The sequence below is a fragment of the uncultured Shewanella sp. genome, assembly GCF_947501665.1.
Taxonomy (GTDB): domain Bacteria; phylum Pseudomonadota; class Gammaproteobacteria; order Enterobacterales; family Shewanellaceae; genus Shewanella.
The window spans coordinates 57,672-102,063 of record NZ_CANMWS010000023.1 but is presented as its reverse complement, the minus strand read 5'-3'; the positions used below and the strand labels follow the sequence as shown (position 1 = coordinate 102,063).

General features: G+C 40.5%; 37 protein-coding genes (1 of these 37 running past the window's edge). 20 read left to right on the top strand and 17 right to left on the bottom strand.

Annotation, left to right across the window (positions count from 1 at the left end):
- Nucleotides 1-364: 364 nt before the first annotated feature.
- Complete coding sequence (locus Q0976_RS17640) at nt 365-2,557, bottom strand: hypothetical protein (RefSeq protein WP_299495188.1); 2,193 nt, start codon at nt 2,555-2,557, stop codon at nt 365-367.
- 443 nt (nt 2,558-3,000) lie between these two features.
- Here Q0976_RS17640 and Q0976_RS17635 point away from each other — a divergent pair, with 443 nt between their 5' ends.
- The 4 genes from Q0976_RS17635 (at nt 3,001) to Q0976_RS17620 (ending at nt 5,076) form a co-directional block, all read left to right on the top strand.
- Nucleotides 3,001-3,204 carry a hypothetical protein gene (locus tag Q0976_RS17635; protein ID WP_299495187.1) on the top strand — a complete coding sequence of 68 codons (204 nt, stop codon included), beginning with the start codon at nt 3,001-3,003 and terminating at the stop codon, nt 3,202-3,204.
- A gap of 401 nt (nt 3,205-3,605) precedes the next feature.
- Nucleotides 3,606-4,040, top strand: coding sequence for a DUF1842 domain-containing protein (locus tag Q0976_RS17630; protein ID WP_299495186.1), 435 nt, complete (start codon nt 3,606-3,608; stop codon nt 4,038-4,040).
- Nucleotides 4,041-4,649: 609 nt separating this feature from the next.
- Nucleotides 4,650-4,847: a hypothetical protein gene (locus Q0976_RS17625; RefSeq protein WP_366525082.1), complete on the top strand. Its 198-nt coding sequence runs from the start codon at nt 4,650-4,652 to the stop codon at nt 4,845-4,847.
- Nucleotides 4,848-4,875: 28 nt separating this feature from the next.
- On the top strand, nt 4,876-5,076 hold the full coding sequence (locus Q0976_RS17620; protein WP_299495185.1) for a hypothetical protein: 201 nt from the start codon (nt 4,876-4,878) through the stop codon (nt 5,074-5,076).
- A 297-nt stretch (nt 5,077-5,373) separates the two neighbouring features.
- On the opposite strand, the gene Q0976_RS17615 is transcribed toward Q0976_RS17620, so the two are convergent.
- The gene (locus Q0976_RS17615; RefSeq protein ID WP_299495184.1) at nt 5,374-5,808 is read right to left on the bottom strand and encodes a MarR family transcriptional regulator; all 435 of its coding nucleotides are present in this window, start codon (nt 5,806-5,808) and stop codon (nt 5,374-5,376) included.
- 100 nt (nt 5,809-5,908) lie between these two features.
- Between Q0976_RS17615 and Q0976_RS17610 the strand changes: the two genes are divergently transcribed.
- The 4 genes from Q0976_RS17610 (at nt 5,909) to Q0976_RS17595 (ending at nt 9,765) form a co-directional block, all read left to right on the top strand.
- On the top strand, nt 5,909-6,409 hold the full coding sequence (locus Q0976_RS17610) for a DUF2798 domain-containing protein (RefSeq protein ID WP_299495183.1): 501 nt from the start codon (nt 5,909-5,911) through the stop codon (nt 6,407-6,409).
- 250 nt (nt 6,410-6,659) lie between these two features.
- Nucleotides 6,660-8,474 (top strand): protein adenylyltransferase SelO family protein, encoded by a 1,815-nt coding sequence (locus Q0976_RS17605; protein ID WP_299495182.1) that lies wholly within the window; start codon nt 6,660-6,662, stop codon nt 8,472-8,474.
- A 229-nt stretch (nt 8,475-8,703) separates the two neighbouring features.
- On the top strand, nt 8,704-8,961 hold the full coding sequence (locus Q0976_RS17600) for a hypothetical protein (RefSeq protein ID WP_299495181.1): 258 nt from the start codon (nt 8,704-8,706) through the stop codon (nt 8,959-8,961).
- 12 nt (nt 8,962-8,973) lie between these two features.
- Nucleotides 8,974-9,765, top strand: coding sequence for a YdcF family protein (locus Q0976_RS17595; protein WP_299495180.1), 792 nt, complete (start codon nt 8,974-8,976; stop codon nt 9,763-9,765).
- A 215-nt stretch (nt 9,766-9,980) separates the two neighbouring features.
- Here the strand turns inward: Q0976_RS17595 and Q0976_RS17590 are convergent, their stop codons facing one another.
- The 11 genes from Q0976_RS17590 to hisG form a co-directional block, all read right to left on the bottom strand.
- Nucleotides 9,981-11,084: a phosphoribosylaminoimidazolesuccinocarboxamide synthase gene (locus Q0976_RS17590; RefSeq protein WP_299495179.1), complete on the bottom strand. Its 1,104-nt coding sequence runs from the start codon at nt 11,082-11,084 to the stop codon at nt 9,981-9,983.
- Nucleotides 11,085-11,227: 143 nt separating this feature from the next.
- On the bottom strand, nt 11,228-11,728 hold the full coding sequence (locus tag Q0976_RS17585) for a hypothetical protein (RefSeq protein ID WP_299495178.1): 501 nt from the start codon (nt 11,726-11,728) through the stop codon (nt 11,228-11,230).
- A gap of 62 nt (nt 11,729-11,790) precedes the next feature.
- Complete coding sequence (locus tag Q0976_RS17580) at nt 11,791-12,447, bottom strand: Coq4 family protein (RefSeq protein WP_299495177.1); 657 nt, start codon at nt 12,445-12,447, stop codon at nt 11,791-11,793.
- Nucleotides 12,448-12,824: 377 nt separating this feature from the next.
- A complete protein-coding gene (gene hisIE, locus Q0976_RS17575; RefSeq protein WP_299495176.1) occupies nt 12,825-13,451 on the bottom strand; it encodes a bifunctional phosphoribosyl-AMP cyclohydrolase/phosphoribosyl-ATP diphosphatase HisIE in 627 nt (208 codons plus the stop codon).
- A gap of 95 nt (nt 13,452-13,546) precedes the next feature.
- The gene (hisF, locus tag Q0976_RS17570; protein ID WP_299495175.1) at nt 13,547-14,320 is read right to left on the bottom strand and encodes an imidazole glycerol phosphate synthase subunit HisF; all 774 of its coding nucleotides are present in this window, start codon (nt 14,318-14,320) and stop codon (nt 13,547-13,549) included.
- Nucleotides 14,314-15,069: a 1-(5-phosphoribosyl)-5-[(5-phosphoribosylamino)methylideneamino]imidazole-4-carboxamide isomerase gene (gene hisA / locus Q0976_RS17565; protein WP_299495174.1), complete on the bottom strand. Its 756-nt coding sequence runs from the start codon at nt 15,067-15,069 to the stop codon at nt 14,314-14,316. The genes hisF and hisA overlap by 7 nt, the downstream gene beginning before the upstream one ends.
- Nucleotides 15,066-15,782: an imidazole glycerol phosphate synthase subunit HisH gene (hisH, locus tag Q0976_RS17560; RefSeq protein WP_299495173.1), complete on the bottom strand. Its 717-nt coding sequence runs from the start codon at nt 15,780-15,782 to the stop codon at nt 15,066-15,068. The genes hisA and hisH overlap by 4 nt, the downstream gene beginning before the upstream one ends.
- A complete protein-coding gene (gene hisB, locus Q0976_RS17555) occupies nt 15,779-16,846 on the bottom strand; it encodes a bifunctional histidinol-phosphatase/imidazoleglycerol-phosphate dehydratase HisB (protein WP_299495172.1) in 1,068 nt (355 codons plus the stop codon). The genes hisH and hisB overlap by 4 nt, the downstream gene beginning before the upstream one ends.
- Before the next feature lie 83 nt (nt 16,847-16,929).
- Complete coding sequence (gene hisC / locus Q0976_RS17550; RefSeq protein ID WP_299495171.1) at nt 16,930-17,982, bottom strand: histidinol-phosphate transaminase; 1,053 nt, start codon at nt 17,980-17,982, stop codon at nt 16,930-16,932.
- A gap of 66 nt (nt 17,983-18,048) precedes the next feature.
- Nucleotides 18,049-19,359, bottom strand: a complete 1,311-nt coding sequence (gene hisD / locus Q0976_RS17545) for a histidinol dehydrogenase (RefSeq protein WP_299495170.1) — start codon at nt 19,357-19,359, stop codon at nt 18,049-18,051.
- Nucleotides 19,360-19,363: 4 nt separating this feature from the next.
- Complete coding sequence (gene hisG / locus Q0976_RS17540) at nt 19,364-20,263, bottom strand: ATP phosphoribosyltransferase (protein WP_299495169.1); 900 nt, start codon at nt 20,261-20,263, stop codon at nt 19,364-19,366.
- A 562-nt stretch (nt 20,264-20,825) separates the two neighbouring features.
- Between hisG and Q0976_RS17535 the strand changes: the two genes are divergently transcribed.
- The gene (locus tag Q0976_RS17535; protein ID WP_299495168.1) at nt 20,826-22,751 is read left to right on the top strand and encodes an ATP-dependent DNA helicase; all 1,926 of its coding nucleotides are present in this window, start codon (nt 20,826-20,828) and stop codon (nt 22,749-22,751) included.
- Between the two features lie 7 nt (nt 22,752-22,758).
- Here the strand turns inward: Q0976_RS17535 and Q0976_RS17530 are convergent, their stop codons facing one another.
- From Q0976_RS17530 to Q0976_RS17520, 3 genes are all read right to left on the bottom strand, one after another.
- The gene (locus Q0976_RS17530; protein ID WP_299495167.1) at nt 22,759-24,141 is read right to left on the bottom strand and encodes a metallophosphoesterase; all 1,383 of its coding nucleotides are present in this window, start codon (nt 24,139-24,141) and stop codon (nt 22,759-22,761) included.
- Between the two features lie 105 nt (nt 24,142-24,246).
- Entirely contained in the window at nt 24,247-25,530 is a 1,284-nt protein-coding gene (locus Q0976_RS17525; protein ID WP_299495166.1) for a metallophosphoesterase, read from the bottom strand.
- 141 nt (nt 25,531-25,671) lie between these two features.
- Nucleotides 25,672-25,914, bottom strand: coding sequence for a hypothetical protein (locus Q0976_RS17520; RefSeq protein ID WP_299495165.1), 243 nt, complete (start codon nt 25,912-25,914; stop codon nt 25,672-25,674).
- Nucleotides 25,915-26,512: 598 nt separating this feature from the next.
- Here Q0976_RS17520 and Q0976_RS17515 point away from each other — a divergent pair.
- The 8 genes from Q0976_RS17515 to Q0976_RS17480 all read left to right on the top strand — a co-directional run bounded on the left by Q0976_RS17515 (nt 26,513) and on the right by Q0976_RS17480 (nt 40,956).
- Nucleotides 26,513-26,734 (top strand): DUF2835 family protein, encoded by a 222-nt coding sequence (locus tag Q0976_RS17515; protein WP_299495164.1) that lies wholly within the window; start codon nt 26,513-26,515, stop codon nt 26,732-26,734.
- 314 nt (nt 26,735-27,048) lie between these two features.
- A complete protein-coding gene (locus Q0976_RS17510) occupies nt 27,049-29,109 on the top strand; it encodes a DUF1302 domain-containing protein (RefSeq protein ID WP_299495163.1) in 2,061 nt (686 codons plus the stop codon).
- 72 nt (nt 29,110-29,181) lie between these two features.
- Complete coding sequence (locus Q0976_RS17505) at nt 29,182-30,546, top strand: DUF1329 domain-containing protein (RefSeq protein ID WP_299495162.1); 1,365 nt, start codon at nt 29,182-29,184, stop codon at nt 30,544-30,546.
- A 112-nt stretch (nt 30,547-30,658) separates the two neighbouring features.
- Entirely contained in the window at nt 30,659-31,690 is a 1,032-nt protein-coding gene (locus tag Q0976_RS17500; RefSeq protein WP_299495161.1) for a YCF48-related protein, read from the top strand.
- 24 nt (nt 31,691-31,714) lie between these two features.
- On the top strand, nt 31,715-34,015 hold the full coding sequence (locus Q0976_RS17495; RefSeq protein ID WP_299495160.1) for an MMPL family transporter: 2,301 nt from the start codon (nt 31,715-31,717) through the stop codon (nt 34,013-34,015).
- 261 nt (nt 34,016-34,276) lie between these two features.
- Nucleotides 34,277-39,121 (top strand): NAD-glutamate dehydrogenase, encoded by a 4,845-nt coding sequence (locus Q0976_RS17490; RefSeq protein WP_299495159.1) that lies wholly within the window; start codon nt 34,277-34,279, stop codon nt 39,119-39,121.
- A gap of 61 nt (nt 39,122-39,182) precedes the next feature.
- Nucleotides 39,183-40,202, top strand: a complete 1,020-nt coding sequence (gene pyrD, locus Q0976_RS17485; protein WP_299495158.1) for a quinone-dependent dihydroorotate dehydrogenase — start codon at nt 39,183-39,185, stop codon at nt 40,200-40,202.
- A 220-nt stretch (nt 40,203-40,422) separates the two neighbouring features.
- Nucleotides 40,423-40,956, top strand: a complete 534-nt coding sequence (locus tag Q0976_RS17480) for a cell division protein ZapC (protein WP_299495157.1) — start codon at nt 40,423-40,425, stop codon at nt 40,954-40,956.
- 311 nt (nt 40,957-41,267) lie between these two features.
- Here the strand turns inward: Q0976_RS17480 and Q0976_RS17475 are convergent, their stop codons facing one another.
- The gene (locus Q0976_RS17475; RefSeq protein ID WP_299495156.1) at nt 41,268-41,876 is read right to left on the bottom strand and encodes a TetR/AcrR family transcriptional regulator; all 609 of its coding nucleotides are present in this window, start codon (nt 41,874-41,876) and stop codon (nt 41,268-41,270) included.
- Nucleotides 41,877-42,239: 363 nt separating this feature from the next.
- On the opposite strand from Q0976_RS17475, the gene Q0976_RS17470 reads away from it, so the two are divergent.
- The 3 genes in view from Q0976_RS17470 to Q0976_RS17460 are tightly spaced (each overlapping or abutting the next) and all read left to right on the top strand, a layout consistent with a single transcriptional unit that may run on beyond the window.
- Nucleotides 42,240-43,214, top strand: a complete 975-nt coding sequence (locus Q0976_RS17470; protein ID WP_299495155.1) for an HlyD family efflux transporter periplasmic adaptor subunit — start codon at nt 42,240-42,242, stop codon at nt 43,212-43,214.
- The gene (locus Q0976_RS17465; protein ID WP_299495154.1) at nt 43,211-44,140 is read left to right on the top strand and encodes an ABC transporter ATP-binding protein; all 930 of its coding nucleotides are present in this window, start codon (nt 43,211-43,213) and stop codon (nt 44,138-44,140) included. Before Q0976_RS17470 ends, Q0976_RS17465 begins: the two co-directional genes overlap by 4 nt.
- Nucleotides 44,137-44,392, top strand: the 5' end (the start) of a protein-coding gene (locus tag Q0976_RS17460; RefSeq protein ID WP_299495153.1) for an ABC transporter permease. The gene runs 896 nt beyond the window's last position; only the first 256 of its 1,152 coding nucleotides appear in the window; its start codon is at nt 44,137-44,139; its stop codon lies beyond the right edge, outside the window. The genes Q0976_RS17465 and Q0976_RS17460 overlap by 4 nt, the downstream gene beginning before the upstream one ends.

Sequence of the window (44,392 nt, the reverse complement as noted above, 5' to 3'; positions counted from 1 at the left end):
TTGTGCGCATTTAGAGCGAAAACGACGTCAAGGTGTTGGGAGCTGCCTTCGTTGGCTCGATAGTGCTTAACGGGATTCGATGAGTATTCATTTTTAGCATTAAACCATACCGTTCTTTTATTATGCTGAACAACTTCTGAAAATTAGTTCAGTGATTTACTTTGCATGAAATTCCACATAAATCAAATTTTTCATAGATTGACCAATCTTTTTGATGTTAGATTAACCTTTATAATTAATGGTAAAGAACGAATAGTAGATCTTGAGGTGTAGATTTTGGGTTATGGCGTTATAAAATTAATTATGGATGTCTACATTGATATTGTTGCCGTTCATTTTTATCAATCCACATATTGACATACTATTACTCTGCAAAGCTGCCAATAAAGTCGTTTAACAGATAAAATCCACATAAAACATGTGAACCTGAAGGATCAACAACAAGCAAATTTAATATCTTTTGATCAAGAGCGGCAATAATGCCTTCTTCAGTGACTTCACATACTCCGCGAGAACTCCCAATATTATTAATTACATCACCTTCGAGTAAGCTTGCCATATCATCATAATTGCCTTCGGTAACCAATACGTCAGCTTCATACTGATATAAATAAATAGGGTAATCTATGTCATTATCTAACATATAGTCTTGAAGCGACACATCGTTACCTGTAGGACTATCGAGTAAAGTGATCTCTGATATACTCGTCAAGCTATTTTTAAATAATAGTGACTTTAATGTGTCGTATTTATGTGTGTAGACATAGTCTAAGCCAAAACTTGGTTTTATCGTATAAACGATATTATCCAATAAATTAGTTTCCAAAAAAACATCATCATCATTGATTTCTAATCCATAATACTCTCTAAACCCAGGTAAAATATAATCTTTCAAAAAAGCGGCTTGATAAGGTACTAAAGAATACTCGCTATAATTTAAATATGTGTCATCTGTATTATCAAAATAAGCTGCTATCATACCATTCATAGTATCCAGAATGTTATAAGGCCCTTCTCCAGCCCATACTGCTGCTAAATTAGTATATTCTTCGTATAAAAAACGTAACATTAGTGCTATGGTTGAATGTCCGCCTTGGGAATAACCAAGTAAAGTTATAGGTTCACTGCTGATATCAATTTGAGTTAGAGGGGTTAAAAACTCTGAATAATAGTCATTATAAAATTGCTCGAATGCTTTAAGCGCATCCAGACTAAATGTTGCTGCGGCATCTTCGATTAAATAAGCTGGCGTTGCATCTACTGCCACGCCATTACCCAAATAGTAAGAGGCAACAACCGCATAACCATTAGATGCTGCTAAATTACCCAGTAACTGTGCCGCACTGTCTGCTTTACCCACATTTTCGCCGGTGTATTTTTGATAACTTAATATGGGAATAGTATGACTATCAGATAATTGTGACTCTAAAAGAACAGGAAATGCCACATAGGCTGAAACTTCAATAAGATCACCATTCGGTGTTGCCGTATTATAAATAAGCGTGGTGCTATAAATACTTTGAGCATAAGGCGGAAACGCAATATAAGGAAAAACAGGGTAAATCAGTGCCCTTTCAGCCGGCGTTAAACCCAGTTCCTGAATATACAGTTCTTTTAAATCTTCTTTTGTTAATAAAACTGGCTCGGTAAAGCTCGTATAATGACCTTGCGTCTCCCCAGCACGAGTAAAACTGACAATATTATCCTCGTCTTTTTTAATAATATAGTCAGTATTATCCGAAGTCATATCTAAGTTAAACACTTGCTCTTTAGAACGATTATAAATATTTTCTACTTTTGTAATACGCTGCTTATTGATTAATTCTTTTTCAAGTGCTTTATTTTCATAGACTAAATAATAGGTCGAGTTATCACTAGTATTACAATAATCAAAATCAGTCGCTCGGAATTCATGAGGCTGTGGCACTATTGTGAGATCGGAAGGATCGTAAAAATCCGTTTGTGGCTCGATATAACGATTAAACGCCACCGCAGCAGAAGATGTTGATATTAATTGACCGACTCCTGTATTTGCCAAAAAAGCCGATTTCAACTCATTAAAAAGTAATAAGCTCATCTCAAAGTCATCAGTATTCGCAGAAAAATCAACCATAGCGTTAGCATCAGTTGCAATATCACTCACATCGATGAGTTGAATCCCATTAGTACTGTCTGAGTCTTCATCCAATGTCATTAACAATCTTTTAATGTTTATCACAATATTGCGATTATTATAATGGTCATACCAACTGGCTAAACTGATAATATGACTCGTATTCAATTTTGGTAGGATTAAGCTATTATCTTCACTGCCAAGATAAAAACGGATTGTTTCTCCTTGTCGATAATGGAACTCTCCTAGATTATTTGTAACTCCCCTTTGAGTCTGTGTCACATATGCAATTTGACTAACGGGGCCATTATCAAGTAATACCCCCGTTTTAATACCGCTAGTCGTTGAAGTACAAATATCAGAATGTGTAAAAGTATTATCATCATTACAGCCACTTACCAACAAAATTACACTTAACATTAACCATAACGAGAAAGTTTTCATTTGTTATTTTACCTTTAGACATGGGTTCACATTGCCTTATTGTTTATAAGATTAGGCAGTGATAGCTTATTTATCCATCGACAAGTCTTATTTTGATATAAACATAAACTTATCTAATACCAAATTGATTAAATAATTGATTAATTCAGCGCCTCTCAGTGGGTTCAGTTCAAGACGCATGACTGAAAGAATGGTTGCTCCCTTAAGAGGTTATGCAACACAGAAGTGGAATGCTTGAGAGGCTCACTTAGTGAGGGTGTCAACATTCGCTACACTGGGTTAGTGACTTTAGATATACGACTCCAAGGATGGAGAAGATAGGGCGACGTTGGAACCCAAGTCGAGAATAACGATTAGCTTCAAGTCACCGCGACCGCCATGGCCGTTCATTCACACCCATATGAACACGGCACTTGTTCATTCGTAAACATCAGATGGTGGGAATGTCTGTCAAAGCAAGAGCAATTAACGACCTTGTCTATCGTATTTTGACTTCCCGCGGAATGACTACCTATTTAATCAAATTGGTATTAGCCAAGGCCATGGTAGGTTTTGAGTTTAAAATTAACTTCTTTTTCTTACTGACTCTGTTTTGGTCACTTGTTTCGATGTTAGCGACTTATACTCGCTCAAAGCGGCAGTATTAACATCATTTTATAAGGAAGAGTTGGGTTTAATGAGATGAGTTTTGCTCCTTATACCTCATATTCTATTCATTGATTTAGAGATAGCGACAGAGCGACAAAGCCTCAGAGTCAATGACATGCTATCCAGTTTAGTATTGGTGCTTTGTAAATGAGTTTACCTTACTCGTCGATATTATTATGTATATTGTTTTTTAGTATTCTTGATTCAGATACTTAAGTGGATTAAGAGAGAAGGTTGAATTAATCCTTTAATGGCTGTAATAAGCTGTAATATTTTTATCAGAGCTTTTTTCTATAATGTTATTGCCACACTGGCTAAGAATGCATTGTTTCATACTGCTCATTTTTCAGTGGTATAGAGAAGCAATACCATAAAAAGTATTTTTTGTAGAGGTAGCACCATGGAATACGAAAAGAAAAACGCGGAGCATGCAGTCATTACTCAACAAATCGTGTTAACAACCGGTTTAGATGGGGGGTATTCACTGACGCTTGATTTAGTTGAAAATTCTGACACCTTAAATTTTTCAGGTTTAGGTAAGGTATTTCAAGCGATAAACCCCCCTTTAAACGTATTTTCAACCGTTGGAGGGCATATTTTACCTTTATTAGTTTTAGGTGCGCCAATGCCGTTATATATCGGCGTAGGCATGGGCAAATCAGGCTGTTTGACCTATGAAAATCTAGAATTTGAATTTCAATTAGGTAATACCAAAGAGGCTGAAGGGACTGGTCGTTTCCGCTTTAGGGATTCGATGTCTGGTGAGTGGATTAATGTGCCTAATTGTAAGGTTCAGATTGAATCGACATCAGTGGATCAGACAAAAGTGGCCTAATCATAGTCACTATGTAAGAAGGATGAATATTATCCCTGTGCTGATTTAAGGATAATACTTCTCATCCTTTTTTATTAAAAAAACAATAACTAAATTAATCAATCAAGGCAAATATGGACGCTCACTTATAGTCAAGCTTGTTTCATCTGTTTTTTACTTTTGCATAATTAGATAGAAACCTAGCTAAGCTCATAGTAGGTCTTGGTTATTAAAATTAACGCCTTTATTCTGACTTACTCAGTTTTAGTCATTGGTCTCGATGTTGGGGACATATTTTCCTCATACTCACCCAAAGTGCTTGTACTGAAAAGCAACCAATGAATAACCAAAACAGTCATTATTATTGTCTGTAAAATAATCAGTGCATCTACAGTTATTGTCTAATATTAAGACTGAATGATTAAACTTAGTATGGTAAAGTTCAATAATACAATGTGTTATGTGTAAGTTTTTGACTGGGTTCTTAGTTAATAAAGAGCCGTGGTTGTCGAGGGAAAGGTCGATATAATGTGGGTGGCACTTTAGGAAGTTGGTTTATCAAGGTTGTTTATGACCTCTTTATGAGTCTCACTGGGCAGTCCTTGCGGAGTGGTTGTACTGGAGAGCAGGTTGAGTGAGCCTGCATTATTTAAGTTGGCCCGAGAGATAGGTCAACCGATGACATCTTTTGTCATTGAGTCTGATGGGGCTTTCTCATTCGTTGGTTGGCCTTGGCAGGCGACATTAATCTCTGTGGTCATGGTATTAGGTGCTGGCGCCGCAATACTGGCAGACTATTTGTTGAATGAGCTCAAGTTTAAAAGTTAATACGGTGATGTGATCATGGCCAAACAAAATGACTTATACAGTATTACCACTATTACCACTATTACTAGTGTTAGCAGTCAAGCTGGTGGGGGCTCCTTATGCTATATCTAATGGGATAGCTGAGTTGGCCGAACTGTTAGCCGAACTGTCAAAAGGGTTTTTTTCAACGGATGCTCTAGTTGTGGTGTTATTGGTAGAGCAGTTCGTGGCTGACTTTGTCCCTGAGTAGCAAAGCTTGCACGAATAGTTGATTATCATGCGCTCATTGTGATAGCACAGAGTGGCCGATATGATTATGTTTTAGGATATTTCCCCTTAAGTTCGGCATTTTCAAGGATAGGTCAACGAGGTCGGCACGTTGCTCGCTAGCGCCGTATTGATTTAGTCAATTGGGCTGAGATAGACTCATCGCTCGTCAACTTTCGAGTGCGGGATGGGACTTTAATATTAAAAAAGAAGCCAGCTTATCGATTAAACTGCTTGCCCAAATTAAGCCACGAGCCACAGTAAATTAATAAAGCTGTGTTTAGCTTTTTATTGTCAATAAGTTTTGAGAGAGCTGTTGAGATACCTTTAAAAATGTCTCTAGATCTTGTGCGCTAATCTCTTGTGTCATGTCTTCAATGAGTAACTTCTCTTTTGCTTCAAAGCGTTCAAAAAGCTGACGGCCTTTGTTTGTTAATGATAAGAATTGACTGCGTTTATCATTAGGGTTCGCTTGTTTTTCAATAAAATGTTCAGTTAGCAATTTTGTGACTAATCGAGCGATTTGAGCTTTATCACGTTTCAGAACCAAGGCTATATCATGTGCAGTGGTATTGTTTTGTGACCAAATAACCCGCAATGCTCGCATATGCATTGGGGCTAAATCTATTTTATTACAAGCCTGAATATCTGAGAAATGGCTTTTAATATCATAAGCTAACCGAAAAATGGCTTCGTGGATTTGCATGTTATTCATTTAGATCGCCAAGGTTTTAGTTGACATTGTCAACTATTTTTTAGATAGTTAATATTATCAACTTTCTAAGCACTGAGTAAAGTGAAAATAGGGAATAGAAATGGTGTCAACAACGAGTGGATTGCAAGAACCGTCAGCACATAAAGAAAATCTAGCTATGAGGAAGTGGAAGAAAGTCTTAATCATGGTATTGATGACTGGGCTCATAGGCGGTTTTTTCACAGGATTAATGACTTATGTCAATATAGGTTTGAGTCAGGATTTTTTAGGGAATTGGGGACGCTCTTTTGCCATGGCAATGTTGGTTATGGCTCCGATAGGAGGGTTATTAATGGTGATAATAGATAAAGTGGTAAAAGCACTATTTTCTCGTTTATCCATGAAAAAGAAAAACCTTATCTTTGGTTTATGCATGGCGCTTTGTATGCAAACCATCTTAGCAAGTATCACGGCGTTTAATACTGTCGGTTTAGCTCAAGGGGGCTTATTTTTTATAGCCATAGGTTCTGCTATGTTAGCAGCATTGCCGTTGGCATTTGTTATGGCAGTTGTTGTGGGTACGATTATTAAGCCTATATTAGATAAAAATTTAAGCCGTTAGGGATTGGTTATTTATCCTGAACTCGGGATAAGCAGGCAAATTAAAAAATAGAAAATCATGAGAGTGTTATTAAGTTTTGATTTTAAATTGATTTTTATGTTACTTGTCGCTCATTATTCCGAGTTCAGTTTATTTAAATTTAATCTGCAGGGGAGTGTGTTTGGTGATGGTGTTCTTTTTTAGTTAAGATACACAATATATAAATTTATTTGGTGAGTTAGGGGATGAATAACCCTAAGTATGAATAACCATGACAAATCGATTGCCTCAGAAAACCTCCTCAACCATATCGACGCTCAATGAGCTTGCGAAATGGACAGATTATTCTTTTATGGACACGCTTAACTGCGATCCAGATGCGACTGCAAACGGCGTTGATCACGCGCCTAGGCAAGTTTTTTCGGGCCATTATGTCCCTGTTAATCCAACGCCAATTAAAAGCCCTGAATATGTCACGCACAGTAAAGCATTTTTCTGTGAGCTTGGTTTTGCCGACAGTATGGCCGAGTCTGAAGATTTCGTTCAAATGTTTTGTGGCGATATTTCTCAGGTGCCAGAGCCGATGCGCAAAACGGGTTGGGCGACTGGCTACGCATTGTCTATTTACGGCACGGAATATATACAACAGTGCCCGTTTCAGACGGGGAATGGATATGGAGACGGTCGAGCCATTTCTGTGCTTGAGGCCGTTATTAAGGGGCGACGTTGGGAAATGCAGCTCAAAGGCGGCGGTCGGACGCCATATTGTCGTGGCGCGGATGGCCGCGCTGTGTTGCGATCCAGTGTTCGTGAATTCTTAGCGCAAGAGCACATGCATGCATTGGGTGTGCCCACATCACGGTCGTTGAGTTTGTATGTGTCGAAAACGGAGCAGGTTAAGCGACCATGGTACTCAAAGGATTCGCACTCCACCGATCCCGATAGGTTGATCTCTGAACCCGTTGCCATCTCGACACGTGTCGCATCGTCGTTTATTCGCGTGGGTCAACTTGAACTTTTTGCTCGCCGTACCCGTCATAATGCACATCCTCAAGCGATGGAAGAACTTGAAAAAATGGTACTTCATTTGATTGAACGTGAGTACGCTGAGGTTATTGATAGTCAACTCTCCACGCCAGAAAAAGTAGTGTTGCTGGCGCAGGAATTTCAATACCGTCTCACATCATTGGTTGCTAACTGGACTCGCGTCGGCTTTTGTCAGGGAAATTTCAACAGTGATAACTGCGCTGTCGGCGGTTTTACTCTTGATTATGGTCCCTTTGGCTTTTGCGATGTATTTAACCCGTATTATCAACCTTGGACAGGGGGCGGTCATCATTTCTCATTTATGAATCAACCTAATGCCGCGCAACGCAACTTTGCCATGTTTTGTTCTGCGCTACGGCCGTTACTGGCGTCAGATCAGGATGACTGTGATGACTGTTTGTTCGCGCTTGATGAGATTGAACGTAAATTTTCCATAAACATGCAAATGCGAATGACAACAATGTGGGCGGCCAAGTTAGGTGTAGTGCAAGAGATAGGCACTTTAACGGAGTCTGAAAAGCATCTTTTTGGAGCATTGCTCAGTGAGCTTGACACCCTCATGATGGAAACGCCGCTGGATTACACTATTTTCTTTCGTGAGCTCTCGTCGATACCTGACGACATTGGACCACTCAAGAAAAGTTTTTATAGTGGTTTAGACAATAATAACGCCTCAGAGACTGAACTCAAAAAAAGGGGGCCTAAAGAGAGGGATATACTCTGGGCTGCGTGGCTTGAAAAATGGAAAATGCTGCTTAATATTGCCAGTGACGGGAGTGGCACCTCGACTCGTTCTCGTGAGGAGATTGCTAGGCAAATGAAGCTCGTTAACCCCAAATATATTTTACGAGAATGGTTTATGGTGCCAGCTTATGAGCAAGCTGCGGCGGGCAATTATGCTCTTATTCGTGAGCTGCAGGCGGTGATGAGTCAGCCATACGCAGAGCAGTCTAAGGCGATAGAGGATAAATATTATCGGTTAAAACCCCTTGAGTTTTTTGAGGTGGGTGGATTGTCTCATCTTAGTTGCTCGTCGTGAGTCTTTCAGCGACAAAAGAAAGTGAATAATTGGTTTGAAAGGATAAATATTTTAATCATCATTGGTTATTCATGTAGTGATTCAGGCTTGTAATAAGCTTTAATCAGTTCAATGCTCTAAATAATGCGCTAAAGATAAGGGGTCAACAATAGTGATTGATGCATTGGACTGAGTCAGTCACTGAAGGGGAATATACATAAACAATGAAGTCATTTTTGTAACGCATAATGTGAGTGCACTGGCTGTGCCTTTACCTGTTATGAAGTTAAGTGTGGCGATAGTCATTGTTTGTAAAGTTAATTCTACTTTTTTGAACAGTCGAGCAGTTGCCGAGCTGGGAGCCGATCGGGTGGCCATTATAGGCACTTTAGGGCCAGTTATCACAACAAGTTTAGCCGTGAGCATATTGAATGAGGCCTACACGATTTACTATGGTTTAGGCACCTTATTTGGTTATTTTAGGGGTGGGATTGTTAGGCAGGAATAATAAGGTAAAGACATGAGCTTAATATTGTTGGTTATTTTAGTGCTATTGATAGGGTTATGTTTTAAGTGTCAATATCGAAAGAGCGCTTATGGGCTGAGTATATTAACAGTGATACTGTTTTTTCTGATTGGTAATGGAGTGGTGCCGCGATATTTACTCATGCAGTTGCAACAAGATTATCAGCGTAAGCCCAATCTGCAGTGGGCGAGTCATAATGTGATTATTTTGCTTGGGGCTGGAACCATTAAGATCCCCGGTACAGGAGAGGTAGAACCGCCTTTATTTGCCTATGGCCGCATTGTGGAAACCGCGGTGCAATATCAAGATTGCCATCAGTCTAAGCAAGAGTGTTGGATAATTATCAGTGGTGGCGACCCTTCACATAACGGTATGAGTGAAGCCAAAGTGTATCAAGATTGGTTAGTGGACTTAGGGGTGCCAGAAAAAGTGATGATTACTGAGCCCAATAGCCTTAATACTTGGCAAAATGCCCAGTTCACGAGGCAAATTTTAGTGTCTGATCATGATTTCTCACCTTTCACGGAGCAAAATAGTATTAGCGTGTTAATGACATCTGCTTTGCATTTGCGTCGCAGTGAGCTGTATTTTAACCATTTTGGCATTAATGCCATTCCATTCAGGGCTGATTATCTTAATGTGTCGGTTTCGTGGTTGCCGACGGGCTATGCATTTGCATTAACGGATTTTGCACTTCATGAATATGTGGGGTATTGGCGATATTTTATTTATAACATGATGGGATGGAATGCACCTCAGCAGCAGGCTGTTTTTATTTCTGATTGAGATCATGCCACTTGGGGATATGTACAAGTTTGACTGCTGAAATGGGGATCAATGGCGTGAATTGGGCGTACTTTCCCAAATGGATTAACATAAAGGGCTTTTTGTCTCTTAGTTAATGCCTCTTAGTTAATGTCCCTTAGTTAAAAAGGCCATTTAAAGAACTCAGTATGAGTGTTATGTATAGCTTAGTACATAACACTCAACGTTCTTATTGATTAATCAATTAATCGATATTCATCGCGTAATACATCAATGATTTCTTGTTTGGGATTGAGGCTTATCGATAAACGTTTGCCGATAATTTTTTCAGCGATACCGATATAAGTATCTGAAATCATCATCATAATTTCTTGTGGTAACAGGTTGTCTGCTGCTAATGCTAAACGCTCTGGCATACGGTTTTTATTGAGCAGAATGTCTGGCTCAGGGAAATGATTGAGCAACCATTGCCTAAAGCCTTCTTTAGACTGTTCGATAACCTTGCCTTGTGAGAATGCATTGCCTTCCCATATTCTGGAGCTATCTGGGGTACCGACTTCGTCCATATAAATCAATTTGTCATTGCCTTGTGTATCTTTAACATAGCCAAATTCAAATTTAGTATCGACAAAAATTTCATTTTGTTTAGCTAATGCTTCGCTAATAACATCAAAGCCTTCTGTTAACAGCTTCTCATATAAATCAACGTCCTGCTCATGATTAAAATGAAAGCCTTTTAGGTGGCGTAAAATATCGGCGCGAGAGACATTCACATCATCGGCTTCTGGTACGCCTTCAAGGCCTGTCAATATTCCTTTTGTTGATGGTGTGATCAGTAATTCAGGCAATTTCTGATCTTTATTCAGGCCTTCTGGTAAGGTGATCCCACAGAAGTTCCGCTCCCCTTGAGTATAACTGCGCCACATTGAACCTGTGATATATTGGCGGGCAATGGCTTCTATCATCACTGGGCGGGCTTTTTGTACTATCCATACTAATGGATGGGGAATATCTAAAATATGGCTATCGGCTAAGCCTTTTTCTTTAAATAAAGTAAACCAATGATTTGAAATGGCATTCAATGCCATTCCTTTACCTGGTACACCATTTAATCCATCCTCGCCTCGCCAAATACAATCAAAAGCGGAAATACGATCGCTGATAACCATAATGGCCAGAGGCGTATCGGCAGGCACATCGTAGCCTTTTTCTGAAATTAAACGGGCACTGTCGCTGTCAGTTAACCAATAAACACTACGCACTTTGCCAGAATGGACGGGTTTTTCGGTACGAATAGGAAGATTATCATTAACGACTAAGACTTTATCAGCAAGGTTCATTACGGGATACCTATATATGAAAGGAGTGGGCTTAATTTGCAGCGGATTGTAGCAGAAGTTAAATGTGCCAACACTAAGAGAGTGCAACAAATGTGGCCTTAAAAAACAGAGTTCTCAATACAAGATAAAGATCACTTTATTGATTACTTTTTAGCGAGTTTTTCCCCCTTATGTAGAGACTTGATATGTAATTTTATAAAAAATTGACAGGCTAGTTGAGCACGATTATTTTTAAAACAAAAACCATTAATAACAAAGTCCTCTGTTTCACCTCTAGAATGTTTGGCACGTTCTAGGCATTGTGCTAGTTGTTTTTTGTTGTGTTTAATGGACAAATATAAATGACTATGAGTTTTGCGATAAAAGTGACTGGTAAAAGATTGAGTGATGATCTGATAGTCTTTGAGGACAGGCTTGAAAAAATGATAAAAATAGATGTATGGTAGTGCTTCGGCTTTCATTACTTGAGCACCAAAATAGATACTTTGATAGAAATTTTTATTGATGCGATGATTGGGAAGTCTAGCGACAATTTTATGCTTGTCTATGACAATGAGGTGAAACTTAATTTTTGACAATAAAGGTAAAATAAAAAAAAATAATAATTTAAGTTTTATTTGGATCCAAAATACTTTCCATTTCATAATGTTTCCCTATCAATATTTGTTGGTATGGGTATAACGTGTTGACTAAAATTCCTATTTTTTTATTCAAGATTGATTTGAAGATCGGCTCTCACCGTCTCGGCTTTTTCTTCATATAAGTTTTCCCAGTCAATATGAAATACTTTTTTTGAGGCTTTGCCTATGGTGCGGCCTTTGACAAATTCATCAATGACCTGGGCGACTCTTTGAGGGTGATTTAAGCTGCACCAGATTAAACCAGCACAAACATTAATCACTGGACTTAAATAATAGGGATGTTGTATAGAGCTAAACCCTGCAATGCGCGCCTCTGAATGAAATGTCGTATCCACATCCAGCAGGACATGATAAATATCATGGGTGGCGACAAGCCGATTAATAATGTAGGCGTAATCATTTTTGTCCCGGTTATGATGGTTAAATAAAGGGGTGGTTTGAGCATGTAAGTATAATTGATAGCCAAAACTGTCTTCGGGTAAGTGTTTCAATTTTTTGAGGTTAATATTGACTGGCACCCTTTGTTTGACGATGTGATGGTTTTCTTTATCAGATAGTACGTCAGCTAGATGTAGCTTTCGGCAAATAGGGTATGAATGGGTCAGTTTATAGAGCAGTACAGTGGCATATTTATTTTGTACTGATATAAAAATATAGTATACCACGGCCAGTTGACTGACTTTACGCTTGAATAGTACTTTGGTTTTTTTGATTAATCCCATGTTTATTCTGCCATTATTTTGATTCTCTTAATGTCTTTATTTTAATGTGCTATAAGGCTCTGTTTTCTTATCTTGCTATGCGTTGAACATGTTTATTGAAGGCTGTTTTACACTTGCTTAAGCACTTTTACTGATGGCTTAAACGTGTTGAAGCGAAATCGTGTACTGTGATCAGTATAAGTGGTTTACCTTTTTTATTAGTATGAAAAAAGTAGGGGAAAAGTACTATTTTAAAGTGATAATTAAATGAATAAGTCTTAGTAGTATGAGATGGTGTCTTCGATACTAATGGATGTTTTTGAAAAGGGTATAAGGGAAAATACAACACAGACAGGGGCAGAGCGGTCTTAAGCGACGCAGCTTACCCCTAGTTTAGGTTATTTACCTGCTTTTTTAGCTTTGTTGTGGCGAGCCATCAAGTTTTGTGTAATATCACTTAAACTTAAATTTTGATCTTCCAGTAGCACTAATAAGTGGTAAAGCAGATCTGATGCCTCATCGATTAGCTCAGGCTTATCGTGTGTTGCTGCCGCGAGTGCGGTTTCTAAGCCTTCTTCACCCACTTTTTGTGCGATACGTTTTGTGCCACGGTCAAATAAATAGGCCGTGTAGCTACTCTTAGGATCTTGTCCTTTTCGCTTGCTGATAAGCTGTGACAGATTATCAATAAACGTGTGACTTTCACCGTCTTTCCAACAACTTTCTGTGCCTAAATGGCAGGTTGGTCCATTGGGTAACGCTTGCACTAATAAACTGTCATTATCACAGTCTTTATCAATACTGACTAAGGTTAAGGTATGGCCTGAGCTTTCACCTTTGGTCCATAATCGTTGTTTACTGCGGCTGAAAAAAGTGATCTCTTGGGTGCTAAGGGTTTTTTCTAAGGCGGCTTTATCCATAAACCCAAGCATCAGGACTTTGCCACTGAGGTGGTTTTGTACGACTGCGGGAATGAGGCCATCTTGTTTGTCCCAGTCAAGTTGTGTGATAAGCGTGTCTGTCATAATCTAATCCTGTGTATCAGATAGTCCAATGCACTATGGGCTATTGTGTTTATCTTGATAAAATTTGAGCAATAACGTCTGTTATTGCCAATGTGTTAGCGTCTAATAGCAATGCCTTCTTGTTGCAAATACGCTTTTAATGCTTGAATATCGATAATGGCTTTATGAAATACACTGGCGGCCAGCGCGGCGTCGACATTTGCTTCAAGAAAAACATCTTTAAAATGTGCCATGGTGCCTGCGCCGCCAGAAGCGATTAGGGGCACGTCACACAGACGGCGGATAATGGATAATTGCTTGAGATCGTAGCCTTGCCTAACACCGTCTTGATTCATAACGTTGAGCACAATTTCTCCACAGCCTTGCTTTTGCACTTCTTCTACCCAGTCTTGGGTATACCATTGGGTGTCTTTGGTGGCCGCTTCATCCCCAGTAAATTGTTTGACTCTATAGCTTTGACTCGCTTGATCGAAATAGGAGTCGATACCTATCACAATACATTGGCGCCCAAATTCATCCTGTAGTCTGGCGATAAGAGAGGGATCGGTTAATGCCGGGGAGTTAACGGAAATTTTATCTGCACCGTAAGCCAATAACTGCCGAGCTTGAGCAAGGGTTTTAATGCCACCTGCAACACAAAAAGGAATATCAATTTGCTCAGCAACGCGGCTGACCCAAGATTTATCAATCACTCTGTCGTGGGCGCTGGCGGTAATGTCGTAAAAGACCAGCTCATCGGCGCCTTCTGCTGCATAACGTGCTGAAAGAGGAACAATATCCCCCACAATTTCATGGTTACGAAATTGCACGCCTTTAACAACTTTGCCTGCTTTGACGTCTAAGCAAGGGACAATTCGTTTAGCTAACATGACGTATTCTCCTCGTTATTGGGCCAGCATTGAATGGCGTCTTTCAGATTAAACGCATCGATTAATAAGGCTTTTCCGATAATGATCCCAGCTGCGCCACTGTCTCTGACTGCCGCCACATCATCAAGGGTGGCAATCCCGCCTGATGCTTGCCATTGAATATTCGGATAACGTTGACTAATTTCTTGATAAAGTTGGGTATTAGCGCCTGTCAATGTGCCATCTTTACTAATGTCGGTGACTAGAGCATGTTTTAAGCCAAACGGGGAAAATTGGGCAACAAGGGATTCTAAGGTTTTCCCGCCGCCAGTTTGCCAACCGGATACGGCGACGATTTTTTCACCTTGTTCATTAATGTTGACATCGAGGGCTAAACAGATGGCATCGGCGCCATATTTTTCAAACCAAGATTGCACTAACGCCGGTTGGCTGACGGCGAGAGAGCCAATGACGACTCGGCTGACTCCTAAATTGAGTAACTCAATCACTTGGGCTTCGCTACGAATGCCACCGCCCACTTGAATAGGGGTGTTGAGTTCATCAACAAGGGTCTTAATTAATGCTGTTTGTCGCTGATCAGGATCTTTAGCGCCAGTTAAATCAACAATATGTAATAGATTAGCTCCTTGAGCTTGGTAGGCACTGAGCTGCGCTAATGGACTGAGATTAAACGTGGTTTGTTGTGCATAATCTCCTTGATAAAGGCGGACAACTTGCCCATCGATAAGATCAATAGCGGGTATAATCATGTCTTTGCCTCTATAGGATTGGAACGGGGAAATTGGGCTGGCCGAGAAAAGTCTGTATGACAGTCCATCTTGATAAAGTTATTGAGGATTTGAGCTCCCGTTTGAGCGCTTTTTTCGGGGTGAAATTGCACGCCCATAAAATTATCTTTGGCAATGGCGGCACTAAAGATCTCACCATACTTGCAGGTTGCAATGCTAGCGTCACTGATTGGGGCGCGATAGCTGTGAACAAAATACACATAGCTACCCGCTTCAATACCATCAAATAAAGGGTGTGAAGCAGGCGTAATTTGATTCCAGCCCATATGAGGCAAGGGGGCGCCTTGGCTATCAAGTTCAGTAATCTTGGTGGGAATAAGCCCTAAGCACTCACAGTCTTGAGTGGCTTGGCCACGCTCACTTGAGAAAATTGTCATCATTTGCATGCCTAAACAGACACCAAGGACGGGTTGAGTCAAGTGTTTGATGACATCAATAAGCTGTTTTTGCTTAAGCGAAGCCATCGCGGCGCTTGCACTGCCGACACCGGGCAGTACCACGCGGGTGGCCGATTTTATGAGTGTTGGATTGTCCGTTACTAAGATTTGTGTCTCAATATGTTCATTGCGATTGAGGCGCTCAAAGGCAAAGCGTACCGAGCTGAGGTTAGCGCAGCCGGTATCAATAATTACTGTGGTATCGACAGTTTGGTTTTGCGATGGTGTCGGGTTCATAACACACCTTTACTGGAAGGCAATGTGTCACCTTCAATGGTAATGGCTTGACGCAATGTTCGGCCAAAGACTTTAAATAAACTTTCTACTTTATGATGATCGTTATCACCGATCGTGGATAAATGCAAAGTACAACGTAGACCGTCAGACAGAGAGCGGAAGAAATGGGGGACCATTTCGGTTGCCATGCTGCCCACCATCTCACGGTCAAATTCTCCGGTAAATTTAATGAAAGGGCGACCGGATAAATCCAGTAAACATTGAGCTTCGGCTTCATCCATTGGAATACTAAAGCCAAAACGGGCAATGCCGCGTTTATCCCCTAAGGCTTGTCGAAGTGCATCACCAATGGCCAATGCGGTGTCCTCGACACTGTGATGATCGTCTATCTCAAGATCGCCATCGACCGCTACGTCCATTTTAAAATGCCCATGGGTAGAAATTTGATCTAGCATATGGTCAAAAAAGCCGATCCCCGTATCGATTTTTCCTTTTTGATTGGAGTCGAGATCCACTGTGACGCGAATATCGGTTTCTTTTGTGGTACGAACGACGCTGGCGATGCGATTGCGGCTGAGTAATTTATCGCAAATACTATCCCAATTGAGTGTTTGAGGGTGATATTGCAACCCTTGGATCCCCATCGCATCGGCCAGGCCTAAGTCTGTGCTTCTATCGCCAATAACGGCAGATTGAGTAAAGTCGATTTTACCTTGGGTTAAGTAGTCTTTCACTAGTCCCAATTTAGGCTTACGGCAACTGCAGTTTTCGTCATTAAAGTGAGGACAAATGAGCACTTCATCAAATTTAACCCCTTGACTTTGCAATATTTGCATCATCATATTTTGAGGAGCATCAAAGTCATCTTTAGGAAAAGAAGGGGTGCCTAAACCGTCTTGATTACTGACCATGACAAGCCGAAAGCCTGCTTTTTGCAATGTCAATAATGCTGGAATGACATTTGGCTCAAACACCAATTTGGTTAAGCTATCGACTTGTTTATCGGTAACAGGCTCTTCAATAATGGTGCCATCTCTATCAATAAAAAGTATTTTTTGTTTCATGCTAGTACTTACCTTTCAATTCACATCTGATCGTTAATGCATTATGCAATCAAAGACTCTTGGGTTTGATTGACCTTGCGACTTTATGTTTGTTGTAAAAAACGGACCACTCGATCGGTTTGTTCTTCATTCGTAAAGCTAAAGCGAATGTAGTTTGCTAAACGGGGATCGCTATAGCACCTTGCGACAATGCCGGCGGATGTCAGTTGTTGTTTGACAGTGTCAATGTCGTCAAACTCGGCTAACACATAATTGCCATAAGCGGGCAAGGGATGGGCGCCAATCTCTTTTAAAGCTTGCGTTAATCGCTGACCTTGGTTAATCAGTTCATCAACTTGCTGTTGCATCATTATCAAGGAGAGTGGGCTTAAGGCTTGAGTCGCAATTTGATTCACTGGCTCTGAAATAGGATAAGGAGCAATGACACGCATGACCATATCGATAATATCTGTATTGGCCAGTAAAAAACCACAACGTGCGCCAGCAAGTGAAAAGGCTTTGGATAAGGTGCGAAGCACCACAAGGTTAGGGTATTGCTCGATTAAATCAGTCATACTAAATTCAGGACAGAACTCAATATAAGCCTCATCAATGACAATGATAGCATCGGGCAAGCGTTGAATGGTCTCAATCAGCTTAGCTTTTTCAATTACGGTGCCAGTGGGGTTATTAGGATTACAGATAAACACCAATTTGGCATCTTTTATCTGTGCAGTATCCACTTGAGGCAAATCATAATCTTGCGTTAAAGATAATGCATTGACGCCAACATTAAAGGTGCGAGCACTGATAGCGTACATGCCATAGGTGGGCCCAAAAATAGCAATACTATCTTGCCCTGGAATGCAAAAAGTGCGGATCAGTAATTCAATGGCTTCATCTGCCCCTCGACAGGCAATTAATTGACTCGAGTCGATATTGGCATACTGGCTATATGCCTTTAACAGAGAAGGGGGCTGACATTCTGGATAACGATTAATGTTAGCAATATCACAATTATTAAACGGGGACTCATTAGCATTAATCCAAATATCTCCTTGTCCACCAATTCTGCGAGCAGATTGATAAACTTCAAGGGCCAATAACTCTGGGCGTGCAAGGCGTTGAGCCAAATTTAGCGAGCTGGGTATTGTCATTCTTATTTGTCCCTCGTTAAAACCTGTTAATGGCACTGAGTGAGTCGTGCCGTCATTCTTTGTCGATTAAGACGCTACTGAGTCATCAGGGGTATTGATGTTTGCCAGTCTTATGGCCACTGCATGCTTGTGGGCATCGAGTTGCTCAGCAGCTGCGAGTGTCATCACAGTATCGCTTAAGTGGACTAAGCCTTGCGGGCTCAGTTCTTGTACGGTAAAGCGGCGACAAAAATCACTTAATGATAGACTGGATACCGTTCGACTATAACCATAGGTGGGTAAAACGTGATTGGTTCCACTGGCATAATCACCGACAGACTCCGGCGTATATGCGCCTAAGAAAACCGAGCCAGCAGCGCGAATATTATCAAGCAAAGTGCGAGGTGATTGCGTCTGAATGATTAAATGCTCTGGCCCATATCGATTTGACACTTGTACGGCCTCGGCTAAATTATTGACAACAATAGAGCGACTTTGCGTTAATGCTTGTGAGGCAATATCAGCACGTGACAGTTGTGCTAATTGCGTCTTTAACGCCAGATTAACTTGCTGGGCTAATGCCATGCTGTCAGTTACAAGAATAACTTGCGAGTCTGGACCGTGCTCAGCTTGTGATAATAAGTCGGCTGCCACAAAATCAGGATTGGCATGGCTATCTGCGATGATTAAGACTTCAGATGGGCCTGCTGGCATATCAATACTGACTAAGGTACGAGGATCTTGGCTGACGCTGCGCTTCGCTTCGGTGACAAAGCGATTACCTGGACCAAAGATTTTGTCTACTTTTGGTACCGACTCTGTACCAAAAGCGAGTGCTGCGATAGCTTGTGCTCCACCAATTTGGTAAATGTCTTGAATTCCACATGCTTGTGCTGCATAAATAATCGCATCATCGATAGGAGGTGGGCTCACAAGCACACGCTGTTGGCAACCTGCAATTTTAGCAGGCAGCGCAAGCATCATCACTGTTGAAATAAGTGGCGCACTGCCCCCAGGAATATACAAGCCGACTTTGTCAATGGCTTCTGAGCGAAGTTCACAGCGGATCCCATTAGAGGCAATGTCGATAGGTTGAAACTGCTGAGCATGATGAAAACGATGAATATTCTCCATCGCGTGTTCAATGGCCGTTTTTAAGTTATCGCTTACATTGTTTATGGCCTGCTTAATTGCAGTGTCATCAAGTTTAATCGTTTCTAACGCTATTCCATCAAATTGTTGACTGTAATTTTGTAAGGCTTGATCGCCTTCATTGATAACAGTATTAATGATCTGTTCCACATCTTGCTCAACCTGTTGGCTTTGTGCCATGGGGGAGCGAGCGAGTGCTTGATTTTGTTCTGCGTCAGATAATGACTGCCACGTTAGGATCTGCATGATGTTACCCCATCATTTTTTCGATTGGCATGACAAGTATGGAGCTGGCGCCCAGTTGGGTTAAGGTCTCCATGGTATCCCAAAATAAGTCTTCGGTGCTCACGGCGTGAATGGCAACACGGTTGCTGTCATCATTGAGTGGTAAGACGGTCGGATTTTCAGCACCTGGCAGTAAAGAGACTATTTCATCTAACTTATCGGTTGGCGCGTGTAACAGAATATATTTGCTTTCTTTAGCGCGGACAACACCATTAATTCGTGATAAAATTTTATCAATTAATGCTTGTTTATCCTCATCTTGAGTTTGTGTTGATTGGATTAAACACGCCGTTGAACGGTAAATCACTTCTGTTTCATATAAGCCATTTGCCTCTAAAGTGGCGCCTGTAGACACTAAGTCACAGATCCCATCCGATAGGCCTGCACGAGGGGCGACTTCAACCGATCCTTTCAGCATACAGTCACGATAATTAATGCCTTTCTCTTGCATATAACGGCGTAACAAGTTGGGATAAGAAGTGGCAATACGCAACCCTTCTAATGAACTGGCATCTTGGTAGTTAAATTCATTAGGAACAGCCAAAGATAAACGGCAAGCACCAAAATCCAGTTGTCTTAGTTTGTTGAAGAGAGCGGGTTTACCCAGCATTTCACGTTCAATTTGTTCTTCTTCAAGCACATTTTCACCAATAAAGCCTAAATCAACGACCCCATCCATCACTAAACCTGGAATATCATCATCACGGACGCGGAGTAAGTCTATTGGCATGTTGTCAGCGTGGGCAATGAGGCGTTGCTCGTTAATATTGAATTTAACACCGCAGCTTTTTAACAATTTAAGGGACTCTTTTGAGAGACGACCTGATTTTTGAATGGCAATACGTAAGCGGTTTGACTCAGACATAATACGTTCCTATAAACTTGATAATTAAGTGTTAATTTAAATTTTTTATAGTCATTAATAGTGTGTAATGACTTTATTTCCTGCTTAAAACGAAAAAACCCTCAGAATGTCTTCTGAGGGTTTTTGATAGTGTCTTAATCAACCGCCAGAAGGGATCATTCCTTCGGCAGTGAGCTTCCGAAGGCTACCGCTGATGATGGTGATGATGGATAGTGCTTGGAAGCTGTGTCATGTTTTTTATCTCTCATTGGTGAAGCAATCAAGGTTAAGTATGAGTGCTTCGTAATAGGGTTAGCTTAGGCGAATAAAGTAGCATCACATAATGCATTTCTCATGCTTCGCTTGAGCGTTAATTTAAGGTAGTCACTTTTTCTGATGATTGCAACAACTAATTTCAGCTCATGACAAAATGGCTCTTAAAGTGAGTTTATGGAGTAAAAACCGCTTAAAATCAGCATTTAAAACACCATATAAAAACAATGTTGTTACATTTTTTATACTTGTGATATGCCTGTAAATCAGGATAATACGATTTTCTGTCGATAGTAGAGTGTAATGGGTTTTGATCGGTCAACTTACAAAGCGAAGTCTTGCTGTTTTTTCAAAAGCTGGTGTACTGGCGCAACATATTCCAGGCTATCGTGTACGTGACGCACAAATCAGCATGACAGAAGCGGTCAGTGAGGCCTTAATTGCGAGTGAGCCATTAGTCGTTGAGGCAGGCACTGGGATAGGAAAAACCTACGCCTATTTAGTGCCAGCTTTGTTGAGTGGTCAACAAGTCATCATAAGCACTGGCACTAAAACACTGCAAGAGCAGCTTGTGTATCAGGATATTCCAGCTCTGCTGTCAATATTGAAACTGACACCTAAAGTGGCTTTATTAAAAGGGCGCAGCAATTATTTATGCCAATTAAAACTATTCCAGTTGTTAAGGGATCCTCAATTTATTCCGTCTGAGCAGTTGGATGATTTACTGCGCATTCATCAATGGGCTGGAAAAACAAAAGATGGCGATCTTGGGGGCTTAACGTCTGTGGCTGAGTCTTCTGAGTCATTGAACAGAATACGTAGCCAAAAGGAAGCCTGTAGCGGAAAAGAGTGCGAGTATTATGATGTTTGTTTTACTCGAAAAGCCCGTTTGCGGACGTTAGATGCAAAAATTATTGTCGTCAATCATCATTTATTTTTTGCCGATAAAGTATTGCAAGAGCCGACACTAAGCACCTTATTACCCGACGTTGATACCGTTATTTTTGATGAAGCTCATCAATTACCTGATATTACTTTTGAGTATTTAGGTCAGCAATTGTCAATGGCCTACTTGATTCGATTACTCAATATGATTGCACATATACAGCGCCTTAATCTTGGTGATACTGCTCAGATAGGGCGCTTAGCGATGAGTAGCGTTGAAGCATTAATCGCTTGGCAAAAAGCGGTTCGAGAACAGGGGATCACTGAAGGGCATTTATTGATGTCTGATAAAGCGTTGTCACAGCTAGCTTGGAGGTTATTTAATTCTATAAAACAGCTGCTTGAAGTGCTTGTGATACATGAAGAGCGCAGTTATGCTTTAGATGAACAAGCAAAAAAATTAGTTATTTTTCATGATAAGTTGCGTGGTTTTTTTGAATGTAATCATCCTGAATTATTGTATCGTATTGATTGTTCAAATCCCGATCTGAGATTGACGATGGCCCCGAAGAATATGGCGCGAGAATGCCAAAAAATCTTTAATGGCCACACTCATTGGGTGTTTACTTCTGCAACCTTACAAATACGCCAAACATTGAGTATTTTTTGTCAGTCGTTAGGATTAGTTAAGGCAAAATCCTTGCTATTAGAGAGTCCCTTTAATTATCAACAGCAGGCATTATTTTGTGTTCCGCGTCATCTGGCTAACGTGAATAATGAAACCGTTGCCGTTAGGCAAATGCATGAGATTTGCATGAGGGCAATTCAAGCCGCCAAAGGGCGGACTTTTATATTATTGACCAGTCATCGTATGCTGGAAAAAGTCGCACAAGTACTATATAGCAGTATAGATTACCCTATTTTGGTACAAGGGCAGGACAGTAAACAAGGTTTGCTTAACAAGTTTAGGCGGTTAGGTAATGCGGTTTTATTGGGCACGGGATCTTTTTGGGAAGGGGTGGATGTGAAAGGTAAACGATTAAGTTGTGTGATTATTGAGCGTTTACCGTTTGTTTCACCGAATGACAACGTCTTTCGTACCCGCGCGAAAATGATGGATGATCCAGCGGATGATCCTTTCATCGATATTGCGTTGCCACAAGCTATAATATCTTTAAATCAAGGTGTTGGAAGACTTATTCGCGATGAAAAAGATAGCGGAGTGTTAATTTTATGTGATAACCGCATTGTTAATCGAGATTATGGGCAGGCTTTTTTACAGTCTCTTCCGCCCATGGCTCGTACCCGCGATTTAGATAAAACCTTAAGGTTTTTAGCGAAGATAAAGTGATTATTTATTACTCACAAAAAAGTTGATCTTCTTCTAGTAAACAGGCTTCAAGTTCTCTCCCTTCTACATCTCGAAAGCTTAAACGCCAATCATTTTTTTCATCACTTTCCATCACAATAAAGCCATATTGATATAAGACTTTTGATTGTTTGATGGCCATATTATCTATCTTAATGGCTTTTGGCGTGCGTGATACGAGCATATTGCCTCCATTTCCAGCGATGACTTGTACTGGACGGTTGCCATCAAAGTCAAGTATTTCAGCTAAATGAATATGGCCACTTATGATGAGATTAATGAATTCAGGCAGAGGGGAGGTTTTCACTGCTGCTTGTAATTGAGATGTTTGTTTAGTGAGGGTGGTCCCCGTATCACTGGCACCAAAACCCCAAAAAGGTCGATGACTTAATAGCCAAGCGGGTTTGTTGTATTGAGGGGCTAAGGTTTTTAATTGTTGGCTAAAAGCGGGGGCTAAGGATTGCTTTTGTTCATTGACAATAATAGCGCTGTCGATAATACCCAGCTGTATCATGTCAAGATTGATAAACCAAGGTGGTGTACTTGCCTGACAAATATCTGGCTTTGCTCTAGGAGAAAGAAAGCGAAACCAGCCTATGCCTGCCTTGTCACAACCTTCATGGTTACCTCGAATAAAGATAAAAGGAGCGGTTGTTAGCATGGGGGCCGCAGGAATAAACCAATCCGCATCCCAGGTGGATTGATTATGGCCAAATGGACTGCCACTGCACCCCGCATTGCCTTTAGGACAAGCGACCTCACGATAAATATAATCGCCGGTATGAATAATGAGATCTGGGTTATATTCAGCGATACGGGAGGCGATATGGGCAAAAGGCCAAACACTGGTGTTATTACAGGCTTGGTAATGTTGCTGTCCGCCAGAGAGCCGACAACCCGTATCACCTACTAATACGATACGTTTAGGCGAAGAGATGGCAGGAGAGAGTACGATATCTTTCAACGTGATGATTTTGGCATTATCTGGAATATGAGTACTGCATACACGTAAAGGGAAATTTGAGGTGGGCGCTGAACGAACTTGCATGCTTAACGTGAGACCATCGACGTTAACATGGGGGCAAGGATCTTGACTTTGTGAGTTTAATTGATTTTTTTGTTTAGATATTAATGCATTGACTTTAGAGCTGACGCTTTCATCTGTATCTGTCGGATCCGTTTTATCCATTGGATTATTGGATTGTAATGTATCGACTTGAGTAGAGACAAGTGCTCTCACTTCTAATCCTTGCTCTGTGTATTGTAACCATGCTGAGCTAGGAACAGGTTCGGCACAAGTCACATATGAGTGCAGAATGAGCGCAGGAAAACTAAATAAAGTGGCAATTTTTCTATGGGTGGTATGTCGCATATAGCGTTCCTTTTACGAGGGTAATCATTACCTAATTTTGATTTGAGTGAAATCTAAAGAGTGAATCATCCCATGGCTTTCCATGCTTATTGCTTAAAAGTGAGTTCAATAAAATAAGCTCCTAGCAGTCAATGTACATTTGACGAGTTCATCACCTACGATATCCCGTATACTCACAATCCAATGGTTTTGTTTCATTTTATCCATAACAATAAAGCCATATTCATTACGTACTTTTTGAACATTAATGGCTAGGCCATCGATACTGTTTGGTGTTTTAGCAAAGACGGCTAAATCACTGCCACCATTTCCAGCGATGATTTGAGTGGGTCTGGCTCCTTTAAAGTCGATGAATTGAGAAAAATGTAAATGGCCACTGATAATCAAGTCAATTGATTCTATTAGCGGTGATTTTTTAACGGCTTTTTGCAAGGTTTTTGTTTTGCTTTCACCTACGCTATTAGCCAAGTTCGTCCCATAGCTCCAAAAAGGGCGATGGCTAATAATCCAAGTGGCGATGGTCGGGTCTTGCTTGGCATAGGCATTAATTGTATTTAATTGCTCAGTGAAAAGAGGAGTCAGTGCTTTTTTATGATGGTTTTTGATATTGGCAGTGTCTAGCATACTCAGAGTGAATTGAGAAAATGCGGTAAACCATGGAGCAGTGTTTTCAACACATTGTGTTATATAGTGTCTGGGGGCTAAATATCGAAACCATCCTTCACCTGCTCTTGGGCATGTTTCATGATTACCTCGTAAAAAAATAAAGGGAGCGGTGTTTAGCATAGGGGTTGCGGGGGTGAACCAGTCGGCATTCCAAGTGGCTTGGTTGTGACCATAGGGGGTATTTAAGCAGCCATTATTATCTATCGGACAAGGTGCTTCACGATAGATATAATCACCAGTATGAATAATTAAGTGAGGTTTGAGTTTGGCAATTTCAGAGGCTATTAGCTGAAAAGGCCAAAGACTGGGGTTGTTGCATGATTGATAAATATGTTCATTATCATCGACTTTGCAGCCTGTATCACCAAGTAATATGATTCGTTCTATGGGCTGAGAGTGAATAGTAAAAATGTGTGTATGCCGTTTAACTTGCCTGACAGAAGAAGGGATTAAAGCGCTGCATACTAAGGAGGGGTAATCTTTAGTTGCAGTGGCTCGAATCTGCATGGTTACAGGACGAGCATCAATCATTATTTGCGAGCAAGTTTGTACACTGTTGAGATCTTTTATGGGATAAAGAGCTCTGAGTTCCAGTCCTTTTGAAGTGCACTGTAACCATGCTGATGAATGTGGCTGGATCGCAAAAATGTTCAAAAATGGATAAAAATATAGTGAAAAGAGTAATAACTGAAGACGGACATTTTGTGATCTAAAAGTGGGCATTAATATCTGCAATCCTATATTGATTTCAGTTATTGATTTCAGTTGAAGTTTAGCTCATTTTTTATTGGTTGGTGCTAGGGCCTGTTGATCTTTGGTGAGTGTTTATGCAGCAGTTTGTCGTTTCTTTATACAAGGCAGAGCTTATGCGGTGTCGTTATTCTTGGCTTTGATCCCAGATGTCGCTCTATCTTCTCCATCCTTGGAGTCGTCGGCTTTGATTTCAAATGTCGCTCTATCTTCCCCATCCATGGTCGCCCATAAATAAGCGATAATGCCGTAGAAAGGAGCGACAAGCGTTGTCTGTAGGATCCAGCTAAACGTGTTGTACTCTTTGGTGATGATTTCAATAGCGGTTTGTGGGGTTTTTATATAAGGCAGGATCAATGGCTATTGTTACTTTATGATTGCATTTAATCATTCACTTGATGTGATGGTCTTCTTTCTCATTGCAGCATGACTATGTCACCGTTGGGCGCTTTTAATAAATAATGGCCAGTCCAGACAGTTTTCTCCAATTCTAACAGAGCTCTCTCAATGATCATGTATAAGCTTGCATAACAATTTTATTTCATTGATGAAGTTAGTACAGCTGTCCTATTTGTTATCGATTGAAAGAGAGGGGAGGAGATCATTCTTTTTCGCTTCTTTTTGTACTGTGCTTTCTGCTAATAGCCCACTATTGGATACGAAATCCTACCTTGATATAGACAAAAGTGTTGGTATTAAGTCAATCATGAGAATAAAGAACAACGAGCTGGTTTTTAATTTATTTGTTTTTAACTTGCTGATTTTAAACTGATAAATGAAGTTCTATAATATTGATTATCTTAAGTTCAGGTTGAAACAATGATTTTTGATAATCTTGATTTTAGCAACTAAGGTCCGGGAAACAGAAGAAAAGCAGGTAAGGGTCTTCTTTTTTCTCTATTAAGTCGTTTATCATAGTTGGTTCAGGGAAATTGATTATTCTTAGGTGTAGACAATGCGTATTTTTACCTTTCATATTAATTTAAGTTATCACGAATTTATGCCTTTTTATCAAGGACAGATCCAAAATATTGAAGTCAAAGATAGTTTTCAACAAGTGATTTGGATTAATGGCCGTCATTTTAGGCCTTTTTTTACCTTAAACGGTGTTAAGGGGTTGTTTAAACTTACTTTGGATCAAAGAGGGAATATTATTTCATTACACAAATTAGAGTAATTACTCCAAACGTTTGATTCATTTTTTATGCTGTTTCAATGATCCCAAGTTTATTTTTTAACAGTATGTTATTTAAGCTTTTATTGTTTTATTCCTTTGACTTCTCTTATTGTATTTTTTCTTGATTCAAATGTTAAATATATATTTCATATTATAGAATCCTCTTCTAAAATAATTTTTTTTTATCTATTTTTCAAATTCTTATCTTGCTCATTTAATGTAAATGCTGTAACAATTGCGTTACCTGCTGGATAATAATATGTTTAAAAAACTCTTAATAACAAATAAGCAGCAGGTTATGGAGAGAAGTTATCATGCACGAAAGTAGAAGGATTTTTAATCGCTCTGTACTCGCGATGACGGTCATGTCAGCGATAGGAATGTCCCTTCCTGTGAGCGCCATTTCTTTTAACTGGGGAGACGTTGATGGAACGTTTGATTCGACTTTTTCAGCCGGAGCAAGTTGGCGAACACAAGAACGTAATTGGAATGATCAAATTGGTAAAGTAAACCACCCTCGTTTTGACTGGACGGGTTATTCAGCATTTACTGGCAATACCATCTATACTCCAGCACAAATTTGGTCTCAACCTGGCTCATTTTCAAGCAATGGAGATTTAAGTAATTTACTTTATTCTCAAGGGGATACCACTTCTGAGATGGTCAAAGGCTTACATGAGTTGTCATTAAACTATGACAATTATGGCCTGTTTGTCAGGGGGATGTATTTTTATGATCGAGTGTTGGTTGAAAGTGACTTTGAATTTACCGATCCCTTAACCGGTAAATCTTATGATGCCTGTAGTGATAATCAAGCATCAGAGGTTCAATGTAAGGATATACGATTATTAGATGCATTTGTTTATGCCAATTTTGATTTAAATCAAGGGAACAACCCCTTGGCGATTCGTGTAGGGCAACAAGTGGTTTCTTGGGGAGAAAGCACATTAATTGCTCATGGAATAGGGGTCATCAACCCGGTTGATTTAAATATTTTAAATGCACCGGGGGCTGAATTGAAAGAAGCCTACCGGCCTCAAGGCATGGTGTGGGGATCCCTTGGGATCACCAATGAGTTATCAGTAGAAGCCTTTTATCAATACGATTGGCAAGAAGTGTGGGTACCGACATCAGGCTCTTTTTTCTCAACCAATGATTTCGCGGGTTTTGGAGGCTATCATCAAAATGCTCAGCTTGGATTTAATGCTAATCCAGATATGAACATTGATTTTTTATTATCTGAATATAATGACTTTCTTGCGCTGATGGCATCAAACAGTTTAACCCCTGAGCAGTTAGTGCAATATGCCTTGGCGTATCCGACTAAAGCGACCTTAGTAAAAGACAGCCAATCGGCCAGCAATGATGGTCAATGGGGCATTAAGCTGGGTTACTATGCGCCCGAGCTAGGAGAGACGGAATTCGGTTTATATTACATGAATTACCATAGTCGTCGACCGCTTATTAGCGGGACGACGGCCAATTTTACTGCGGAGGCTGTGGCTAAAGATCTCGCTTATTTGGGGAGTTTAGCCGCCGATGGGAGGACAATGGGGCGCAATGAATTATTAAATTTAGAGACGTTTTCAAAGGCCCAAATTGTTTACCCCGAAAATATACAGTTGATTGGATTGAGCTTTAATACCTTGGTCGGTGATACGTCGGTTGCCGGAGAGGTCGCTCATCGTTTGGATGAACCTTTACAAATTGATGATGTGGAGCTGTTGTTTGCGGCAATGCCACAACAGTTAGCGAATGTGGATCCCTCATTGCCATATTATCGTGAAGATCTTGACGGTGTCTCTCAAATGGAAGTGGTTGAACCCGGTGAGACAGCAGATGGTTATATTCGTACCGACACCACGCAAGCACAAATGACCTTAACCCATGTGTTTGGGCCTGCTTTTGGTAATGATGGTGTGACAGCATTAGCGGAAGTGGGCGCCATTTGGATCCATGACATGCCAGGGTTTAATGAATTGCGTCTTAATGGTCCGGGTACGGCGAATTCCGGTGGTAATCCTGATATGCCAGGGATCATTAAAGTATTACATGATGGTCCTGAAACCAATCCATTTCCCACGGATTTTGCTTGGGGATACCGTATGTTGTTAAAGACGGATTATAACAATGTTTTTGCGGGGGTGAATATGTCGCCGCGTATTATTTTTTCCCATGATGTGGAAGGCATCACGCCTGATCCTCTTTATCTCTTTACAGAAGACAAAAAATCAATCGGTATCGGTTTGGGATTTGATTATCAAAGCAGTTGGGCTGCAGATCTGTCATACAACACTTATTTCGATGGAGTGGGCACAACGAATACGTTAGAAGACAGGGATTATATTTCATTCAATATTAAATATTCCATATAAACCACTCAATAGTGAGCATGTATAATCAAATACGCTTTATCGCGTATTTGATGTCAATATAAGGACATCAATATGAAAAAGCTGGGTTTATTATCGACTGCATTATTGCTTGCATTGTCGGGGCAGAGTGTTCAAGCAAAAGTGAATGATGCGCAGGCCGATAAGCTCAATAAGAGTTTAACGCCTTTTGGCGCCGAAAAGGCAGGTAATGAAGATGGCTCAATACCGGCTTGGAATGGAGGGATCACTCAGCCTGTTAAAGGTTATGAAACTGGCATGCATCATCTCGATCCTTTTGCGAGTGATAACATTGAGTTTACGATCACCAATAAAAACAAAGCGCAATATGCCAAGTTTTTAACACCCGGTCAGTTGCAATTATTTTCTTTGTATCCTGATACATTTAAAATGAATGTGTACCAAACTCGCCGCAGTGCGTCTTTTCCTGAATTTGTTTATCAAGCCACCAAAGCCAATGCCACTCGAGCAGAATTAGTGGATGGCGGAAATGGTATTGCGGGCGCGGCGATTGGCATTCCTTTTCCAATTCCTCAAAATGGTTTAGAAGTGATTTGGAATCATGTATTACGTTTTCGCGGAGTCGATTTAAAAAGCTCTCGTAGTCAAGCGGCACCAACGTCTGGAGGAAGTTATACGTTAGTGGAGACCACCGAAGAATTGCGTTCTGAATATTCTCGTCCTGAGATGAATATTGATAAACTATCAAATGATAATACTTTGTTTTATTTCAAACAAGTGGTGACTCAACCTGCTCGTTTGGCGGGAACGGCTTTACTCGTGAAAGAAACCATGGATCAAGAAAAACTGCCTCGCCAAGCTTGGACGTACAATACTGGGCAAAGACGGGTACGTAAAGCTCCTAACGTGGCTTTTGATACGCCAGGTACGGTATCTGATGGGTTAAGAACCACAGATGATTTTGATATGTTTAATGGCTCACCGGATAGGTATCAGTGGGAGCTGGTGGGAAAACAAGAGCTTTATATTCCTTATAACGATTATAAATTACATTCCGATAAACTTGAGTATGATCAAATTTTACAGCCAGGTCATATTAATCCTGAATTTGTGCGTTATGAAAAGCATCGAGTATGGGTCGTCAAAGCTACCTTAAAAGAAGGCATGCGTCATATTTATAAGAGTCGTGTTTTTTATATTGATGAGGACTCATGGCAAATTGCTGCCGCTGATCTTTATGATAATCGAGATGAGTTATATCGCGTCGCAATGGCGCATGGCCTGAACTATTACGAAGTGCCGACTCAGTGGAGCACACTGGAAGTTTTTCATGATCTCCAGTCTCGTCGATATATTGCCATGGGATTAGATAATGAAGGGCGGATGTATGATTTTGGTGCGCGATTAAGCGAAGCCAATTTTACACCTGCCGCGTTAAGAAGAACGGGGATTCGCTAATGAGTTTAGCGTTGGTTTAAGTGAATTAAGCCAACGCTAGTGTCCACTTTGACGTCGCTGTTTATTGTGATGGATTGGAAATAAGCGGTGATACATTTAAAAGGAAGTTTGTATGAGGTTTAGCATACTTCAGTCTCGTCTGTGCATGTTTATTTTTTTAGTGAGTATTCATTATCCGCTTTTGGCTGACAATCTTGTACAGCACTCATTACGGCAAGATCCTATTCAACCTTTGGCTAATCAGGCTTTAGTCCTTGATCTCGTCTCAAAGCAAGATACGGCCTTGGCAGTGGGTGAGCGAGGTCATATCTTTGTTTTTGACGAACAATGGCAACAAGTATTAACACCAACAAAAGCGTTATTAACGAAAGCATTTTTATTTTCGCCCTCGTTAGGCTGGGTGGTGGGTCATGATGCCACGATTTTACAGACAAAAGATGGGGGAGCAACGTGGTTGCAACAGATGCAGTCTGCTCGTATTGAGAAACCTTTTTTGGATGTGCTGTTTTTTGATTCGTTGCATGGTGTCGCTGTCGGTGCTTATGGACTTTTTTATCGCACGCAAAATGGTGGGCGCAGTTGGGAAAGTGAATATCATCAAGAATTATTGTTTGAAGAAGACATTCAATATCTTGAAGAGCTCAAAAATGAGGATATGACCTTATATTTGTCAGAGAGAAGCACATTACTTCCTCATTTCAATCGTATTATTACTTTGTCTAATGGGCTGCTATTGATGGTGGGTGAACTTGGATTAGTGGCAACATCGACAGACTTAGGCGTGCATTGGACGAAACACGACTTGCATTATGAGGGGTCATTTTTTAATGCCATTGAGACAGGGAATACTGTTTATGTGATGGGGTTGCGAGGACATGTGTTCAAATCAGTGGATTTATCTCATTGGCAGACGGTGGATTTACCCTTAGCAGCAACGATAAATGGGGTGATGTCGTTAGGCGGCGACAAAGGACTTCGTTTGGTGGGCAATGCGGGGGTGATTATTGATGTGAAGGCTAATGGAGAAAGCCAGTTGATGCAGCAACGACAAGGAGAAAATGTCATCGCTATTACCCAATTAGCGAATGGAGAGACTTGGATTGCTGGGAGTAAGGGTCTAACACGTTTAAATGAAAATCGATAAATATAATAAGAATAGGGCTGAAAGATGTTAGAAAAATGGGTTAATGGACTGGAGTTATTTCTATTTCGCCAACGTGCCTGGGTTATTGGTGTTTTTATTATTATCACGGTGTTTTTAGGTTATCAAGCCAGTTTACTTAAAATGGATGCCGCTTTTGTTAAAAATATTCCATTATCGCATCCTTATATGCAGACTTACTTGAAGCACCAACAACAATTTGGTGGTGCGAACAGCATTATGGTGGCGATTGAAGATACGGGGGGAAATATTTTTAATCCGACTTTTTTTGACGCCTTAAAAAACGTTCATGATCAGTTATTTTTTATACCGGGTGTTGATCGTGCGCAAGTGAAATCGCTTTTTTCTCCTTCAACGCGATTTACTGAAGTGGTTGAAGAAGGCTTTGCTGGCGGCCCCGTGATCCCTGCCGATTTTACGCTAACACCTGAAGGCCTAGATATTGTTCGTAGTAATATTGAAAAAGCCGGGATTGTAGGCCGTTTGATTGCACAAGATTATTCGGCTGCTATGGTCAAAGCGCAGTTATTGGACTTTGATCCTCAAACTGGAGAACCCCTAGATACATTGGCTTTTGCTAAGCAATTAGAAGTACAGCTGAGAAGCCAGTATGAGAATGATGATATTCAGATCCATATTATCGGTTTTGCTAAAATGGCTGGAGACGTGGCTGAGGGCGCTCAAGGTGTGGTGCTGTTTTTTATCTTGGCCATTTTTATTACCGCCGTGATGGTCTATTTTTTCTCACGATCCTTGATATTAACTTTGTTACCATTAATTTGTAGCTTAGTGGCGGTATGTTGGCAGCTAGGTTTATTAACCATAGTCGGCTTTGGCTTAGATCCTATGTCTATTCTCATTCCGTTTTTAGTGTTTGCTATTGGGGTGAGTCACAGTGTACAGATGATTAATGGGGTGAAACGCCATGTATTGGCTGGGCAGAGTACTAAGGGAGCGGCAGCGTTAGCTTTTCGAGGTTTACTCATTCCTGGCGGAATTGCTTTATTATCAGATACGGTTGGTTTTTTAACCCTGCTTACCATCGATATCGGTATCATTCGAGAATTGGCCATTTCTGCTTCTCTTGGTGTTGCCGTGATCATTTTGACGAATTTAATTTTATTACCATTATTGATTTCATATACTAAATTGCAGGTCAAGGCTCCCACAACATCTGCTATGGAGCCTGTTTGGCGTCAATTATCTCTGTTTGCTACCCCCAAATATGCTGTGGTGATTTTATCAGTGACAGCGCTGATCTATATTTTTGGGGCTTTTCAAGCAAATCAAATGAAAATTGGTGATTTAAATGCGGGGGCATCAGCCCTTCATCAAGATGCGAGGTATAATCAAGATACGTTTTTTATTACGGATCATTTCTCCATTACCACCGATGTGATGACTGTTATTGTTGAAGCTTTCCCTGAAGCCTGTACTTACCATGAGACCCTGTCTCAAGTGGATGAATTTGAGTGGTTGATCAGTAATACTCTTGGTGTCGAGTCGACTGCCAGTTTGGCCTCTGTGGCTAAAAGAGTGAATACAGGCTTTAACGAAGGCAATGCAAAGTGGCATATTCTGCCTCGCACAACGGCCAGTTTAGTGCAAGCGGTGGGGCGAGTTCCAACCACGTCAGGTTTATTGAATCGTGATTGTTCGGTGATGCCCATTTATCTTTTTTTGACGGATCATAAAGCCGATACGATTGAACGTGTATTAACCAAAGTCAAACAGTTATCCAATGAGATGAATACTGACAAACTCCGTTTTGTGTTAGCTTCAGGTCCCGTGGGGGTCATGGCCGCGACGAATGAAGCCGTCGCTGAAGCACAATTTCCCATGATGCTATATGTTTATGGAGCGGTATTTATTTTATGTTTAATGAGCTTTCGCTCAATAAAAGCCACTCTTGCAGTGATTATTCCCTTGTATGTCGTGTCAACGCTGGCACAAGCGTTAATGACCTATTTAGGCATTGGGTTGGCGGTGAGTACTTTACCTGTTATCGCTTTGGGGGTCGGTATTGGTGTCGATTATGGCATTTACATTTTATCGACCATGGCAGTGAAGTTAAGAAGAGGCGATTCGGTACAAGAGTCATACTACCAAGCCTTAGTTGAGAGAGGGAGTGCAGTGATCTTTACTGGTCTGACCTTGGCCGTTGGCGTGAGTACGTGGTTTTTTTCGGCATTAAAGTTTCAAATGGACATGGGAATATTACTGACTTTTATGTTTTTAGTTAACATGTTGGGTGCCATAATTATTTTACCTGCTTTAGCCGCTGTTTTTTGGCGAAAGCCTAGATAATATCTATCTAAAAGAGGAGCTTGACTCCTCTTTTTTTTGAATAAATAGTCTTAATTCATGATTGTTATTTCAATTCAATGGTCATAGATGTTAAAAACATGTATGGCTGGTGGATGTACCACTAAAATAATCCTCGAAATATAGTGCATTTAGTAATAAACTTCGCCCCATGACCTAGGTCAGATTCTGGGCTCTGGTCATTTTTTATAAGCATCCAAAAATTATAAAAGCGCGGCTATAGACCCTTAAGGAAACAGCAACATGGCCTTGAAAGATGCAATGCCTTCAGTATTACTTGAAAATGTAGTAAATCTTATTCATTCCAAAGTACCCAATTCTCATGCGAAACAAGTTGAGCAATTTGCAAATTGCCTCTATGCGCATATGTCGAAAGATGATCTCAATGCCCGTAATGATAGCGATCTATACGGTGCCGTATTGAGCCAATGGAACGCATTAAATAAGACATCGGTAGGCAAAGGACATATTCGTGTTTATAACCCGAGTCAGTCAAAGCACGGTTGGGAATCGGCTCATTCTGTGATTGAAGTGATCCAGCCTGATATGCCGTTTCTTGTTGATTCAATTGGTATGGCGATTAATCGTTTTGGCATTACTGCTCATATGCTGTTACATACGCCCATGTCGATTGAGCGTAAAGAAGGGGATGTCACCCATGTGAGTTACAGTGATGAAGGACGTGAAGACCTTGAAAAAGTCGCCGTATTTTTGATTGAAATTGACAGACTAAGTAGCAACGAAGATATTAAATTATTAGAAAAAGAAATTGCTTCAGTTGTGACCGATGTGGCCGCTTCGGTGAATGATTGGCAGGCGATGTCAACCAAATTAACCGAAACCATTGCCGAACTTGATACGCGTCCTTATCCTGGGAAAAAATCAGAGTTAGAAGAAACCTCACGTTTCTTAACTTACCTGAATAATCACCATTTTACTTTATTGGGCTATCGTCGTTATGATCTTCGTAAAGTTGAAGGTGATGTGGAACTGATTGCCGATAAAGCCTCCAGTTTAGGTTTATTCAGTAAAACCGCTAAATCAGAGAATGAAAGTGGTGTATTATTATCGAACTTCTCTGAAGTAGCACGTAAAGAAGCATTAGATGACAGCTTATTAGTGTTAACTAAAAGCAGTGAGAAAAGTCGAGTACATCGGCCAGCTTATGTCGATTACATTGGTATTAAACGCTTTAATGATGCAGGTGAAGTGATTGGAGAAGATCGTTTCATCGGGCTTTATGCGTCAAACCTATATAATCGCAGTCCACGTGAAATTCCTTTGCTTGCTGAAAAAGTCGAACGCGTGTTATTGGCATCAGGATTAGCCCCTCGTTCACACGATCATAAAGCGTTACTGCATATTTTAGAAACATTGCCCCGTGATGAGCTAATTCAAGCTAATGTTAAAGAGCTGGCCCATATCGCTCATGGCGTGTTGGAAATGCAAGACAGGGACAGGTTGAAGCTGTTTGTGCGTAAAGACGGCTACGGACGCTTTTTATCTTGTCTGGTTTATGTGGCAAAAGATCGGTATAACACTAAGTTACGTGAAGATACGCAACGTATTCTTGCGCAACACTTTAACAGCAATGAAAGTGTTGAATTCACAACTTATTTCTCTGAGTCGACATTAGCTCGAACTCATTACATAGTCAAAGTTGAAAACAACAATATGGACGTGGACGTGGCTGCGATTGAGAAAAATTTAATGGAAGCTGCACGCTCTTGGGAAGATAAATTAGGCAGTGCCTTAGTCAGCGCGCAAGGCGAAGAAATGGGCACGAGCTTAGTGAAACGCTACGTTGATGCCTTTCCTCGCAGTTATAAAGAAGATGTATTACCGACATCTTCTGTGGTTGATATTGAGCATTTAGAAGCGTTGGATGACGATCATAAATTGGGGATGTTATTTTATCAACCTCAAGAAACCGCGCTTAAAAACAGTAAAGTTCGCTTAAAACTGTTCCATAAAGATGAGCCTATTCACTTATCTGATGTGTTGCCAATGCTTGAGAACTTTGGTTTAAGAGTCATTAATGAACGCCCGTATGAGGTGATTACTGCCGATGGCGCAACTTATTGGATCCTTGATTTCTTAATGACGGCGCAAGCGGTTGCCAGTGAAAACTTGGCGGATAGCCAAGACAGATTTCAAACGGCATTAGCGCAAGTATGGAATAAAAAACTGGAAGATGATGGCTTTAACCGTTTGGTGCTATCGACAGGATTAACTGGCCGAGAAGTATCAGTCTTGCGTGCTTATGCTAAATATATGCGTCAAATTGATTCAACCTTTAGTCAAGCCTATATTGAAGAAACCTTTAGTCGTTATCCACAGATAGCTGACTTACTGGTTAAGATGTATATACGTAAATTTAATCCTAAGTTGAAGACGCGTACGGTTAATAAGTTCGTCGAACAAATCGATTTACGGTTAAATGACGTATCCAGCTTAGATGATGATCGTATCATTCATCGTTATCTTGATTTAATCAATGCGACTAATCGCACCAACTTCTACCAAGTGACTGAGCAAGGTGGAGTGAAGCCGTATATTTCGTTTAAATTTGCGCCAGATCAAATTCCAGAAATGCCGCGTCCTTTACCTAAGTATGAAATTTTTGTTTACTCGCCTCGTGTTGAGGGCGTGCACTTGCGTGGTGGTAAAGTGGCACGTGGAGGGCTGCGTTGGTCAGATCGTCGTGAAGATTTTCGTACCGAAGTATTAGGGCTTGTGAAAGCACAACAAGTTAAGAATACTGTGATCGTTCCTGTTGGGGCGAAAGGGGGCTTTGTTTGTAAACAATTGCCCACAGAAGGTGGACGTGAAGCCTTTTTTGCTGAAGGGCAGGCTTGTTATAAGTTATTTATCCGTGGCTTGTTAGATATCAGCGATAACATTATTAATGGTGAAATTGTACCGCCGAGTAATGTGGTTCGTCATGATGAAGATGATGCTTATCTGGTCGTTGCAGCGGATAAAGGTACAGCAACCTTCTCTGATATTGCCAATGGTATTGCAGAAGAATATAACTTCTGGCTGGGGGATGCCTTTGCCTCTGGTGGCAGTAACGGGTACGATCATAAAAAAATGGGGATCACAGCTCGGGGTGCCTGGGAGTCGGTTAAACGTCATTTCCGTGAAATGGGGGTTAATTGTCAAACCACTGATTTTACCTGTTTAGCGGTCGGTGATATGGGGGGAGATGTATTTGGTAATGGCATGTTATTATCAAAACACACGCGTTTGATTGCCGCATTTAACCATATGCATATCTTTATCGATCCTAATCCTGATGTTGAAAAGAGCTATGCAGAACGTGAACGTTTGTTCGTGTTACCTCGCTCAAGTTGGGAAGATTATAATAAAGAGCTGATCTCAAAAGGGGGCGGAGTCTTCTTGCGCTCTGCAAAATCGATTCCCTTATCCAGTGAAATGAAAACCATGTTGGGCACACAAAAAACCAACATGACACCCATTGAGCTGTTAAAGCAGCTACTTAAAATGGAAGTGGATTTACTCTGGAATGGTGGTATTGGCACTTACGTCAAAGCCAGCAGTGAATCTCATGCTGAGGTGGGTGATCGCGCTAATGATAGCTTGCGTGTCAACGGTAACGAAGTGAAAGCCAAGATTATTGGTGAAGGTGGTAACTTAGGTTGTACTCAGCTGGGGCGTATTGAATATACCGCAAATGGCGGCCGCATGAACACCGACTTTGTTGATAATGTGGGCGGCGTCGATTGCTCTGATATTGAAGTGAATATCAAAATTTTGCTTAATGCTCTGGTAGCAGAAGGTGAAATGACATTGAAGCAACGCAATCGTTTACTTGAAGATATGACCCAAGAAGTGAGTCGTATTGTATTAGACGATTGTAAGGCACAAACTCGCAGTATTTCGGTGACTCAAGTGCGTGGTGGCGATGAATTAAAAGAGCAAATTCGCTTTATTCATTACCTAGAAAAAGAAGGTAAGCTTGATCGTGCATTAGAGTTTTTACCCACTGAAGATGATTTAGCTGACCGCTTAGTGAAAGGGCAGCCGTTAACACGCCCTGAATTATCCGTGTTGGTTGCTTATGCAAAAATGCTATTGAAAGAGCAGTTATTGATCCCTGAAATTACTGAAGATTCTTTTATTAAGCAGTCATTGGTGGCATATTTCCCTGAGCAATTACAAGCGAAATATACAGAGAACATGGATCAGCATCCATTGAAGGGAGAGATTATTGCCACCTCTCTTGCTAATGGTATTGTCAATAACATGGGGCTGAATTTTGTTCAGCGGATGCAAGAAGAAACAGGGGCGACGATCACTGAAGTGGCCACTTGTTATACGATGGCCAGTGAAGTTTTTAGTTTAGAGCAAACGACGAAAGAAATTATTGCGCTAAATGAGTTAATGCCGGCATTGGTGCAATGTGAGATGTTACATCAGTTACGCCGTAATATTCGCCGTGCTAGTCGTTGGTTCTTACGTCATCGTAATCGTAATATGAGCATTGAGCAAAGTGTTGCTTTCTTTAAACCTGTGTTTGATGAGCTGAATGAAACAGTACATCAATATATGGTGCAAGAAGAAGTGGATACTATTCTTTCTGAAGCCCAAGCATTAGTGAATGAAGGCGTACCAGAGAAATTAGCGATGTCTGTTGCGAATGTCAGTACATTATTTTCATCACTGGATATTGCTCAAATTGTTGATTTAGAATCTAAACCCATTAATTTAGTAGCTGAGACTTATTTCAAATTGGGTTCAAAAGTGGATTTACATTGGTTCTTGGATCAGATTGGTGCTCAGCCAGTGGCCAACCACTGGCAAGCATTGGCTAGAGCTGCCTTCAGAGAAGAGCTGGATTGGCAGCAGCGCTCATTGTGTTCAGTGGTCCTGAGAAGTTGTACCAAGGAGTTGACTGCTGAGCCGCTGATTGAAGAATGGATTGAGGGCCATCAAGGCTTACTGGAACGGTGGTTCCATATGCTAGCAGACTTTAAAACATCACAAAGTCATGAGTTTGCTAAGTTCTCAGTGGCCTTACGTGAGCTTAATTTATTGATCATTCATTGTGAAGGTCAAGCTTAAATAGTTACTTTGATAATAGCCCTGGCAATTGCCGGGGCTTTTTTTAACGTTTGAGGAAAACATGTTTTATAAAATTGCGCAAAAGTTCATGTTTAAAATGGATGCAGAGCGAGCACATGAGCTTGCTCTTTGTAGTTTGAAGTCGACGGCACATTCTCCATTGAATGGACTTTATGCACAGAAGGTGAAATCAGCTCCTGTAACCGTAATGGGGATAACGTTTCCAAATCCTGTTGGTTTGGCTGCGGGTCTTGATAAAAATGGTGAATGTATTGATGCCTTTCATGCTATGGGATTTGGTTTTGTTGAAGTGGGTACTGTGACACCTAGAGCACAGGCGGGTAACCCTAAACCAAGATTGTTTAGATTAGAGAAAGCGCAAGCTATTATCAATCGTATGGGCTTTAATAATAAAGGGGTAGATTACCTTGTTAGTAATTTACAAGCGGTGAAATCTAATGCCCTCGTTGGGGTGAATATCGGTAAAAATAAAGATACTCCTGTTGAGAAAGGGAAAGATGACTATCTCATTTGTATGGAAAAAGTATACCCTTTTGCAGCCTATATTACGGTGAATATTTCTTCGCCTAATACCCCCGGATTGAGAAGTTTGCAATATGGGGCTTTGCTTGATGAATTGTTATTAACCCTTAAAGAAAAGCAGAGTGAATTGGCGAGTCACTATGGGCGATATGTTCCGCTTGCGTTAAAAATTGCGCCTGACTTATCGATGGATGAAATAAAAGACATTTCAGCTTCAGTGATAAAAAATCAATTTGACGGTATTATTGCGACTAATACGACATTGGAGCGAGAAAGCGTGAAACATTTACCTTTTGGTGAGGAGGCGGGAGGGTTAAGTGGCTTACCCCTTGATCGTTTATCGACTTCCGTTGTGCAAGCCTTATCGGATCATATTGGTGGGAAAATACCGATTATTGCTGTAGGAGGGATCACTACTGCAACAGCAGCATTAAATAAATTTGATGCCGGTGCTAGCTTAGTGCAGGTTTATTCAGGCTTTATTTACAAAGGCCCTCAACTTATTAAACGAATTATTGATGCTTACAGTATAAAATAAATCTATATTCATTTGATAGTTGTATTTGAAATAAGATTTCTTTATCGTATAGTGGAGTATCAATCTGACTTGTTTATCAATGTGGTACAATTTCACTATGACAGGCAGATTGATATCAAGATCTTATTTCGATGTTTTGTTTATAAGGATATAAATTAACTTTGATATAGGTGGGAATATACACTATTATCACCTTGTATGACTATGATAGGTAGAGGTTATGTTGTTGATGCCAAACAAGGAATGGCAATGGGTGTATAACGATAGTTATAATGTGTTGAGTGTTTCGTTAGGCGATGAAATGGAATTTTTAACGCCATATACACCAAAAGTCTTAATCCCTGATGCGAAAACATCACAAATATTCAGTGTCGAGCACGCGAAGTATTATATTCAAGTAGCTGAGCGTTTGAAGCAAGCCTTATCGTGTAATGATGCACATATTGTTCAAATGGCGTTAAATGCGACTGCAGCTTACTTTTTACTCAAACCTGAGATGCCAAAGTCTTGGTATTTTACTGTGTCTGATGTTTGTGTTTACAGTGAGGTTGGAAAATTATTTCATCTGCAAACTGCAACAGAGCAAGTCACTGTTTTGGTTGTGGAACCCGGATTGCAGGCTTCTTTAATTATGTTACTATCAGAGCGTTGCATGCTAACTGAGAAAAAAAGCTTGAAGCAATTTGATACCATAAAAGTTATGCATGATCGCTTGTTACCCCTAGTGGTGAGAGAGCAAGTTGTTGCGGCCTAATGCCTTTGAAATAAAAGGCATTCATTGTTTCTCTTTTTCTTATTTTGACCACAATTAACTGCTTGAGCTAAATGATGTCTCGGTATATGGCTATTTTGACTTACTCTTAGGTGGGCTTTCACTCATATTTTCCACGTTAAGCTTTTTTATTTAGATAATAATAGCCTGAGTCTATAAAATCAACTTGTTAAACGTCATTAATCAGATTTTTGTTAGCACTTTAATCTAATACTTTTATGATCTTTATTACGTTGATTTTGAATCACACCCTTGTCTTGAGGTGGGAGAATTCGTCTTTTATTTTCATACTATTACTGCTTTTTAGTGTTTTTCTTATTGTCATTAGTTATACCTTGATGACCTCTTAAAAATCCATCGACATGATTTCTTACATCTGTCATCGCTTTAAAAGAGTCATCTTTCGTTTGACCTAAAGCCCGTCCAAATTGAGCTCGAATTATTAAAGGTGCAATAAATTGTGTTAGTAAAATAATGGGATCACATGGAATAAGTTGCCCTGTTTGTTGATACTGTTGCAATATAGCGGTGATACGTGCGGTATTTTGATTAAGTACAATGGCTGCTGCTTGTAATTCTTTATGTCTCGATAGCTCAGTCATTAAATTAAGAACTGCTGCACCCAATAACGCGTTTGTTTTTTTGTAAGCTACTGCAATATTGTAAAGATCGGTTTCTAACACACCGGAAAAAGTGACGTTAGCGATATCTGCTCGAGATAATAAATCGGTGAGTGCTTGAGTCAATAACTCAGCTTTTGTGCCAAAACGTCTAAATAGTGTTGCTTCATTAATGGAGACCCGTTGGGCTATCTCTCTCATGGAAGTATTGATATAACCTTGCTGAGAATACACATCAACAGCAGCAGTAAAGATATCCGATTGATTGATTTTTTTAGGCATTATAATTTTTTACTCAATTTCGATGATAAATAAGGGATACAGTGTTAATGTCTTTATCGATACCGATAATTCAACATTGAAGTTTATAATAAAGTCAATTCTGATGACGACTATTTCTAGTGTTATTGAACTTAGTTAAGCTCCTTATTCCTCATTTTGCGCCAGTTTGAGGAATTTTATTGCAATCCCTTGCTTGCAATAAAACCGTGTTCCAGATTATATTCCATTTTTATGAAAGTGGCTGAATAACCCTTATTTTGTTTTATCACTAATAGTGGCTTTAGATGCCTTTCTTGAATGTAAAAACTGTTCTAAATTTAATCTAGGCTGATTTCAATCTGTGAGTGTTTAAGGGGAAACTGAATGCATGTGCTGAATGTTAATTTGAATCAATGGCGTTTTATTTTTTGGCTGCCACTAGTGTTATTAATCACCAGTTGTGGGCAAAATCTCGATGGTAAAGTCGCACTAGGTTCGTTGATCAGAGAACGAGTGGCGTTAACGGCTACCGCTGATGAAATCGTGACTGCATTGCCTTTTAAAAGAGGGGATCGTGTTAAAAAAGGAGATTTACTGGTTCAACTTTATAATTTACGTCAAAAGGCAATTGTTGATAAAACCCTTGCAGATGTCGCCGAGCAAGAGGCTAACTTGGTGAAGCTACAAAATGGTTCTCGAAAAGAGGACGTGGCTGCAGCGCAGGCCACACTGAATGATGCAGAAGCTAGTTTAGCATTAGCAGAAAAAACCTTAGCGAGAACAAAAGATTTGCTTGCATCAAATTTAACGTCAAAAGCGCAATACGATCAAGATGTGGCGAATCAAAAAACCAGCTTAGCGAGTCGAAATAATGCCAGAGAAGCCTTATTGAAGTTAACGAATGGTACTCGGCCAGAAGATTTAGAATCAGCCGAAGCCAGTCTTGCGGCTGCTAAGGCGGTTTATCAATCTGAAAAATTAACGTATGACCAATTAAGTGTTACTGCGACGAGAGATGGTATTTTAGATAGTTTACCGTGGAATTTAGGGGAACGGGTATCTAAAAATTCGCCTGTTGCTGTGATTTTAAGTGGTGATACACCTTATGTGCGAGCCTATATTCCTGAGCCGTATCGAGCTAAGTTAAAAGTGGGTAGTGAAGTGACGGTGAGAGTTGACGGGGTCGAGACTCCTTTTCAAGGAAGAATTTCATGGATTTCAATGGACTCAGCTTATACTCCTTATTACGCGCTAAATGAAAAAGAGCGTAGTCGACTCGTTTATCTAGCAGATGTTAATTTACCAGATACGGCTAAAGACTTACCTAGCGGCCTGCCAGCACAGGTGGTTATGCCATGAGTGAATATGCGATTCAAGCGAAAGGGTTAACCCGTAAATTTGGTGATTTTACGGCGGTTGATAACTTAAGTATCAATGTACCAAGAGGTAAAATTTATGGTTTTTTAGGCCCTAATGGATGTGGAAAATCAACGAGTATTCGGTTATTGACTGGGCTTTTAACCCCCACTCAAGGCAGTGTGAATGTATTAGATTTGGATTTACCTAATCAAATTGAGGCGTTGCGGTTACGTATTGGTTATATGACACAAAAGTTTTCTTTGTACGAGCAGTTAACCATTGAAGAAAATTTGCGCTTTATTGCACAAGTGTTTGGACTGGGTCGCCATGACGAGCGTAAGCGTGTCGAAGAATTGCTTAGCGTCTATGAACTTGATAAACGAAGAAAGCAAAGAGCAGGCAGTTTAAGTGGTGGGCAAAAACAACGATTAGCCTTGGCGGCGGCGACATTACATAAACCTGAATTATTATTTCTTGATGAGCCCACTTCTGCGGTTGATCCACAAAATAGGCGAGAATTTTGGGAAAGGCTGTTTGATATTTGTGATACAGGTTCAACCATTTTAGTCTCCACTCATTATATGGATGAGGCTGAGCGTTGTCATTCTCTGGCCATTTTAGAAGCGGGGTGTTTGCGGGCAGATGGAACACCTCAACAATTAATGCAAGATATGGGAGCACAAGTTGTTGAGGTTGGCGGTGAGGGATTAAGGCAGTTAAAAGAGGTATTAACTCAACTGAATTCAGTGATCTCTGTGGCTCAGCAAGGCGTGCATTTAAGAGTATTAATTAAAGACAATATTAATGATCCTGTTGCTTGGTTAAGGGAGCAAGTACCAGAGCAAATGCAGCCACGTGATATTAAGGTAGTACGGCCTAGCTTAGAAGATGTCTTTGTGAACTGTACGGGGGAGGGGCGTCAATGAAAGTCATTAATCGTATTAAAGCTGTGACGTATAAAGAGTGTATTGAACTTATTCGAGATAGAGTCACCTTTGGTATGGTGGTGATGTTACCTTTAGTGCAGCTGATTTTATTTGGTTATGCTATCAATACGACGGTAAGACACATCCCTGTTGCCGTTGTCGATCAAGCCAGTTCTGCTTTTTCACATTTATTAATAGATTCAATTTCAGCAACTCAAGTTGTCGATTTTAAAGAAAGATTTTCTACAGTTG

What these genes read in the sequence shown, in the direction of transcription:
- Q0976_RS17495 (WP_299495160.1), top strand. Translation starts at nt 31,715, where the DNA reads ATGTTAGAAAAATGGGTTAATGGACTGGAGTTATTTCTATTTCGCCAA.
- Q0976_RS17515 (WP_299495164.1), top strand. Translation starts at nt 26,513, where the DNA reads ATGCGTATTTTTACCTTTCATATTAATTTAAGTTATCACGAATTTATG.
- Q0976_RS17630 (WP_299495186.1), top strand. Translation starts at nt 3,606, where the DNA reads ATGGAATACGAAAAGAAAAACGCGGAGCATGCAGTCATTACTCAACAA.
- hisC (WP_299495171.1), bottom strand. Translation starts at nt 17,982, where the DNA reads ATGACAATACCCAGCTCGCTAAATTTGGCTCAACGCCTTGCACGCCCA.
- Q0976_RS17610 (WP_299495183.1), top strand. Translation starts at nt 5,909, where the DNA reads ATGGTGTCAACAACGAGTGGATTGCAAGAACCGTCAGCACATAAAGAA.
- Q0976_RS17640 (WP_299495188.1), bottom strand. Translation starts at nt 2,557, where the DNA reads ATGAAAACTTTCTCGTTATGGTTAATGTTAAGTGTAATTTTGTTGGTA.
- Q0976_RS17500 (WP_299495161.1), top strand. Translation starts at nt 30,659, where the DNA reads ATGAGGTTTAGCATACTTCAGTCTCGTCTGTGCATGTTTATTTTTTTA.
- hisG (WP_299495169.1), bottom strand. Translation starts at nt 20,263, where the DNA reads ATGTCTGAGTCAAACCGCTTACGTATTGCCATTCAAAAATCAGGTCGT.
- Q0976_RS17470 (WP_299495155.1), top strand. Translation starts at nt 42,240, where the DNA reads ATGCATGTGCTGAATGTTAATTTGAATCAATGGCGTTTTATTTTTTGG.
- hisH (WP_299495173.1), bottom strand. Translation starts at nt 15,782, where the DNA reads ATGAACCCGACACCATCGCAAAACCAAACTGTCGATACCACAGTAATT.
- Q0976_RS17580 (WP_299495177.1), bottom strand. Translation starts at nt 12,447, where the DNA reads ATGGGATTAATCAAAAAAACCAAAGTACTATTCAAGCGTAAAGTCAGT.
- hisA (WP_299495174.1), bottom strand. Translation starts at nt 15,069, where the DNA reads ATGATTATACCCGCTATTGATCTTATCGATGGGCAAGTTGTCCGCCTT.
- pyrD (WP_299495158.1), top strand. Translation starts at nt 39,183, where the DNA reads ATGTTTTATAAAATTGCGCAAAAGTTCATGTTTAAAATGGATGCAGAG.
- Q0976_RS17530 (WP_299495167.1), bottom strand. Translation starts at nt 24,141, where the DNA reads ATGCGACATACCACCCATAGAAAAATTGCCACTTTATTTAGTTTTCCT.
- Q0976_RS17615 (WP_299495184.1), bottom strand. Translation starts at nt 5,808, where the DNA reads ATGAATAACATGCAAATCCACGAAGCCATTTTTCGGTTAGCTTATGAT.
- Q0976_RS17475 (WP_299495156.1), bottom strand. Translation starts at nt 41,876, where the DNA reads ATGCCTAAAAAAATCAATCAATCGGATATCTTTACTGCTGCTGTTGAT.
- Q0976_RS17525 (WP_299495166.1), bottom strand. Translation starts at nt 25,530, where the DNA reads ATGCCCACTTTTAGATCACAAAATGTCCGTCTTCAGTTATTACTCTTT.
- Q0976_RS17585 (WP_299495178.1), bottom strand. Translation starts at nt 11,728, where the DNA reads ATGAAATGGAAAGTATTTTGGATCCAAATAAAACTTAAATTATTATTT.
- hisF (WP_299495175.1), bottom strand. Translation starts at nt 14,320, where the DNA reads ATGTTAGCTAAACGAATTGTCCCTTGCTTAGACGTCAAAGCAGGCAAA.
- Q0976_RS17620 (WP_299495185.1), top strand. Translation starts at nt 4,876, where the DNA reads ATGACTTATACAGTATTACCACTATTACCACTATTACTAGTGTTAGCA.
- Q0976_RS17605 (WP_299495182.1), top strand. Translation starts at nt 6,660, where the DNA reads ATGACAAATCGATTGCCTCAGAAAACCTCCTCAACCATATCGACGCTC.
- Q0976_RS17480 (WP_299495157.1), top strand. Translation starts at nt 40,423, where the DNA reads ATGTTGTTGATGCCAAACAAGGAATGGCAATGGGTGTATAACGATAGT.
- hisIE (WP_299495176.1), bottom strand. Translation starts at nt 13,451, where the DNA reads ATGACAGACACGCTTATCACACAACTTGACTGGGACAAACAAGATGGC.
- Q0976_RS17505 (WP_299495162.1), top strand. Translation starts at nt 29,182, where the DNA reads ATGAAAAAGCTGGGTTTATTATCGACTGCATTATTGCTTGCATTGTCG.
- Q0976_RS17590 (WP_299495179.1), bottom strand. Translation starts at nt 11,084, where the DNA reads ATGAACCTTGCTGATAAAGTCTTAGTCGTTAATGATAATCTTCCTATT.
- Q0976_RS17510 (WP_299495163.1), top strand. Translation starts at nt 27,049, where the DNA reads ATGCACGAAAGTAGAAGGATTTTTAATCGCTCTGTACTCGCGATGACG.
- hisB (WP_299495172.1), bottom strand. Translation starts at nt 16,846, where the DNA reads ATGAAACAAAAAATACTTTTTATTGATAGAGATGGCACCATTATTGAA.
- Q0976_RS17595 (WP_299495180.1), top strand. Translation starts at nt 8,974, where the DNA reads ATGAGCTTAATATTGTTGGTTATTTTAGTGCTATTGATAGGGTTATGT.
- Q0976_RS17465 (WP_299495154.1), top strand. Translation starts at nt 43,211, where the DNA reads ATGAGTGAATATGCGATTCAAGCGAAAGGGTTAACCCGTAAATTTGGT.
- Q0976_RS17490 (WP_299495159.1), top strand. Translation starts at nt 34,277, where the DNA reads ATGGCCTTGAAAGATGCAATGCCTTCAGTATTACTTGAAAATGTAGTA.
- Q0976_RS17635 (WP_299495187.1), top strand. Translation starts at nt 3,001, where the DNA reads ATGTCTGTCAAAGCAAGAGCAATTAACGACCTTGTCTATCGTATTTTG.
- hisD (WP_299495170.1), bottom strand. Translation starts at nt 19,359, where the DNA reads ATGCAGATCCTAACGTGGCAGTCATTATCTGACGCAGAACAAAATCAA.